This is a genomic window from Gammaproteobacteria bacterium (assembly GCA_013151035.1).
Lineage (GTDB): Bacteria > Pseudomonadota > Gammaproteobacteria > JAADJB01 > JAADJB01 > JAADJB01.
On the sequence record JAADJB010000023.1, the window covers coordinates 57,672 to 114,155 of the forward strand.

59 protein-coding genes, 2 tRNA genes, 2 rRNA genes and 1 pseudogene (1 of these 64 cut by a window edge) are annotated in these 56,484 nt (G+C 47.9%); 13 read left to right on the forward strand and 51 right to left on the reverse strand.

Going from position 1 to position 56,484, the window contains the following annotated elements; all coding sequences use genetic code 11:
* The 15 genes from GXP22_05695 to GXP22_05765 all read right to left on the reverse strand — a co-directional run.
* Window positions 1–418 carry the 5' portion of a cell division protein FtsQ/DivIB gene (locus GXP22_05695; protein NOX08970.1) on the reverse strand. Its footprint begins 377 nt before the window's first position, so 418 of the gene's 795 nt are visible here — the first part of the coding sequence; it begins with the start codon at window positions 416–418; the stop codon falls past the left edge of the window.
* Window positions 419–420: 2 nt separating this feature from the next.
* Entirely contained in the window at window positions 421–1,371 is a 951-nt protein-coding gene (locus tag GXP22_05700; protein ID NOX08971.1) for a D-alanine--D-alanine ligase, read from the reverse strand.
* Window positions 1,371–2,270, reverse strand: coding sequence for a UDP-N-acetylmuramate dehydrogenase (murB, locus tag GXP22_05705; protein NOX08972.1), 900 nt, complete (start codon window positions 2,268–2,270; stop codon window positions 1,371–1,373). The genes GXP22_05700 and murB overlap by 1 nt, the downstream gene beginning before the upstream one ends.
* A gap of 1 nt (window position 2,271) precedes the next feature.
* The gene (murC, locus tag GXP22_05710) at window positions 2,272–3,729 is read right to left on the reverse strand and encodes a UDP-N-acetylmuramate--L-alanine ligase (GenBank protein ID NOX08973.1); all 1,458 of its coding nucleotides are present in this window, start codon (window positions 3,727–3,729) and stop codon (window positions 2,272–2,274) included.
* Window positions 3,722–4,819, reverse strand: coding sequence for an undecaprenyldiphospho-muramoylpentapeptide beta-N-acetylglucosaminyltransferase (gene murG, locus GXP22_05715; protein ID NOX08974.1), 1,098 nt, complete (start codon window positions 4,817–4,819; stop codon window positions 3,722–3,724). Before murG ends, murC begins: the two co-directional genes overlap by 8 nt.
* Window positions 4,816–6,030 (reverse strand): putative lipid II flippase FtsW, encoded by a 1,215-nt coding sequence (gene ftsW, locus GXP22_05720; GenBank protein ID NOX08975.1) that lies wholly within the window; start codon window positions 6,028–6,030, stop codon window positions 4,816–4,818. The genes murG and ftsW overlap by 4 nt, the downstream gene beginning before the upstream one ends.
* Complete coding sequence (locus GXP22_05725; protein NOX08976.1) at window positions 6,027–7,355, reverse strand: UDP-N-acetylmuramoyl-L-alanine--D-glutamate ligase; 1,329 nt, start codon at window positions 7,353–7,355, stop codon at window positions 6,027–6,029. The genes ftsW and GXP22_05725 overlap by 4 nt, the downstream gene beginning before the upstream one ends.
* A 24-nt stretch (window positions 7,356–7,379) precedes the next feature.
* Window positions 7,380–8,462, reverse strand: a complete 1,083-nt coding sequence (locus GXP22_05730; protein ID NOX08977.1) for a phospho-N-acetylmuramoyl-pentapeptide-transferase — start codon at window positions 8,460–8,462, stop codon at window positions 7,380–7,382.
* Window positions 8,456–9,805, reverse strand: a complete 1,350-nt coding sequence (locus GXP22_05735) for a UDP-N-acetylmuramoyl-tripeptide--D-alanyl-D-alanine ligase (protein ID NOX08978.1) — start codon at window positions 9,803–9,805, stop codon at window positions 8,456–8,458. Before GXP22_05735 ends, GXP22_05730 begins: the two co-directional genes overlap by 7 nt.
* Window positions 9,806–9,810: 5 nt before the next feature.
* Window positions 9,811–11,346 (reverse strand): UDP-N-acetylmuramoyl-L-alanyl-D-glutamate--2,6-diaminopimelate ligase, encoded by a 1,536-nt coding sequence (locus GXP22_05740; protein ID NOX08979.1) that lies wholly within the window; start codon window positions 11,344–11,346, stop codon window positions 9,811–9,813.
* On the reverse strand, window positions 11,343–13,061 hold the full coding sequence (locus GXP22_05745; protein NOX08980.1) for a penicillin-binding protein 2: 1,719 nt from the start codon (window positions 13,059–13,061) through the stop codon (window positions 11,343–11,345). Before GXP22_05745 ends, GXP22_05740 begins: the two co-directional genes overlap by 4 nt.
* On the reverse strand, window positions 13,058–13,324 hold the full coding sequence (ftsL, locus tag GXP22_05750; GenBank protein ID NOX08981.1) for a cell division protein FtsL: 267 nt from the start codon (window positions 13,322–13,324) through the stop codon (window positions 13,058–13,060). The genes GXP22_05745 and ftsL overlap by 4 nt, the downstream gene beginning before the upstream one ends.
* Window positions 13,321–14,256 carry a 16S rRNA (cytosine(1402)-N(4))-methyltransferase RsmH gene (rsmH, locus tag GXP22_05755; GenBank protein NOX08982.1) on the reverse strand — a complete coding sequence of 312 codons (936 nt, stop codon included), beginning with the start codon at window positions 14,254–14,256 and terminating at the stop codon, window positions 13,321–13,323. Before rsmH ends, ftsL begins: the two co-directional genes overlap by 4 nt.
* 4 nt (window positions 14,257–14,260) lie before the next feature.
* On the reverse strand, window positions 14,261–14,713 hold the full coding sequence (gene mraZ / locus GXP22_05760; protein ID NOX08983.1) for a division/cell wall cluster transcriptional repressor MraZ: 453 nt from the start codon (window positions 14,711–14,713) through the stop codon (window positions 14,261–14,263).
* Between the two features lie 344 nt (window positions 14,714–15,057).
* Window positions 15,058–18,903 carry a DUF3683 domain-containing protein gene (locus GXP22_05765; protein NOX08984.1) on the reverse strand — a complete coding sequence of 1,282 codons (3,846 nt, stop codon included), beginning with the start codon at window positions 18,901–18,903 and terminating at the stop codon, window positions 15,058–15,060.
* A gap of 205 nt (window positions 18,904–19,108) precedes the next feature.
* Between GXP22_05765 and GXP22_05770 the strand changes: the two genes are divergently transcribed.
* Both GXP22_05770 and GXP22_05775 read left to right on the forward strand, forming a co-directional pair.
* Entirely contained in the window at window positions 19,109–19,348 is a 240-nt protein-coding gene (locus GXP22_05770; GenBank protein ID NOX08985.1) for a DUF4160 domain-containing protein, read from the forward strand.
* Window positions 19,308–19,571, forward strand: coding sequence for a DUF2442 domain-containing protein (locus GXP22_05775; GenBank protein NOX08986.1), 264 nt, complete (start codon window positions 19,308–19,310; stop codon window positions 19,569–19,571). Before GXP22_05770 ends, GXP22_05775 begins: the two co-directional genes overlap by 41 nt.
* 120 nt (window positions 19,572–19,691) lie before the next feature.
* On the opposite strand, the gene GXP22_05780 is transcribed toward GXP22_05775, so the two are convergent.
* The 9 genes from GXP22_05780 to GXP22_05820 all read right to left on the reverse strand — a co-directional run bounded on the left by GXP22_05780 (window position 19,692) and on the right by GXP22_05820 (window position 24,911).
* Window positions 19,692–20,237, reverse strand: coding sequence for a transposase (locus GXP22_05780; protein NOX08987.1), 546 nt, complete (start codon window positions 20,235–20,237; stop codon window positions 19,692–19,694).
* 148 nt (window positions 20,238–20,385) lie between these two features.
* The gene (locus tag GXP22_05785) at window positions 20,386–20,787 is read right to left on the reverse strand and encodes a type II toxin-antitoxin system HicB family antitoxin (GenBank protein NOX08988.1); all 402 of its coding nucleotides are present in this window, start codon (window positions 20,785–20,787) and stop codon (window positions 20,386–20,388) included.
* Window positions 20,788–21,085: 298 nt separating this feature from the next.
* Complete coding sequence (locus GXP22_05790; GenBank protein ID NOX08989.1) at window positions 21,086–22,192, reverse strand: porin; 1,107 nt, start codon at window positions 22,190–22,192, stop codon at window positions 21,086–21,088.
* A 138-nt stretch (window positions 22,193–22,330) separates the two neighbouring features.
* Window positions 22,331–22,540 carry a BrnA antitoxin family protein gene (locus GXP22_05795; GenBank protein ID NOX08990.1) on the reverse strand — a complete coding sequence of 70 codons (210 nt, stop codon included), beginning with the start codon at window positions 22,538–22,540 and terminating at the stop codon, window positions 22,331–22,333.
* Window positions 22,533–22,829, reverse strand: a complete 297-nt coding sequence (locus tag GXP22_05800; GenBank protein ID NOX08991.1) for a BrnT family toxin — start codon at window positions 22,827–22,829, stop codon at window positions 22,533–22,535. The genes GXP22_05795 and GXP22_05800 overlap by 8 nt, the downstream gene beginning before the upstream one ends.
* Window positions 22,830–23,223: 394 nt before the next feature.
* Window positions 23,224–23,297: transfer RNA gene (locus GXP22_05805), tRNA-Gln, on the reverse strand.
* 77 nt (window positions 23,298–23,374) lie between these two features.
* On the reverse strand, window positions 23,375–23,767 hold the full coding sequence (rpsI, locus tag GXP22_05810; protein ID NOX08992.1) for a 30S ribosomal protein S9: 393 nt from the start codon (window positions 23,765–23,767) through the stop codon (window positions 23,375–23,377).
* A gap of 24 nt (window positions 23,768–23,791) precedes the next feature.
* Window positions 23,792–24,220 carry a 50S ribosomal protein L13 gene (gene rplM / locus GXP22_05815; protein NOX08993.1) on the reverse strand — a complete coding sequence of 143 codons (429 nt, stop codon included), beginning with the start codon at window positions 24,218–24,220 and terminating at the stop codon, window positions 23,792–23,794.
* A gap of 382 nt (window positions 24,221–24,602) precedes the next feature.
* The gene (locus GXP22_05820; protein ID NOX08994.1) at window positions 24,603–24,911 is read right to left on the reverse strand and encodes a (2Fe-2S) ferredoxin domain-containing protein; all 309 of its coding nucleotides are present in this window, start codon (window positions 24,909–24,911) and stop codon (window positions 24,603–24,605) included.
* Between the two features lie 86 nt (window positions 24,912–24,997).
* Here GXP22_05820 and GXP22_05825 point away from each other — a divergent pair, with 86 nt between their 5' ends.
* On the forward strand, window positions 24,998–26,251 hold the full coding sequence (locus tag GXP22_05825) for a (Fe-S)-binding protein (protein ID NOX08995.1): 1,254 nt from the start codon (window positions 24,998–25,000) through the stop codon (window positions 26,249–26,251).
* 49 nt (window positions 26,252–26,300) lie between these two features.
* Window positions 26,301–26,945, forward strand: coding sequence for a 2-polyprenyl-3-methyl-6-methoxy-1,4-benzoquinone monooxygenase (coq7, locus tag GXP22_05830; GenBank protein NOX08996.1), 645 nt, complete (start codon window positions 26,301–26,303; stop codon window positions 26,943–26,945).
* Window positions 26,946–27,054: 109 nt separating this feature from the next.
* Here coq7 and GXP22_05835 read toward each other — a convergent pair whose 3' ends face one another.
* A complete protein-coding gene (locus GXP22_05835; GenBank protein NOX08997.1) occupies window positions 27,055–27,468 on the reverse strand; it encodes an OsmC family protein in 414 nt (137 codons plus the stop codon).
* A 267-nt stretch (window positions 27,469–27,735) separates the two neighbouring features.
* Here GXP22_05835 and crp point away from each other — a divergent pair, with 267 nt between their 5' ends.
* The gene (gene crp, locus GXP22_05840; GenBank protein NOX08998.1) at window positions 27,736–28,365 is read left to right on the forward strand and encodes a cAMP-activated global transcriptional regulator CRP; all 630 of its coding nucleotides are present in this window, start codon (window positions 27,736–27,738) and stop codon (window positions 28,363–28,365) included.
* Window positions 28,366–28,386: 21 nt separating this feature from the next.
* Here crp and trpC read toward each other — a convergent pair whose 3' ends face one another.
* The 6 genes from trpC to rpe are packed head-to-tail and all read right to left on the reverse strand — an operon-like array spanning window position 28,387 to window position 33,711.
* The gene (gene trpC / locus GXP22_05845; GenBank protein ID NOX08999.1) at window positions 28,387–29,190 is read right to left on the reverse strand and encodes an indole-3-glycerol phosphate synthase TrpC; all 804 of its coding nucleotides are present in this window, start codon (window positions 29,188–29,190) and stop codon (window positions 28,387–28,389) included.
* Between the two features lie 42 nt (window positions 29,191–29,232).
* Window positions 29,233–30,249, reverse strand: a complete 1,017-nt coding sequence (gene trpD, locus GXP22_05850; GenBank protein NOX09000.1) for an anthranilate phosphoribosyltransferase — start codon at window positions 30,247–30,249, stop codon at window positions 29,233–29,235.
* 3 nt (window positions 30,250–30,252) lie between these two features.
* Window positions 30,253–30,843 carry an aminodeoxychorismate/anthranilate synthase component II gene (locus GXP22_05855; GenBank protein NOX09001.1) on the reverse strand — a complete coding sequence of 197 codons (591 nt, stop codon included), beginning with the start codon at window positions 30,841–30,843 and terminating at the stop codon, window positions 30,253–30,255.
* Window positions 30,837–32,327, reverse strand: a complete 1,491-nt coding sequence (locus GXP22_05860; protein NOX09002.1) for an anthranilate synthase component I — start codon at window positions 32,325–32,327, stop codon at window positions 30,837–30,839. The genes GXP22_05855 and GXP22_05860 overlap by 7 nt, the downstream gene beginning before the upstream one ends.
* A gap of 5 nt (window positions 32,328–32,332) precedes the next feature.
* Window positions 32,333–33,004 carry a phosphoglycolate phosphatase gene (locus GXP22_05865; protein ID NOX09003.1) on the reverse strand — a complete coding sequence of 224 codons (672 nt, stop codon included), beginning with the start codon at window positions 33,002–33,004 and terminating at the stop codon, window positions 32,333–32,335.
* Window positions 33,005–33,018: 14 nt separating this feature from the next.
* The gene (gene rpe / locus GXP22_05870; GenBank protein NOX09004.1) at window positions 33,019–33,711 is read right to left on the reverse strand and encodes a ribulose-phosphate 3-epimerase; all 693 of its coding nucleotides are present in this window, start codon (window positions 33,709–33,711) and stop codon (window positions 33,019–33,021) included.
* Window positions 33,712–33,848: 137 nt separating this feature from the next.
* On the opposite strand from rpe, the gene GXP22_05875 reads away from it, so the two are divergent.
* From GXP22_05875 to GXP22_05890, 4 genes are all read left to right on the forward strand, one after another.
* Window positions 33,849–34,637: an alpha/beta fold hydrolase gene (locus GXP22_05875; protein NOX09005.1), complete on the forward strand. Its 789-nt coding sequence runs from the start codon at window positions 33,849–33,851 to the stop codon at window positions 34,635–34,637.
* Window positions 34,638–34,795: 158 nt separating this feature from the next.
* A complete protein-coding gene (locus tag GXP22_05880; protein ID NOX09006.1) occupies window positions 34,796–35,089 on the forward strand; it encodes a hypothetical protein in 294 nt (97 codons plus the stop codon).
* Window positions 35,090–35,536: 447 nt separating this feature from the next.
* Window positions 35,537–36,343, forward strand: a complete 807-nt coding sequence (locus GXP22_05885; GenBank protein NOX09007.1) for a response regulator — start codon at window positions 35,537–35,539, stop codon at window positions 36,341–36,343.
* Window positions 36,344–36,471: 128 nt separating this feature from the next.
* Window positions 36,472–36,831 carry a DNA-binding protein gene (locus tag GXP22_05890; GenBank protein NOX09008.1) on the forward strand — a complete coding sequence of 120 codons (360 nt, stop codon included), beginning with the start codon at window positions 36,472–36,474 and terminating at the stop codon, window positions 36,829–36,831.
* Window positions 36,832–36,911: 80 nt separating this feature from the next.
* Here GXP22_05890 and GXP22_05895 read toward each other — a convergent pair whose 3' ends face one another.
* From GXP22_05895 to GXP22_05940, 10 genes and pseudogenes are all read right to left on the reverse strand, one after another.
* On the reverse strand, window positions 36,912–37,367 hold the full coding sequence (locus GXP22_05895) for a TerB family tellurite resistance protein (protein ID NOX09009.1): 456 nt from the start codon (window positions 37,365–37,367) through the stop codon (window positions 36,912–36,914).
* Between the two features lie 44 nt (window positions 37,368–37,411).
* Window positions 37,412–37,987 (reverse strand): general secretion pathway protein GspB, encoded by a 576-nt coding sequence (locus tag GXP22_05900; GenBank protein ID NOX09010.1) that lies wholly within the window; start codon window positions 37,985–37,987, stop codon window positions 37,412–37,414.
* A 22-nt stretch (window positions 37,988–38,009) separates the two neighbouring features.
* Entirely contained in the window at window positions 38,010–39,653 is a 1,644-nt protein-coding gene (locus GXP22_05905; protein ID NOX09011.1) for an AAA family ATPase, read from the reverse strand.
* The gene (locus tag GXP22_05910) at window positions 39,646–39,822 is read right to left on the reverse strand and encodes a hypothetical protein (protein ID NOX09012.1); all 177 of its coding nucleotides are present in this window, start codon (window positions 39,820–39,822) and stop codon (window positions 39,646–39,648) included. Before GXP22_05910 ends, GXP22_05905 begins: the two co-directional genes overlap by 8 nt.
* A 2-nt stretch (window positions 39,823–39,824) precedes the next feature.
* Entirely contained in the window at window positions 39,825–40,448 is a 624-nt protein-coding gene (locus tag GXP22_05915) for an alpha/beta hydrolase (GenBank protein ID NOX09013.1), read from the reverse strand.
* Window positions 40,449–40,916: 468 nt separating this feature from the next.
* Window positions 40,917–41,630, reverse strand: coding sequence for an NrdJb (locus GXP22_05920; protein NOX09014.1), 714 nt, complete (start codon window positions 41,628–41,630; stop codon window positions 40,917–40,919).
* A gap of 13 nt (window positions 41,631–41,643) precedes the next feature.
* On the reverse strand, window positions 41,644–43,797 hold the full coding sequence (locus GXP22_05925; GenBank protein NOX09015.1) for an adenosylcobalamin-dependent ribonucleoside-diphosphate reductase: 2,154 nt from the start codon (window positions 43,795–43,797) through the stop codon (window positions 41,644–41,646).
* A 217-nt stretch (window positions 43,798–44,014) separates the two neighbouring features.
* A complete protein-coding gene (locus GXP22_05930; protein ID NOX09016.1) occupies window positions 44,015–44,797 on the reverse strand; it encodes a sulfite exporter TauE/SafE family protein in 783 nt (260 codons plus the stop codon).
* A gap of 77 nt (window positions 44,798–44,874) precedes the next feature.
* Complete coding sequence (locus GXP22_05935; GenBank protein ID NOX09017.1) at window positions 44,875–45,738, reverse strand: hypothetical protein; 864 nt, start codon at window positions 45,736–45,738, stop codon at window positions 44,875–44,877.
* A 92-nt stretch (window positions 45,739–45,830) separates the two neighbouring features.
* Window positions 45,831–45,911: pseudogene (locus tag GXP22_05940) on the reverse strand (VPLPA-CTERM sorting domain-containing protein).
* Window positions 45,912–47,042: 1,131 nt separating this feature from the next.
* Between GXP22_05940 and GXP22_05945 the strand changes: the two are divergent.
* The 3 genes from GXP22_05945 to GXP22_05955 all read left to right on the forward strand — a co-directional run bounded on the left by GXP22_05945 (window position 47,043) and on the right by GXP22_05955 (window position 49,269).
* Window positions 47,043–47,975 (forward strand): hypothetical protein, encoded by a 933-nt coding sequence (locus GXP22_05945; GenBank protein ID NOX09018.1) that lies wholly within the window; start codon window positions 47,043–47,045, stop codon window positions 47,973–47,975.
* Window positions 47,976–48,191: 216 nt separating this feature from the next.
* Window positions 48,192–48,965, forward strand: coding sequence for a co-chaperone DjlA (gene djlA / locus GXP22_05950; protein NOX09019.1), 774 nt, complete (start codon window positions 48,192–48,194; stop codon window positions 48,963–48,965).
* Between the two features lie 16 nt (window positions 48,966–48,981).
* The gene (locus GXP22_05955) at window positions 48,982–49,269 is read left to right on the forward strand and encodes a cytochrome c (protein NOX09020.1); all 288 of its coding nucleotides are present in this window, start codon (window positions 48,982–48,984) and stop codon (window positions 49,267–49,269) included.
* Window positions 49,270–49,297: 28 nt separating this feature from the next.
* On the opposite strand, the gene GXP22_05960 is transcribed toward GXP22_05955, so the two are convergent.
* The 8 genes from GXP22_05960 to birA all read right to left on the reverse strand — a co-directional run bounded on the left by GXP22_05960 (window position 49,298) and on the right by birA (window position 55,355).
* Window positions 49,298–50,020: a peptidylprolyl isomerase gene (locus tag GXP22_05960; GenBank protein ID NOX09021.1), complete on the reverse strand. Its 723-nt coding sequence runs from the start codon at window positions 50,018–50,020 to the stop codon at window positions 49,298–49,300.
* Window positions 50,021–50,319: 299 nt separating this feature from the next.
* A complete protein-coding gene (locus tag GXP22_05965) occupies window positions 50,320–51,597 on the reverse strand; it encodes a DEAD/DEAH box helicase (protein NOX09022.1) in 1,278 nt (425 codons plus the stop codon).
* Complete coding sequence (locus tag GXP22_05970) at window positions 51,597–51,860, reverse strand: RNA-binding protein (protein ID NOX09023.1); 264 nt, start codon at window positions 51,858–51,860, stop codon at window positions 51,597–51,599. Before GXP22_05970 ends, GXP22_05965 begins: the two co-directional genes overlap by 1 nt.
* 424 nt (window positions 51,861–52,284) lie before the next feature.
* Window positions 52,285–52,956, reverse strand: a complete 672-nt coding sequence (locus GXP22_05975; GenBank protein NOX09024.1) for a hypothetical protein — start codon at window positions 52,954–52,956, stop codon at window positions 52,285–52,287.
* Between the two features lie 3 nt (window positions 52,957–52,959).
* Window positions 52,960–53,187, reverse strand: a complete 228-nt coding sequence (locus GXP22_05980) for a hypothetical protein (protein ID NOX09025.1) — start codon at window positions 53,185–53,187, stop codon at window positions 52,960–52,962.
* A gap of 301 nt (window positions 53,188–53,488) precedes the next feature.
* Window positions 53,489–53,564 (reverse strand) — tRNA-Thr (locus GXP22_05985).
* 55 nt (window positions 53,565–53,619) lie between these two features.
* Window positions 53,620–54,381 (reverse strand): type III pantothenate kinase, encoded by a 762-nt coding sequence (locus GXP22_05990; GenBank protein NOX09026.1) that lies wholly within the window; start codon window positions 54,379–54,381, stop codon window positions 53,620–53,622.
* On the reverse strand, window positions 54,378–55,355 hold the full coding sequence (birA, locus tag GXP22_05995) for a bifunctional biotin--[acetyl-CoA-carboxylase] ligase/biotin operon repressor BirA (protein ID NOX09027.1): 978 nt from the start codon (window positions 55,353–55,355) through the stop codon (window positions 54,378–54,380). Before birA ends, GXP22_05990 begins: the two co-directional genes overlap by 4 nt.
* Window positions 55,356–55,469: 114 nt before the next feature.
* Between birA and GXP22_06000 the strand changes: the two genes are divergently transcribed.
* Window positions 55,470–55,835, forward strand: coding sequence for a hypothetical protein (locus tag GXP22_06000; protein NOX09028.1), 366 nt, complete (start codon window positions 55,470–55,472; stop codon window positions 55,833–55,835).
* Between the two features lie 61 nt (window positions 55,836–55,896).
* On the opposite strand, the gene rrf is transcribed toward GXP22_06000, so the two are convergent.
* A 5S ribosomal RNA gene (rrf, locus tag GXP22_06005) occupies window positions 55,897–56,012 on the reverse strand.
* A gap of 98 nt (window positions 56,013–56,110) precedes the next feature.
* A 23S ribosomal RNA gene (locus GXP22_06010) occupies window positions 56,111–56,484 on the reverse strand; the annotation flags it as partial.

The window sequence follows — 56,484 nt, forward strand, 5'->3', positions numbered from 1 at the left end:
CACCTTGATCACTGACCAGACCATCGGCACCCCAGCGCGCCAGGGCATGATGTTCCTGCACCTGAATCAACAGGCTATCAGGCCAGATACGTCGCACCGATACACGAGCAACCCAGGGCAACGCCTCAATCCGTTCTTTCAAGGAATCAACATCCACCGAAAAGAAGCTATCACCCAGATGAGGACGCACAACCGCATCAATATCCGTTGTATCCAGCCATAAAAAATCACCTGCCACTTGCACATCCTGCAACGGCAACAATTCAGGATCATGCAAGGCAATCCAGCCCCAGACAAAAACCCCGCCAACCATCGACACTAGTAATGACCAGGATAAATAGCGCAATGACAGCGGCATAACAAAACCGCTCTTCCCACTGTTTCTTTTTGCCTGACCCTGCTTCTTTTTTTTAGCCATGATCAGTTCACCCTCTCTATCGCGTTATCCATAGCGCTCAATAAAATTTTCCACACCAGCTCATCAAACCCCATACCGGTCTGACATGCCGCCATCGGTACCAGACTATGATCGGTCAAGCCAGGCACGGTATTAACCTCGATCAACCAGGGCTGCGCCTGTTTATCCAGCATAAAATCAACCCGCCCCCAACCCTCTGCACCAAGCACCTGAAAGGCCTGTCGGGCGATAACAACTAACAACTGCTCCTGTTGCGGCGGCAAACCACAAGGACATTGATACTCAGTAGAGTCCGACAGATACTTGGCATCAAAATCATAAAACTCATGGGGTGTTAGCAAACGAATCAATGGCAGATTCTCACCCGCTAGAATCGCCAGAGTATATTCATCGCCTTCAACCCAGCACTCCAACAGGATTTCATGGTCATAACGAAACGCCAATAAACAAGCTGTCTCCAGTTCATCTTTATCATTGACCTTGGTCATACCAATACTGGAACCTTCATGTGCCGGCTTGACGATGAGGGGTAGCCCCAGATTATCCACCAGGGCCGATGAATCAATCTCATCACCTTGCTGTAAACGAACAAACTCCGGAGTTGGCAGGCCTTCCGCCATCCATACCTGTTTGCTACGGACTTTATCCATTGCCAGCGCTGAGGCCAGCACATGGCTACCGGTATAAGGGAGACCTAATGTCTCCAGCAAACCCTGTATAACGCCATCCTCACCACCACGCCCATGCAGGGCAATAAAGACCCGTGTAAACGCTTCACCCACCAGGGTCTGCACAAAACCCTGATCAGCACTATCAATAGCATGCGCATCCACCTTTAAACGCAACAACGCATCGAGCACCGCCTGCCCACTCTTTAATGAGATGTCACGCTCCGCTGAACGCCCACCCATCAACACGGCAACCTTACCAGCGCGATCAATATCCTGTGCCATCAACTGCATGAATCACCCACCACATGCACCTCGGGCATCAGGCATATACCATGCACCTGCTCAACCCTTTGCTGAATTTTGTGCATTAATAGCTCAATATCCAGCGCACTTGCATTACCACAATTAATAATAAAATTAGCATGCTTCTCTGACACACAAGCACCACCAATACAAACTCCTTTCATCCCGGCACTATCAATCAATTGTGCCGCATGGTGATGTTCCGGATTACGAAAGACCGAACCACAACTCGGTTGATTAGTCGGCTGACTACTGGAACGCTGCTCTAGCAATTTTTTGATTCGCATTGATGCCTGCTCGGCATCACCAGGAGTCAACAGTAGATCTACCGATACAAACCATTCCTGTGCTGGTCCTCGCACTGAACGGTAGGCCACCGCATATTCATCCGGTAAACGGGTATGCAGATTTCCGGCACGATCAATAGTCTCTACCGACTTCACTCTGTCCCAGGTTTCTCCACCAAAGGCACCCGCATTCATTGCCAGCGCACCACCCATCGTGCCCGGTATACCCGCCAGAAATTCAAGCCCGGTCAACCCCTGCCGTGCGCCTTGTCTCGCCACTACCGCACAACTCGCACCGGCACCTGCGCGCAAGGTATTGTCAGCAACAAAACTCACCTCATTCATAACACCATAAACAGCAATCACGACACCCTGAAAACCACCATCACGAACCAATACATTACTACCCAGCCCCAACCACATGACTGATTCATCTGACGGCAAGCCTTGTAAAAAAACAGCCAGATCCATCTGATCCTGTGGACGATAAAAACACCGTGCCGGCCCACCTACACGCCAACTGGTATGTGCTGACATGGGTTCATTCAGTAACAACTCACCCTGCAAATTTTTACTCTCCGCTACTATCATTTCATTGCACCCCAGGCTGTTCACAGCTTTCAACAAACCCGGCGGCCATGACACCGATATTCCCCGCGCCCATAACCAACAACAGATCCTGATCCTGCAACAGATCCTGCAACACCGCTGGCACATCATCAACCGCTTCAACAAATACCGGATCAACAGCACCGCGCATCCGTATTGCACGACACAATGAACGTCCGTCAGCACCCGCAATCGGCACCTCACCGGCAGCGTATACCTCGGTCAATATCAATACATCTATAACCGATAAAACCTGTGCAAAATCTTCAAATAATTCACGCGTACGGGTATAACGATGGGGTTGAAATACCGTCACAATACGTCGTTCAGGCCAACCCTCACGCACCGCCTGCAAGGTGGCAGACAACTCACGGGGATGATGCGCATAGTCATCAATCATCAAGACCTTGCGCTGTCCCGAAAGAGTCAATTCACCATTCATTTGAAAACGTCGGCTGATACCGGAAAAACGACTTAATCCACGCTGAATAGCCGCATCTGACACACCCAGTTCAAGCGCAATACTGACTGCCGCCAGGGCATTCAGCACATTATGATTACCGGGCAGGTTCAACTTAACCGGAATACGATGATCATCATGGCTACGCAATACCGTAAAGTACATACAGGCACCTTGCTGACGGATATCTATCGCACGCAGATCGGCATCCTCATGTTCAATACCATAGGTATGAACAGGCCGCGTCACCTGAGGCAACACCTCTTGCACTCCGACATCATCCAGACACATCACTGCCAGACCATAAAAGGGAAGATGATGTAAAAACTCAACAAAGGTCTGACGCAGACGACCATAATCACCCTCATAGGTCTCCAGATGATCGGCATCAATATTGGTGATTACCGCTAATACGGGCTGCAAATAAAGGAAGGAGGCATCACTCTCATCCGCTTCTGCAACCAGATATTTGCCGGTGCCCAGACGCGCATGACTGGCAATACTGTTCAAGCGACCACCAATAACAAAGGTCGGATCCAGGTCACCTTCTGCCAACAAACTGGCAACCAGACTGGTTGTTGTCGTCTTGCCATGTGTACCGGCGACCGCAATGCCGTAACGGAAACGCATCAACTCCGCCAACATCTCCGCCCGAGGCACAACCGGTATACGCCGTTCATGTGCCGCTTGTAGCTCCGGGTTATCCTCATTAATAGCGCTGGATACCACCACCACATCACTATTACAGACATTCTCACCAGCATGTCCCATAAACACCTGGGCACCGAGCTGTTGTAGATGCTGAATAACCGAATTACTGCGCAGATCCGAACCCGTCACCCGGTAGCCAAGATTGAGTAACACCTCGGCAATGCCGCTCATACCCGCACCACCAATGCCGACAAAATGAACACAACGCGTACGTCCCATGGCATCGGCAATCACCGGACTTAGCGAGTCATTCAAGGTTTCATTACCCATTCAGCACCTCCCCGCCCAGCGAGCTGTTCTGCAAACAGACCGCAGCAATATTCTGTGTTGCCTGTAACTGTGCCAGCGACCTTGCCACACAAGCCATATTCACCAAAGCGGTTCGATCGGCAATAAAATCCGTCAACAGCTCGACAACCGTATCCACCTGAAAATCAGTCTGTGATAACAGAATGGCAGCACCTTCGTCACTTAAATAATGGGCATTCGCGCTTTGATGATCATCCACGGCATAGGGATAAGGCACCAGAATTGATGCCACACCCACCGCCGCCAACTCAGCAATAGTCAAGGCACCTGCTCGACATACCACCACATCCGCCCACGCATAGGCGGCCGCCATATCATCAATAAAGGCATCAAGCTGCACCTCCAGCCCCTGTTTATGGTAGGCCTGTTGTGCCTCAACCAAACCACGACGACCAGCCTGATGTCGCACCTCACAGGCACATTGCTTAAACACCTTTGGCATAAGCTCATTCAAGACCTGTGCGCCCAGACTGCCGCCCAGAACCAAAACCCGCAACAGACCACTACGCTGTACCAATCGTTGCTGCGGTGGAGCAATCGCACTAATATCCGCACGCACAGGATTACCTAGACACAAGGTCTTTCTTGATGCCCGCAAACTTCCGGGGAAGGCCTCCAGCGCACGCGTTGCCAAGGGTCTCAACCAACGATTAGTCAGACCAGCAATACGGTTTTGCTCATGGATAACCAGCGGGTAACGCATCAACCATGCCATCAAGCCACCGGGGCCAGAGACAAACCCACCCATACCCAGCACCACGCGCGGACGTGTTTTATGTAGAATTCTTGCCGCCTCGATCAACGCCTTGAACAAAATAAAAGGCGCTATCAACATCTTGAAGATACCTTTACCACGCAGACCAGATACATTAATCCAGTGCATCGGTATATTGGCCTGGGTAACAATGCCTGCCTCCATACCCTGGTGCGTCCCCATCCAGATCACCGGCACACCCAAACCCATCAACTCATGGGCAACTGCCAGCGCAGGAAACACATGTCCACCCGTACCACCTGCCATAATCAAAACCGGAGCATCACAATGTTTCATGTTCTTCTCCTGCGTCGCCGTACTGAGGGTTTTTTACTACCGGAACCCATGTTATCAAGACAACAACGCGTCTCATAATCAATACGCAGCAAGATAGCAATAGCCGCGCTCATCACAATCAGACTGCTACCACCGTAACTCATTAATGGCAGTGTTAAACCCTTGGTTGGCAAAATCCCCATGTTGACACCCATGTTGATCACACTCTGCACCCCGATCCATACACCAATCCCGTAAGCCAGATAGCATGAGAAAACATCGCCCGCTTTTCTTGCAACCAGCGCGATTGAAAAGGCGCGCCAGACAATAAAGGCATACAAGGCAATAAGCACCAGCACACCCAACAATCCCATCTCTTCAGCATACACAGCAAAGACAAAATCGGTATGCGCCTCAGGCAAATAAAACAGCTTCTGAATACTGCCACCCAGACCAACACCAAACCACTCACCCCGGCCAATCGCGATCAGTGACTGGGTTAATTGAAAGCCGGTATCGAAAGGATCAGCCCAGGGATCAAGAAAACCCATAAAACGTCGCATACGATAAGGCGAAAATATCACCAGTAATGTCAGAACAGCCCCGACCAACATCAACAAGGCACCCATAAACGGCAGCCGCACACCGGCAAGAAATATCATACTGATCACAGCAGCCAGCAATACCACCGTGGCACCAAAATCAGGCTCCATAATCAATAAAGCACAAGCCATTATTAATACCGCCATTGGCTTAATAAAACCCTGTAGGCTAGCTCGTACTTCATCTTCCTTGCGTACCAGATAACCTGCCAGATAGACCAGCAAAAATAAACGTGCCGGCTCGGACACCTGTAGACTAAACAAGCCCATATTCATCCAGCGTTGACTACCATTAACCTCACGCCCGATACCCGGCACCAGCACCAATAGCAACAGACCCAGGGCAATAAATAAAAACGCCCGGTCATGTTTAAACCAGAAGGACATCCGCAGACGTAATACCGCAGCTCCAACCATCAGACCCAGCACAGCAAACACCGCCTGCCTGGAAAAATAAAACCAGGGTTGTCCGACATGACGTTCCGAGATAGCCAATGAAGCCGATGCCACCATAACCACACCCAGGGTCAACAATGTAATCGCCACCAACAGCAAACGACAATCCAGCTGTGGACAACGCGCACCACTCGCAGTATCAAAAACAAACCGGCGTAGCAGGCGATCAATCATGCCAATACACCTCGTACTGTTGTCACAAAGTCCTGGCCCCGTTCTTCATAACCGCTATACATATCAAAACTAGCGCAGGCAGGAGATAACAGCACGCCATCCCCAGGCTGAGCCAGATCATTGGCACAACGAACCGCCTCTTGCATATCATTGACCCGAATAACCTTGACCACACTACCTAGTGCCGTTTCAATCAAGCCAGCATCCTCACCCATCAACAACAGCACGCGTACTTTATTCTTAACCACCTCACGCAAGGGTGAAAAATCAGCACCCTTGGCCTGACCACCGGCAATCAATAACAGCGGGCAATCCAGACCCTGTAGCGCAGCACGCGTCGCACCCACATTAGTGCCTTTGGAATCATCAAACCAACGCACACCATTACACTCGGCAACCCATTGAGTACGGTGTGGCAAACCACGAAAGTCACGCAACACCTGCACCATTGCCTCTCGTTGCAAACCCACCACAACACCCAGTGCCAGCGCTGCCAAGGCATTACTTATATTATGGCGACCAGGCATGCGTAACTCAGACACGGCTAACCAGAGTTCCTGACCCTGACATAAATATTCAACACCCTCCCTGTCACACAGACCAAAGTCATTCCCTTGTGGCTCACTCAAGCCATAGCTAATAACCGATTGTCGCACTGCCAGCCTGGCTTCATCACGATTAACCACACAGGCCTGTGCATGCTGATACACCTTATCCTTGACCGCACAATATTGTGCATAGGATTCATAACGATCCAGATGGTCAGGGCTAACATTCAACACCACAGCAACCCTTGGTGATAACGATGTCAGCGTTTCCAGTTGAAAACTCGATAGCTCCAGCACAAATAATTCAGCATCTGCATCCGCCAACAGATCCAGCACTGGCACACCCAGGTTACCGCCCACCTGTACCTGACAACCAGAGACACGCGCCATCTCACCCAGCAAGGTCGTTACCGTGCTCTTGCCGTTAGACCCGGTAATTGCCACAACAGGTGCCTGCACCTCACGTGCAAACAATTCCACATCACCGATAACCTCAATACCCTGCGCCTGTGCCGCCACAATCATTGGATGATTCATTGCCACACCCGGACTAACAATAATACGTTCTGCACAATGGAAGGCATCAGCATCAAAACCACCAGGAAACACAGCGACATCCGGGAAATCACACTCCAGTGTCTTTAGAGCGGGTGGCTGTGTACGGGTATCCGTTACTGCCAACAGATCACCTTGTGCCGACAAATAACGCACACACGACAAACCCGTCACACCCAGACCAACGATCAAGGTGTGACGTTCATGTTGTGACACGTTCATTTGTTTACACTGTTTCATGTTCCCTTACCGAAGCTTTAATGTTGCCAAACCAGCTAACACTAGAATGACTGTTATTATCCAGAAACGAACAATGACCCGAGGTTCCGGCCAGCCCTTTAATTCAAAATGATGATGCAATGGCGCCATACGAAAGATCCTGCGCCCGGTCAGACGAAATGAAATCACCTGCAAAATAACAGAGACCGTCTCCATCACAAAAATTCCACCCATCAGGAAAAAAACCAATTCCTGACGCACCAGCACAGCCACCGTACCCAGTGCCGCACCTAATGCCAGCGCACCTACATCGCCCATAAAAACCTGAGCAGGGTAGGTGTTAAACCATAAGAAACCCAGACCAGCACCGATGATGGCACCACAAAATACAGCCACCTCACCCGCCTCACTGACATACGGTATGGCAAGATAATTAGCAATCGTAAAATGCCCCGTCACATAGGCAAAGATCGCCAAACCACCCGCCACCATGACGGTGGGCAGAATAGCCAGACCATCCAGACCATCCGTTAAATTAACGGCATTACTGGAACCCACGATGACAAAATAACTGAGCGGTATATACCACCAGCCAAGATCGATCACGATGTCCTTGAAGAAGGGAACAATTAACTGCGTCTCTGCTGGAGAATGTGCCGTGGCATAAAGAAACCACACTGTCCCCAGCGCACACAGTGATTGCCAAAAATATTTATAACGAGCAGACAGTCCACGCGAATCCTTTAATACGATCTTGCGATAATCATCAACCCAGCCAATAACACCAAAGGCAAGAGTAACCACCAATACAACCCAGATATAACGATTACTGAGATCCGCCCAAAGCAATGTCGACAAGGCAATCGCAACAATAATCAATGCCCCGCCCATCGTCGGCGTACCCGCCTTTTTAAGATGTGTTTGTGGGCCATCCTCACGTATCTGCTGACCTATCTGCTTCATACTCAAATGACGAATCACGCCCGGCCCCACCCACAACGAAATCAACAAGGCAGTCAACACACCCAGGATAATGCGCAAGGTTAGATACTGGAACACGTTAAAACCACTGTGATATTGAGTCAGATATTCTGCCAACAGAACTAACATGCCACACCACCCTGTGACTGCATCAACCCATCCACAATCCGCTCCATATTCATGCAACGTGAACCCTTGACCAATACTGTCGTATTCGCCGCGTCAAGCACCTGTAAGGCATCAAGCAAGGTATCCTGTGAATCAAAACCTCGACCACCATCACCAAAACCAGCTGCGGCATATTGCGCCATCTCACCCAGCGCATAAAGATAATCAACCCCCATGCTGCGTGCCTGCACACCTGCCAATCGATGCAGTTCAGCAGTATTCTTACCTAGTTCACCCATATCACCCAGAATCAGGTAATGTTGGCCCGGACGTTGCGCAAGAACATCAAGACCGGCTTGTAAAGAGGCTGGGTTCGCATTATAAGTATCGTCAATAACAATCAAACCATCGTCACGTACCTTTAACTCCTGACGATGGGGAACACCAGCAAAACCTTGTAAACCTTGGCGTACATTTTCCAGTGACACACCGGCCGCAATACTTACCGCAGTCGCTGCCAGCGCATTCATAACATTATGCTTACCGGATAATGACAACACTATTTCAGTACAGCCCAATGGCGTCTGTAAATTTAATACGCAACCATTACCACTTGAAGTCCACTGTGCAGATACATCCGCATCCCGATCCAGGGCAAAATCAATCTGCTGATAATCTGTAGCCAGATCCCGCCATTGCTGTGCATAGACATCATCCGCATTAATAACAGCGATACCTTGTTCAGATAAACCAGAGAATATTTCTCCCTTGGCTAACGCGACCCCGTCAAGACTACCGAAACCTTCCAGATGCGCAGCGGCCACATTGTTAATCAAGGCGATAGTCGGCTCAGCAACCTTTGTTAACGCCGCAATCTCACCCGCATGATTGGCACCCATCTCCACCACCGCTGCACGATGCTCCGTTGCCAGACGCAATAATGTTAGCGGGACACCAATCTCATTATTCAGATTCCCCTGCGTTGCCAACACCGGCCCCTGTTGAGCCAGGATAGCCGCAATCATTTCCTTTACCGTAGTTTTGCCATTACTCCCGGTTACCGCGATAACAGGAATTGAAAACTCCCGGCGCCAGTGCTTTGCTAATTGCGTCAACGCAAGCTGGGTATCTACAACCTTTAACAAAGGTAGATCTGTTGCCACTTCACGTTGCACCACCGCCGCAACGGCACCTTCATGCTGTGCTGCGGCAATATAATCATGACCATCAAAATTGGGGCCATGCAGAGCAACAAACAAATTATCCTGCTGTAGAGAACGACTATTGATGCTCACACCATTAAACATAGCATCCTGCCCAACAAGCCGAGCATCCAGCACCTGCGCAGTCGTTGTCAGCGCCATTGAAATCATTGCGCATCGCCTTGTAGATAATATAATACCTGCTCTCTGTCACTAAACCTCAACTGCTTACCGGCAATGACCTGCTCAGTCTCATGTCCCTTGCCGGCTACCAATATCACATCACCCTTGCTGGCACAGGAGATAGCATACTCAATAGCATGAGCGCGCCCCCTTTCCACATAAACATCATCGGCATGCTCCATCTGCGACAGGATATCCACCACGATCTGAGTGGCATCCTCGTTACGCGGGTTGTCATCAGTGACGACGACATAATCGGCATACTTTTCAGCAACCTGCCCCATTAAAGGACGTTTACCCGTATCACGATCACCACCGGCACCAAACACACACCACAACTTACCACGACAATGTTCACGTAATGCCTTTAAGGCAGCCTCCAGTGCACCCGGGGTATGCGCATAATCAACCACTACCAGTGCCTGTTCACCGCCACCAAATTGCTCCATACGCCCAGCAACTGTTGTCACATTGGCAAGACACGCCAACGCTTGCTCAAAACCCACACCCCTAATCAACAATACAGATAAAGTTGCCAATAGATTGCTGACATTAAAGCGTCCCAGCAAACAGGTATGAAGGTCACCTTGTCCCCAACTGCTATCAATATAGATCGTCATACCACTCGTACCCATCGTCACTATATCCGCCCATACCCATTGCAATACGGGACGAGAGATAACCTTCAGGCGATCAGGATTCATGCCATAAACAATGACCGCCGTCGACGATGAAACATCCTCGACCAGGGCCTGTCCCAGTTCATCATCCAGGTTCAGCACCACATGAGACAGCCCTGGCGTTTGAAACAAAGATCGTTTGGCATCCGCATAGGCCTTCATGTCACCATGAAAATCAAGATGATCCCGACCCAGATTAGTCAATACCGCGATATCAAAACTCACTCCGTTAACCCGACCCTGAGACAAGGCGTGTGAAGACACCTCCATCACCACCATCTGACTCTTCTGCGCCCTGATCTCAGCTAGTTCCCACTGCAGACGCAAGGCATCTGGAGTGGTATGTTGACCACGGAATAAACGCCCATACAAACCGTAACCCAGGGTTCCAACCAAACCACAAACACCTTCAAGAAGATGGATGGATTGCGCAATAAAATGACTACAAGAGGTCTTGCCATCGGTACCAGTAATGCCCACGGTCATCATGTCAGCCGAGGGCTGGCGATAAAAACGAGCAGCGATTAGACCCATACGCTTATTCAGCTCATACACCGGGATACAAGGCACACCAATATCCTGCATTGTTACCTGCTCTTCCGCTGGACTCATCACCTCCAATAGAACGGCGACCGCACCGGCCTGTATCGCATCAGCAACAAACACACTACCATGCACCTGATAACCGGCACAGGCCAGAAACAGATCACCCTTTTGCACGGTTCGACTATCCAGACTGAGACCGGTAATAACCCGATCAACGTCAACAGTTGCACTGACCAGATCCGGTAATAATTCAGACAAACTCATGGATACCATTGATGCGCTGGCAGTCATCATACGGCACCCCCATTACCAACAGCATGCTGGCTCTGCATAATAGATAAATCATCCGGGTTAATATTCAATAAACGCAAGGCACCCGACAGGGTATTGGCAAAAACAGGTGCCGCCACTTTGCCGCCATAATATCCACCGACACTAGGCTCATTAATCATCACCGCCATAACCAGCCTGGGATCTGAAGCGGGTACCATCCCGGCAAATACCGAAAGATAACGATGATCTGCATAACCACCCGCTATTGATTTCTTCATGGTACCGGTCTTGCCAGCCACACGATAACCGGCAATACGCGCCCGTTTGGCTGTACCACCAGGACCCACTACCGTCTCCAGCATGCGTACGATTTTCTGCGCAATCTGTGTCGTCAATACTTGTTGTGCGGCAACCGGTTCATCAACCCGCAACAGAGAAATCGGACGCAAAGCACCCTTACTCGCCAATACGCTATAGGCATGCGCCAGTTGCAATGGAGTAACCGATAAACCATAACCATAGGAAAGGGTCGCCTTACCCAGATCACCCCAACGTTGCGGGTCAGGCAGAATGCCTGCCACCTCACCAGGGAAAGAACTGGCGGTAACATTACCAAAGCCAATACGCTGTAACACCGACCAGATATCATCAGCTTCCAGTGATAAGGCAATCTTGCTAATACCCACATTACTCGACTTGGTTAATATGCTGGTGACATTCAACAGGCCAAAATTACGTACATCACGTATTGTTTTGACCCCTAACTGATAGATACCCGGGGTCGTATCAATCGGTGTATTGGCATCATAATTACCCGATTCCAGAGCACTTGCCACGATAAAGGGTTTAACCGTTGAACCCGGTTCAAACACATCGGTAACAGATCGATTACGCATCGCCTGAGGTCGAAAATTACGCCGATTATTGGGATTAAAACTGGGTTGGTTGACCATCGCCAATACCTCACCCGTGTTTGCATCCAGCACCACAGCAGAACCTGAAAGCGCCTTATGTTTATCAACTGCTGCTTTTAATTCACGGTAAGCCAGGTATTGAATGCGGCGATCAATGCTTAATATCAGATCCTTGCCAGGATGTGCCACACGAATACCATCAACATCTCTCACCACATGCCGACGACCATCCTGAACCACTCGCTTCAAACCCGGTTCACCCGTCAACCATTCATCAAATGCCAGCTCCAGTCCTTCCTGCCCATGATCATCAATATCGGTAAAACCCAACACATGAGCAAACACCTCACCACCCGGATAATAACGGTGATACTCTCGCTGCAAAGAGATGCCCGGAATATGCAATTGTCGCACCCGATCTGCCATCTCCGGCTTCATCTGACGCTTCAAATAAACAAATTCACGCCCCTTACGCGATAGTAAAAAATGCTGTAGCTCATCACCATCCAGGCCCAAAACAGCAGCCAACGGTTCGATACTCTCACGATCCAATGACATCTCGCGGGGATTTGCCCAGACCGAATCAACCGGTGTGCTCACTGCCAGCGGGTCACCATTACGATCCAGAATCATACCGCGATGGGCAGGAATCGCAACCACGCGCAAATGGCGTGCATCACCCTGATCCTGCAAGAAGTCCTGCCGTAATACCTGTAGATCAATAGCACGCCATACCAGCGATGAAAAAGCCGCAGCCGTCAAAAGAAACAGCACATAAGTCCGCCACCGGTATTCATTAACCTGGCCCTGAACACGGCTCATGGCTGCACCATACGAATACTATTCAAGGCAGGAACACGCATATCCAGTTGACGTCTGGCAAAGCGTTCAATACGCCCATGCGTGGCATAGGTGCTTTGTTCGATCTGTAACTGCCCCCATTCAACATTCATTTCATCGCGTGTGATCTCAAGGCGTTGCATCTCGGAAAATAAATTGCGGCTTTCATGGCGCACATAAATAACCGCTAAGGCGGAGACCAACACCAATACAAACAGAATACCCAGCGTGCTATTACGACTCATACCACACACTCCGCAACCCGCAAAATAGCACTGCGGGATCGAGGGTTCTCAGCCAGCTCCTGTGCCGAGGCACGAATAGCTTTACCACAGAGGCGCAAACGAATACCCTCAGGACCACCCATTACCGGCAAACCATGAGGAATCGGTTTACCCTTGCTTTCCTTACGCATAAAACGTTTTACGATACGATCTTCCAGAGAATGAAAGCTGATAACAACAACACGCCCACCGCTAGCCAACACATCCATCAAACCTTCCAGTGCCTGTGAAATATCATCCAGCTCCTGATTGATGAAGATACGTATCGCCTGAAAGGTGCGGGTAGCCGGATGTTTGTGTCGATCATGCACCGGCATCGCCTCACTAATTAGCTTGGAGAACTGCAAGGTACGCAGGATGGGGGTCTCCTCCCGGGTCTCATCAACCGCATGTGCAATGCGCTTACCGAAACGTTCCTCACCATAGGTCTTGAATACATGGGTCATCTCGGTAACGCTGGCCACAGCCAACCAGTCAGCCGCACTCATACCCGAATCCGGGTCCATACGCATATCAAGCGGGCCATCCTGCATAAAACTAAAACCACGCTCAGGGTCATCCAACTGCGGTGAGGAGACACCAAGATCGAGGAGCACCCCGTTGATCTTGCCTGCCAGCCCCAAATCCTTAATCAGTTGTCCCAACATGACAAACGTACCCTGCTCAATATGGAAACGAGGATCATCACCAAAACGATCCTGAGCGACCCGTACCGCCTGTGGATCTTTATCCACCGCGATCAAACGACCATTGGGCCCCAGGCGATTCAGAATCTCTGCAGCATGACCACCACGACCAAAGGTACCATCCAGATAGATACCATCCGCCTGTATATTCAAGCCTTCCAGCACTTCATCAAGCAGCACCGGATAATGAGAAAGTGTTGTCTCCATCGGCCTAGAGACTCAGGTTATCTAACGCGTCGGGGAGATCTTTATCATCCTGATGGTCATTCTTCCAATCCTCACATTCCTGATCCAGCATTGCCTCATTAAAGATTTCGAACTTATTACCTTGACCCAGTAACTCAACCCGCTTGTCCAGCTTGGCAAACAGGCGCAGGCGCGGAGCTATAAGAATGCGCCCCTGCCCATCCATCTCAACCTCGGTGGCATAACCCAGCATCATGCGTTGCAATTGACGAACCCGACGATCCTGATTAGGTAGCATTGTGATCTTACGCTCAATTTCCTGCCATTCGGGATAGGGATATAACAACAGACAGCCGTCTTTTTGCACACTCAACACCATACGACCCTGACAATGCTCAACCAGCATTGCACGGTAGCGTGTTGGTAACGCCAAACGACCTTTCGCATCAAGATTGATGCTACTTCCCCCTAAAAACAAAACAGCCCCCTCTAACGCTTATTATTCCCACTAATTACCACTAATCTCCACATTTCATCCACTATAGTCAGCAATTCCCCTTTTTGCAAGGGAAAGACAGGGTAAAAACAGGAATTCTTTCTTTTAGTACAGGGGCTTAGCGCATATTCCTATAAAAACACAAGGAATTAAAAATAGGAAATAAAAAGGGAATCATAGACTTGCGGAAACAAGCTGTTGTAGCAGATTAACTGAGGATAAATATGGATTCCCACGCAGGAGCATGGGAACCAGGGGGCAACATTGTCTCTCGTTCCCATGCTCTGCGTGGGAATGCATACCACCAAACCAGGAACCCCTGCCATCTACAACAAGATACGCTCGATACCACCGGCCTTAACACGTTCAACAAAGGCCTTGTCCCAACCAGAGCCGAGGATCTGTTCAGCCATCTCGACCACGACATAATCCACCTCTAGCGCATTATCATCCTGATAACGTGACAAGCCCTGCTGACAGGCGGGACAAGAGGTTAACATCTTGATATTGCTTGAATTATCTCTTGAACGAAGCGTAGCCATCCCGGCTTCAATCTCCTGCTGTTTACGGAAACGCACCTGCGAGGCGATATCAGGGCGCGAGACTGCAAAGGTGCCCGCCTCACCACAACAGCGATCCGACAATAGCACCTCCTGCCCCATCAAATCACTAACCAGTTGCACCGGGTCGCGGGTCTTGATGGGCGAATGGCAAGGATCATGGTAAAGATATTGCTGTCCCTCAAGTGCCTCCAGTTTCACCCCCTTATCGAGCAGGTATTCATGGATATCCAGCACCCGACAACCGGGGAATATCTTTTCAAATTCATAGCGTTGCAGTTGGTCAATACAGGTACCACAAGACACCACTACAGTCTTGATATCCATATAATTCAGCGTGTTAGCAACACGATGAAATAACACCCGATTATCCATCGTAATCTTATTCCCACGCGCCTCATCACCCCCGGCACGCTGCGGATAACCACAACAGAGATAACCGGGGGGTAACACCGTCTGCACACCCAGATCATACAACATCGCCATAGTCGCCAAACCCACCTTACTAAACAGACGCTCAGAACCACAACCAGGGAAATAAAACACGGCTTCGCTGCTCTCGGTAACCTTCGCCGGATCACGCAACACCGGGATCATGCTGGCATCCTCCACGCCCAGCAAGGCACGCGTGGTCTGCATCGGCAAAGCCGAGGGCAAGGGACGATCAAAGAAATGAATCACCTGTGCCGTTACCCCACGAGGTCGCGCACGCAGGGCGGCATCACCCTTGCGACGTTGCGGCAACAGACGTTTCAAGATTTGGTAGCCCAGACGCTGCCCGGCAAAACCCCACTCGGCTACCGGCTTGCGTAACCAGCGAATGGTGCGTGAATCGGTGGCGTTAAGAAACGCCATCGCCACCCGCGTCAGGATCGAGCTACGCTTTTTGCCTCGTGTCTTCAGTATCTTGCGCATACGCATGGAGACATCGCCAAAATCAATATTGACCGGACACGGCGTGACACAGCGATGACAAACGGTACAGTGATCGGCGACATCATTCATCTCATCAAAGTGGCGAATCGAGATCCCGCGCCGGGTTTGCTCTTCATAAAGAAAAGCCTCGATCATCAAACCAGTGGCAAGAATCTTGTTACGCGGTGAATAAAGCAGATTGACACGCGGGCTATGCGTGGTACAAACCGGCTTGCATTTACCGCAACGCAGACAATGGCGAATATCATCATTCAACAGCCCCAGTTCACTCTCTTCCAGTAATAGCGCTTCCTGCTGCACCAGACGCAAAGACGGGGTATAGGCATTCTCCAGCCCCGAACCCGCCATCAACTTACCGCGATTAAAATGCCCGCCAGGATCAACCTTATGTTTATAACTGGCAAACGCCTCCACCACATCAGCATCCAGATAGCGCATCTTGGTCAGCCCAATACCATGCTCACCCGAGATCACACCATCCAGTTCACACGCCAGCGCCATCACTCGGTCAACAATCTCCTCCGCCTGTTGCAGCATGACATAATCATTCGAGTTAACCGGGATATTAGTATGCACATTACCATCCCCGGCATGCATGTGGGTCGCCACAAACAAACGCGAGGAACGCCATTTATGATGAATTTTATCCATGCGCGCGCGCACTACCTCCAGATCACTACCGGAGAAGATTTCCTTCAATGGACGTTCGACCTCAGCACGATAAGAGATACGCAGGTCATGGCGTAATAACAAAGAGATCAGTTGATCACCGACCTGTGCCCGTGCCTGCACCTCGTCGGGCAGCCATTGCGCATGATCCTCAGCGGCATCATCGAGATGATCGAGTATGCCCTGCCAGCAGATTTTTACCTGCTGCAAATGAGACAGGGCGGCATCCTGCTTGGCCTGTAATATACTGCGGCCTTCCTCACTATCATCCAGCAGACTGAGTTGCTGTAGCTCACAACCATCCTGTTGCAGACACACCAGCACCTCGTCCACCATAGATAACTTGTTACGCATGGAATATTCGATATTAATCCGTTCGATACCCGCGCTATAATCCGCCAGGCGCGGTAGTGGAATCACCACATCTTCATTGATCTTGAAGGCATTAGTGTGTGCAGCAATGGCAGCGGTACGACTACGATCCGCCCAGAACTGGCGTCGAGCTTCCGGGCTGGTAGCAATAAAACCCTCGGCATCACGCTGGTTTGCCAGCCGCACAATCGCAGAACAGGCCTCCGCCACCCTATCTTCATTATCCCCGGCGACATCCATTACCAACACCATCTTTGGTAACTCTCGACGCGCTGCCTTGGTGTTATAGTCCACCGCACGCACATAGCGTTCATCGAGGTGTTCCAACCCCGCCAACAGACAATCACCACGCTTATTCAGATAATCAATGGTCTCAACGATTGCTGGCACCGAGCGTTGTAGGTCATTACCAAAGAACTCCAGACACAAGGTACGGATATGTGCGGGCATACGATGCACAATAAACACTGCCGAGCTAATCAGCCCATCACAGCCTTCCTTTTGTACCCCCGGCAGACCACCAAGGAATTTATCAGTAACATCCTTACCCAGACCGACCTTGCGCAAAGAGGCGCCCGGCATCTGCAACAACTCAGGCTCACCCATCGGGGTTTCACCATCCAGATGATAACGGGTGACACGAAACACCACCTCTTCCTGCTCATGAATCTTACCCATATTATGGTTCAGGCGTTCCACCTCCAACCACAGACCATCGGCATCCACCATACGCCAGGACACCAGGTTATCCAGCGTGGTTCCCCATAATACCGCCTTCTTACCACCGGCATTCATTGCCACGTTACCACCAATGGTGCAGGCATCCTGTGAGGTTGGATCAACGGCGAATATATAACCCGCTGCCTCCGCCCGCTCTGCCACACGCCGTGTCACCACACCCGCCTCGGCACGTACCGTTGCCACCTCGCCATCAACCCCGGGCAAGGTGCGCATCTCAACCTCGGTCACTGCCTCCAGCTTTTCAACATTGATAACCACACTGTCATCATGCAGTGGGATCACACCCCCGGTATAACCCGTGCCACCACCACGCGGAATAATGGTCAGACCCAATTCCACACAGCTACGCACCACCAGAGCCAGCTCCGCCTCGCTGTCCGGTGTCACCACCACAAACGGCAGTTCAACACGCCAATCCGTTGCATCGGTGGCATGTGAGACCCGCGCCATGCCACTAAAATCAATATTATCCTTACGCGTCACCCGGCGCAGATAATGTCGCAGCCGTTTACGCAGATCATTGGTGCGCGGAAACCACGCCTCAAACTCAGCCACCGCCTTACGCGCTCGCTCCACTAGCTGTAGTGCCAGCACATTACCATCGGCACGCGCCACAATCTGATCCAGCCGATGATTAAGCGCCTGCACCAGGGCATCAAAACGCTTACGATTATCCAGCAGATCATCTTGTAAATAAGCATTACGATGCACCACCCACAGATCACCCAACACCTCCAGCAACATTCGTGCCGAACGCCCGGTGCGACGCTCACCCCGCAATTGATTAAGGATCGCCCACATCTCCGGCCCGAGGATGCGCAAAACGATCTCACGGTCTGAAAACGAGGTGTAGTTATAAGGGATTTCGCGAATACGCGTAGTAGTTTCAGTCATGCGGATATTATACAACGTAGGGTGCGCACTGCGCACCATCGTTTATTTCAGGGTGTTGGTGCGTGGTACGCACCCTACCTTGATACACCCACCGGTAGGGTGCGCATTGCGCACCATCGTTTATTACTGAAATTATCAGCCTTTTATGCTAGCCTTAATTTGAATACAAAACGTATGGATACAACGCTCAACTTAAGAATAAGACATGAGCCCAACGGTTTTCAGAGAGGGTGGCTACAGGTTCTTTTTCTTCTCTATGGAAGAAGACCGCATGCATGTTCATGTGATCTCAGGCAATGGAGAAGCTAAATTCTGGCTTGAACCTGACATTCAACTCGCTAAAAACCACCATTACTCAACCAAGCAATTAAGAGAAATCGAATCACTAATAAAGGGACATTACAATGAGCTCATTAGCGCATGGCGACAACTCTTTAACCGTTGAGGTTACAAATGTTTCAGCACATGGAATATGGCTCCTGGCACACAATAAAGAGCTATTCATGCCTTATGATGATTTCCCCTGGTTTAAAGATCAAACAATCAAATCCATCATGCACGTTAAAGAAGTATCCCCCGGCCACTTCTATTGGCCCGATATTGATGTAGACTTAACCGAGGAAAACATTAAACACCCACAACATCTCCCACTTAAATCAATACGATAATTAATACCCCACCAGTAGAGCCATTGGTGCGTGGTACGCACCCTACCCGGAGCAGTACCCATCGGCGGGGATGCATGATGCATGATACCCACCGGTAGGGTGCGCATTGCGCACCATTGCTTATTCTCCAAACCCCTCGCTCTCTATATCCACATTGGCACCCCAATCCATTGAATAAACGCCTGCTTTCACCCATCGATGAAAAGACGAATAAGGCCATTCATTTACCGAACAAACCAGACCATGCTTCACCGGATTATAATGCAAATAATCCATACAATGACGATAGTCCCGCTCGTCACGTATACGGTGCTCCCAAAATCGCCGTTGCCACACGGCATGCTCGTTACGACTTTTTCTCGAAAAATTCACCGCAGGCATATCAAGCCCACAGGCAATAAATGCTCGGCTACAAGCGGCTTTTATTAAACCAATCCTCCTGGAATAATTTACATCCCCATCCGGCATCGTCCAGATAAAATGAATATGATCAGGCAGGATCACACAGGCATCAATAGCAAATGGATAACGCTGCTTCACATCCCTTACCACAGAACGCCCAATCATAATATGATTGGGCTGCGCAAGGAATCTGCGCCTTTTATGGGTAACAACAGTAAAGAAATAACTCGCTCCGCCCGTATAAACACGACGATATTCAGACATCATACACTCCCTTGTATTAATAATATTCCCTTATATAACGTCCAAATCATAAACCGTAAGCATGATGCATACAACCAGTAGGGTGCGCATTGCGCACCGTGGTTTATTTCAAATGGTGTTGGTGCGTGGTACGCACCCTACCTTATTTTTAATGATGTACAGCCATGTATTCTGTAACAGCCTGTGCAAGCAGCCCCGAACGAGACTCACCATGCTTTTTTGCATATTGATCCATGATACTCAACAAGTTTTCAGGCACGGTTATATTAACCCGCCTTGACTTAACAGAAAGTTTACTTATATCCACATCCACCATTGCCCACACACCATTCTTGAATGCCAGATTTTTTTGATGTTGTTCAATAGCCGAACTCAATGGAACAGGATCACTATCAAGAAGAAGCCCTTCAATATGACATTTAATGGCCTCCTGGATCATCTCAATCGCCTCTTCCATTGATGAAGCTGCGGTATAACAACCTGGGATATCAGGAACCGTAACACCATAATCCGAGCCCTGATCTTTATGAATTACAACAGGATATTTCATCAATTTATCTCCATACCCAACCCGCCTGTCGATAGATACTCTTTGGTGTGGTGAAACACCCACCCCTCTTTTTTAAGTCGTTTGATTAGCTCTCGACTACTCATGGTGTGTATAATACACACCATGAGTAAAAATTCAAGGGGACAACAAACCTGAACGATTGTTTGGTGCGTGGTACGCACCCTACACGGATAAATACCCGCCGGTAGGGTGTGCATTGCGCACCATTATTTATTCCAGGCAATAAAAAACGGAGCCCGAAGGCTCCGTCTTATACTTCAATACTGAACGAGTCAGCTTAGAAGTTGTGACGCATACCAAAAGTCACTACATCAGTTTCACCTGTTGCATCAAAGTCCTGCTGTACAAAACCACCATAAACCATGGTGCGTTTGCTCAGCTTATGAGCAGCCGCCAGAGTCCATGACTTGTAACCAACATTCTGGTTATGGTCGTTGTCATCGCCCTGACCCAAGTTGAATACAACCGTGGTGTTACCCAGCGCCATAGAAGCACCTAAGTACCAAACGTCAGCACCGGATACATCGTTAGCTGATGCCTTGGTGATTGCGCCCTGTGCCGCTACGGCAGGACCAACACCATCCGCAATATAAGGAGTCGCTGCAGCAACAGCAGAAGAAGTACAAGCACCGCTCTGTACATTCACACAAGCTTCCTTACTATTGGAGATCAGACCACCATCACTTTCGTACTGTCCGTAAAAGGTCAGGCCTTCCATTGCATTAAACTTACCACCGATCTTCCATACGGAATCATCACCACCATCGTTAGATGACAGGTAATCAGTAAAGACCATAACAGGACCGTTCTTGTAAGAAGCACCAACACCAAAGGTGTCATTACCCTGAGTACCATCGGAATCAGAAGCATCGAAGCTGTAATCAGCTGTAACCTTTACACCGTTGTAGTTGTTGCTATCAAAACGGATGTGCTTGTTCATACGACCACCGACTTCACCCGCGCCAGAATGCAGTTTGGACTGCAGACCCCAGCTACGACCCTGAGCAGAGGTACGATACAGTGGATCAATCGCTGCACCATGAGATTTGTAGGAGCTAGAAATAGTACCCATACGAACCTGACCGAAGTTACCCTTCAAACCAACCCACTGATCACGATCGATCTGGTTCTTGTCACGCTCGGATGCATCAATCTGAATCTCAATCTTGTAGATTGCCTTCAGGCCATCACCTAAATCTTCAGAACCCTTCATACCAATCATTGAGGTATTGGAGTTCATGTTGATATCATCAGTGCCATTTGCAGCACTATCAATCGCATCAATACTCAGATCGATACGACCATATACGGTAGGGGCTGCCTGTACGCCAATCGCACCTGTCAGCAGCGCAGCAGTTGCTACAGCTAAAATCTTCTTATTCATTTATATCTCCTAATTCCGACACCCGGAATAAATTAAATTATCTAACGCGGAGAACTTTAGCCCATAAAAAACAACAAAGCAACACCTTTTTGCAAAAAAAACAACAGGTGTTGTTTTGTGTTGCGTTAATGCAACAGATTAGATCCAGTTCATGTTTAGCTTACGATGTTTACCCGCACAATCTCTGAGATAAAGATTTATTAAATTCTGATAGGGAATATCTACATCTTCTGACATGCCTTTAAAGTAAGCGATAGTCTCTTCATCCAGACGAATCGTTATTTGCTTTTTTATCTTTTTAGCATAGGGGTTCTTTACCGAATTTGAAAAATCATAATTTTTACGCATGACGAAAATCTCTATACTGTTTGGCTTCAAACTTATCGGCTTGACGAGCTGTAATAACCCTTATCTCATTATTACTGCCCCTATAACAATGACACACCACTAAAAGCCTCACTAACCGACTAACGCCTATAAGAATATATCTGTCCTCATCGTATGAATGATCTGGATCTGATATCAAGCGCGCATAATCATCTGCAAACACCGTTTTAGCCTCTTCGAAGCTAACGCCATATTTCTTCCGGTTTAATTGATTCTTTGTCTCATTCCATGAGAACATCATATCATCCATAACTACAGTATAACTATATTATAATTATAATCAAACACCCCTTTCAGCCAGAGACAGACATAGGGTCAAAACAAGAGTTGGTGCGTGGTACGCACCCTACCGAAGCAATACCCAACGGTGGCGGGGTACATGATGCATATCAATACCCACCGGTAGGGTGCGCACTGCGCACCAGCAACTATTCACCAGCCAATAAAAAACCCGGACAAGCCGGGTGTGTTTGGCTGGCGAACAAGGATTATTCGCCACTTCCCTGTGGCTCTCCCCTACGGGGCCAGCGTCGCTTCGCTCCACTGTTCAAAATCGCTCCCGGCGATTTTGTCGAACCCCTATTGAACAAGGTTCTCACCCTTATTCACCAGCCAATAAAAAACCCGGACAAGCCGGGTGTGTTTGGCTGGCGAACAAGGATTCGAACCTTGATTAGCGGAGTCAGAGTCCGCTGTCCTACCGTTAGACGATTCACCAAAATCACAGGGGCAGATCTAAAAAAGGGGGACAGACCTAAGGTCTGTCCCCGACTGACTTCCACCCCAACAAGCAGATTAACGCTTGGAGAACTGTGTTGCGCGACGAGCCTTACGCAGGCCAACTTTCTTACGCTCAACCTCACGGGCGTCACGAGTAACAAAACCAGCGCGGCGTAAAGTCGGACGTAATTCACCATCATATTCCATCAGTGCGCGAGTAATACCATGACGAATTGCACCCGCCTGACCACTACCACCACCACCACGGACAGTCACCATAATATCAAAGGTATCAGCCATATCCACCTTCTCTAATGGCTGGCGAACAACCATGCGAGCGGTCTCACGAGCAAAATATTCATCCAGTGGACGACGGTTTACTGTAATGCTACCTGTACCCTTACGCAGAAAAACACGCGCGGCTGAGCTCTTGCGCCGACCGGTACCGTAATATGTTTCTTGTGCCATATCAATCAAGCCTATTCTATATAATTAAATGTCTAACGGCTGAGGCTGCTGAGCGGTATGTTGATGTTCCGCACCTGCATAGACCTTAAGCTTACGGAACATTGCACGACCCAGCGGGTTCTTTGGCAACATACCCTTAACTGCCTTCTCAATAATCAACTCTGGTGATTTGGCCTGTAAGGTCGCAAAATTCACCGATTTTAGATTACCAATATATCCTGTGTGGTGATGATACATTTTTTTCTCAGCCTTACGACCCGTTACCGTAATCTTTTCAGCATTAACAATAACAATGTAATCACCTGTATCGACATGAGGCGTATATTCCGCCTTATGTTTGCCACGCAAGCGGTGCGCAACCTCGGTTGCCAGGCGACCCAAGGTCTTGCCTGTTGCATCAACCAAATACCAATCGCGCTTTACCGTTTCCGATCTGGCACTAAACGTTTTCATGGAACTTACTCCGAAACCCATCAACAAAGAAGCGGAATCTTACCAGATGAAGGGACTCTTGTACAAGCCGGAATTGATAATAATTTAGATATTCAGACAAAAAAAAGCCCCACAAAGGATAGTGGGGCTAAAAAATTCCACCTACTATGGAGGATGGAGGAGTCTGATCAACCAGTACTTGGGGGCTGGTTAATCAGTATGTAAGTATTTTCTAATATTCTAACTCTCTTGTCAACTATTATCTGCAATATTGTTGTGACTGCAGCAGGCAATAATAATTCCCCCAAAACAAAAAAACATGGTGCGCGGTGCACACCCTACCGTTAACCCTGGTACGCGGTGCATACCCAACCGTGGTAGGGTGCGCATTGCGCACCAACTCTTATACACGCAAACGCTCGACCACGCGCCCGCCGATAAGATGCTCCTGTATGATCTCGTCAATATCTTCTTTATCGACGTAGCGATACCAGATTGCTTCGGGATAAACCACCATCACCGGGCCTTCAGCACAGCGGTTCATACAGCCTGCGGTATTAATACGTACCCCGGCTTGATTACCCAAGCCCTGGGTTTTACAAGCTTGCTTCATGTAATCCCTTATAGCCTGAGCACCAAAACGCTGGCAACACTCACTACCATCGGCACGCTGATTGGTACAAAAAAACACATGGTAACGATAATAGGACATCGAATTTCCTCTTTGAGTGATAAATACAGGATTCCTTCATCAGGACTATATTATAATAGCTCCGGCTAGACACACCAAACCTGATCATGGGAACTGCGAAAATCTCTCTTCTTAAACACTCGACACATACAGACTCGATTAAACAGCTCCTCGCAGCCAGCAATCAGTGCGTCATGTGTGCCCTGTGCTTGCCTCATTGCCCTACCTACCGCATTACTCTCAATGAAGCAAACAGTCCAAGGGGGCGTATTGCCTTAATGCGAGCCCTACTGAAACGAGAGATTCCGCTAACCAATAAGGCACTGCAACACCTCGAGCAATGTATGCACTGTCTTAATTGTGAGGCAATGTGCCCATCTAAAGTCCCGTTTTCTCAACTCATTAGCAACACCCGGCAGCAGCTACCCCATCAAACCCGGTCATATTGGCATCGTCTGATAGCCTGGTTATTAACTAAACCCTGGTTATTAGACAGCAGCCTGACACTGTTAAGCTACACGCCCACCTGGATACGCCGCATAACCAATAAAAGTAAACTCGCTATCGGCTTAGATTGGAACCCCAAAAACCTGCCCCGATTAAAGAGGTTTTATCCTGCTTTGCACCAACAAAGTGGGCAGGTGCAGTTATTTACCGGATGCATGAAGGGCATAGACAAGGCTAATATCCATGCCGCTATCAAACTCCTAAACCACATCGGCTACGATGTCAGCATCCCCGCAGGTCAGACCTGTTGTGGCAGTTTTCATCAACACCATGGATTTCAGCAACAGGCGCAGGCACTGATACGACAAAATAATACCCGCCTGGCTAATAATAAGGGTCTCATTACCTTATCGCTCAATAGCGCCTGTAGCACCCAGCTACAACACAACAATGATGGCAACCATAGCCCGCTCGATATTATTTACTTTATTCAACGCCACCAATCACAAGACATCGCCTTCTCCGCCTGTCATAAGCGTATTGCCATCCACCTACCTTGCTCGGCAAGAAACAGCCTGGGACAAGATCGTGAGATTATTCAGATACTCCAACAAATCCCCTCCATTGAACTATTTGAACTGCCCCGGGAAGGTGCGTGCTGTGGAGCCGGCGGAGCCTACTTCATTACCCAGACCGATATGGCAACACAGGTACGACAACCATTAATCGAACAACTGTGTTCGCTGCAGGTCGATATCGTCGTTAGCTCTAATATTACTTGCGCTCTGCATATAAGGAATGGCATTCTTGAAGCTGGGCTGGATATTGAAGTCATGCATCCGGTTCGTTTGTTGGCGCAACATCTGTTGATGCGTGCTACTCCGACGAATGGATTCCCGCCTGCGCGGAAATGACAGACCCTCGGGAATGACAAAACTGTAGAAACGATAACAAGGTACACTTATGTCACAACGTAAACTCAACCCCTTCGATCACATTGTTCTCGGTGTCGATCAGGCTCTACGGACGATCTGGGGAAAACCGCAATCAACCGGTCGAGAGAACCCCGCTAATCGTCACAGCGAAGGCGAGATGAACGAGAGCGAACGGGTACAGACTGCCAGCCTGATGCGCATCAACCATGCCGGTGAGGTCTGTGCCCAGGCACTGTATCAGGGACAAGCACTAACAGCAAAACTGGATCATGTGCGTGAGCGCATGGAAGAAGCCGCTAATGAAGAGAATGATCACCTACTGTGGTGCGAACAACGCATCAAGGAACTGAACAGCCATACCAGCTACCTGAACCCAGTGTGGTACGCCGGCTCTTTTGCCATTGGTGCCACCGCCGGCCTGATCGGAGATCGCTGGAGCCTCGGTTTTGTTGCCGAGACTGAGCATCAGGTAGTCAAACACCTGGATGGGCACCTGCAACATCTACCCGAGACCGACCACAAGAGTCGCGCCATTCTGCAACAAATGAGTGAAGATGAAGAACGTCATGGTGCCAGCGCCGCTCAGGCCGGGGGTATCGAGTTACCCGCACCGATCAAATTAGGCATGAAGATAAGCTCGAAGATCATGACTGCGTTGGCGGGGAAGATATAGATGGTACGCAGTGCGCACCCTACCGTAACCGTCATTCCCGCGTAGGCGGGAATCCATTAAGATCCCCGCCTGCGCGAGGATGACAGCGTAACCCGACAAGACGCAAACATCATGCCTCAATCACATAATCGTGGGTGATCTCGGCGGCCTTTGCCAACATGATTGAGGCCGAACAATACTTTTCTGCCGATAGCTCAACCGCCCGCTTAACATGCTTTTCAGACAGCCCATCACCCTTGATAATAAAATGCACATGAATATGGGTAAACACCTTAGGCACCTCATCGGTACGTTTTGCCTCAATCTCAACCACACAATCGGCGACCGGTTGACGCGCGCGCTTGAGGATATGCACCACATCAAAAGCAGTACATCCACCCATACCCAGCAATAACATCTCCATCGGGCGCACACCCAGGTCACGCCCACCATTTTCGGGTGGCCCATCCATCACCACAGCATGCCCACTGCCCGACTCACCAATAAAAGTGGCTTCTTCTACCCACTTGACCCGTGCCTTCATAACAAACTCCTTGCCTAGTATTTGGTGCGCGGTGCGCACCCTACCGTTATAGGGATTATATACATTGAGACCTTTGCACGAAACAGACACGAAAGAAAAATAAGCTGAAATTTTACTGATTGAGGCAGGGAACGCAGTTAATAGCGAGCTATTGACAAGTTTTCTAACGAAAAGCAGTGAGATTTCAGTCATTTTTACTCGTGATTGTTTCGTGCAAAGGTCTCAATGTTAGACATTAGGCGAAGCCTTGCTTACACTGTCAGCATGATGAAAGTAAATGACTTGCAAGAAGCATCTCTTAATCTCTTTCTGGAACACTGCCACCGCAGACGTTACCCGGCCAAGACTGTTCTGATCTATGCTGGTGATAAACCCGATGTCCTCTATTATATTATCAAGGGCTCCGTCACCGTATTGTTTGAAGATGAAGAAGGCCATGAGATCGTTTTGGCTTACCTTAACCCAGGCGATTTCTTTGGTGAAATGGGTATGTTTGGGCAAGATGCAACCCGTAGTGCCTGGGTGCGCACCCGGTTGGAATGTGAGATTGCCGAGATTAGCTATAGTCAATTTCGTCTGCTCGCCAAGCAAGACTCCGAGATATTATTTAACCTCGCCTCACAGATGGCAACACGGCTACGCAACACCAGCCGCAAGGTCAGTGATCTTGCCTTCCTGGATGTCACTGGTCGCATCGCCCGCGCCCTGCTCGATCTGTGCCAACAGCCCGATGCCATGACGCATCCTGAAGGGATGCAGATCTCGATTACACGTCAGGATTTAGGCAAGCTAGTCGGTTGTTCCAGAGAGATGGCAGGCAGGGTCATCAAGGCCTTGACCGAACAGGGACTGGTGAGCAGCACCGGAAAAAAGATTGTTGTATTCAATCCCCGGTAAGGTGCGCATTGCGCACCCTCATTATGGTACGAAAAACAACTCCTGCAAACGGGCACCCGGATCATCCGCTCGCATAAACGCTTCACCAACCAGGAAGGTATGCACGTCATGTGTGCGCATACGTTGCACATCCTCAGCACTATGAATCCCACTCTCGGTAACAACTAAGCGATCATCAGGAATATCCGCTAATAAATCTATCGTTGTTTGCAGGTCGGTCTCAAAGCTACGCAGGTTACGATTATTAATACCGATCATAGGCACAGGAAGCAGCAGCGCACGCGCCAGCTCATCAGCATCATGCACCTCAACCAACACATCCATACCCAACTCAATCGCTAACTGTGCCAACGCCAGCATCCGAACATCATCCAGCACAGCAACAATCAACAGAATGCAATCTGCACCCATCGCGCGCGCCTCATAGACCTGATATGGGTCGATCATAAAATCCTTACGCAATACCGGCAGCTCACAGGCCGCCTTTGCCTGTAACAGGTATTCATCGGCACCCTGAAAAAAATCAATATCCGTCAACACTGATAGACAAGCCGCACCACCACGCGCATAACTCTGTGCAATCTCAGCAGGATGGAAATTCTCACGCAACAGTCCCTTACTCGGTGATGCCTTCTTGATCTCAGCGATCACTGCTGCCTGTCCATTTTCTATTTTTTGACGCAAAGCCTGAACAAAGCCCCTCGGGGCTGAGGCACCAGCGACCTGAGCACGCAGCTCATCCAGACTCACCCGCGCCTGTCGCTCGGCAATCTCTTCGCCCTTGCGTTGTAATATACGTTGCAGAATATCCGGAGTATTTGACATCATTTTTACCTTTAGTAAATGGTGCGCAGTGCGCACCCTACCTCACATAGATTGTGTCAATCGCACCAGTGCTGCCAGGCGTTCACCGGCAGCACCACTATCCACCAACTCAGCCGCACGCACCACACCGGCCTGCAAGCTATCCACTAGATTCGCAGCATAAATTGCCGCACCGGCATTAAGCAGAACAATATCCCGCGCAGCTCCCTTATCTCCAGCAAACACCGACTTAATCATTGCCAGACTCTTATCTGCATTCGCCACCACCAGTGCCTGTGCATCTCCACGCTGTAGACCAAATTGCTCCGGCGTAACGCTATAACAACGGATCTCACCATCACGCAACTCTGCCACCTGGGTTGCCGCACTGATACTGATCTCATCCAGGCCATCATCCGCATGCACCACCAGCACATGATGACTACCCAAACGCTGTAACACCTGCGCCAAAGGCTTCAACCACTGCTCACTAAACACACCCAATACCTGATTCGGTGCCGTAGCAGGATTGGTTAATGGCCCCAGCAGATTAAACAGAGTGCGTACACCCATCTCCTTGCGTGGACCAATCGCATGCTTCATCGCACTATGATGATGCGGTGCAAACAGAAAACCCACACCCAGTTCATTCACACACTGCGCCACCTGCGCTGGCTCCAGATCCAGATTAACCCCGGCTGTCTCCAGCACATCAGCACTACCACAACTACTGGAGACCGAACGATTACCATGCTTGGCAACCTGCCCACCTGCCGCTGCTACCACAAAGGCACTAGCAGTAGAGATATTAAAAGTAGACAGACCATCACCACCGGTACCACAGGTATCGACCAGGTGATCCCCGCTCAACGCCACGGGTGTTGCCAGATCACGCATTACCTGCGCGGCAGCCGCCAGCTCATCCACCGTCTCACCCTTCATGCGCATGCCAATCAGAAAACCGCCAATCTGTGCCTCGGTTGCCTGCCCGGTCATAATCAGACGCATCACCGATGTCATTTCTTCCGAGTTCAAATCCCGACTGTCTGTCACCGCACTAATCGCTGCCTTCATATCCATCAATCAATCCCCTGCTTTCATCTGCAAAAAGTTTTTCAATAGATCATGCCCATATTGGGTCAAAATAGACTCGGGATGAAACTGCACCCCCGCCACCGCCAGGTCTTTATGTTGCACACCCATGATCTCATCGAGATTACCAGCCTCATCTTCAGTCCAGGCCGTTACTTCCAGACAATCCGGCACACTCTCCTTATCAATCACCAGGGAATGATAACGGGTTGCCTCGAAGGGCATGGCAAGCCCCTCAAAGACGCTTTTATTACTGTGATAAACCGCAGAGGTCTTACCATGCATAATCTGCCCAGCACGCACAATCTTACCGCCAAAGGCCTGAGCAATACTTTGATGCCCAAGACAAACCCCCAATAAGGGTACCTTGCCAGCAAAATAGCGAACTGCCTCCACCGAGATACCCGCTTGATCCGGCGTACAAGGCCCGGGAGAGACAACGATATGTTCCGGTTCCAGTTGTGCAATCGCCGACAGCGTAATCTGATCATTACGATAGACCTGCACATCGACACCCAGCTCACCCAGATATTGCACCAGGTTGTAGGTAAAGGAGTCATAGTTATCAATCATTACTAACATGACTTACCCCCTGCGCTCGCCAACGCCACCGCACGAAAGATGGCTCGACCCTTGTTCATAGTCTCTTCCCATTCATTAGCCGGTATTGAGTCGGCGACAATTCCGGCACCCGCCTGAATCGACAACTCACCATTACGGATCACCGCGGTGCGAATAGCTATCGCAGTATCCATATTGCCCGACCAGGATAAATAACCCACGGCTCCGGCATAAATCCCTCGCTTGATCGGCTCCAGCTCTTCGATAATCTCCATCGCCCGGATCTTCGGCGCACCACTCACCGTGCCTGCCGGGAAGGTTGCTCGCAGTACATCCATTGCCGATAGCCCAGGGCGAATCTGGCCGGTCACATTAGAGACAATATGCATCACATGGGAATAACGTTCGATCAGCATCTTTTCCGTTAATTGCACAGTGCCAATTTGACTCACCCGACCCGCATCATTACGCCCCAAGTCAATTAACATCAGATGTTCTGCCAGTTCCTTGGGATCGGCCAACAGGTCTTGTTCATATTGACGATCCTGCGCCTCATCCATACCGCGCGGACGTGTCCCTGCGATAGGACGCACAGTGACCTCTTCATCTTCTAATCGCACCAGAATCTCGGGGGATGAACCCACGATATGAAAATCACCCAGATCCAGATAATACATATAAGGGGAGGGGTTCATTCCACGCAAGGTACGATAGAGTTTAAGGGGTGAATCAGTATATGGAATGGTCAGGCGTTGAGACAACACCACCTGCATAGCATCACCCGCAACTATATATTCTTTAATCCGATCAACCGCTGCCTCAAATTCAGCACGTGAAAAACCAGAGATAAAATCACTCTCCTGGATTTCCGTAGTGGCGGTAGCCGAATGATTATCATAGGGTGCGGTAAAGGGTTGGTGTAGACAAGCAACCAGTTCATCCAATCGCGCCTGAGCCTGAGCCCAGGCATCGGGCTGTGCAGGATCGGCATGCACCACCAGCATCATCTTACCGGCTAGATTGTCGAACACCACAATCTCATCCGAGACCATCAACAGAATATCCGGGGTTGCCAACGGATCCTGTTTTTGACTACCCGCTAGACGCGGCTCCACATAGGCCACCGTATCGTAGCCAAAATAACCGACCAGACCGCCACTAAAACGCGGTAGACCGGCGACCTCAGCCACCTGATATCGTGCCTGGAAAGACTCAATCCAGGCCAGTGGATCTGCCACCTGATGGGACTCGATTACCTTACCGGACTCCACCAACTCAACCTGTTGCCCGGAGATACGCAACAAGGTCTTGCAGGGCAAACCAATAATGGAGTAACGCCCCCACTTCTCACCGCCCTGCACCGATTCAAACAGATAGGAATAAGGCCCAGCCGCCAACTTCAGATAGATACTGAGCGGGGTATCCAGATCAGCCGACACCTCTCGCATCACCGGGATGCGATTATAATCCTGCTTTGCCAGTTGTTTAAAAGATTCCGGGGTCATTGATATTACCCTTCCAATACTTCACCTAATTGGGCGAGTGAATCAATCACCAGGTCTGGATTCTCATCCCGAATGTCATTGCCATGATTATAACCGTAAGGCATACATACAATCTGAAAACCTGCCGCCCGTGCCGCCTTCACATCACTAACGGAATCACCCACCATCAAACAATCGGTGGGTTCCACTCTGAAATAACGTGCCGCATGAATCAAGGGTGCCGGATCCGGTTTTTTCTTGTCTAGCGTATCGCCACAAACCACCAGCGCAAAGTAATCATAGATGTTCTTTTCCTTTAATAATGGAATGGTAAACTGCTCGGCCTTATTGGTAATACAGCCTAAGTGGTAATCATTATCCTTGAGGAAATTCAGACCCTCGATAACACCCGGATACAAGGTACTGCGTTGACTGGTGTTTTCTGCATAGAGCTCCAGAAAGATCGGATAGGCCTGATCAAGCAGCGCCTTATCCGAATCACCATCCAGCGTCCCGGTCAGGGCACGTTGAACCAATCGTTCGACACCATTACCCACCCAGTTACGCACCTCATCTTCACCACAAACGGGTCTATCCAGACGCTTCATCATCTCATCAATGCAATAGGTGAGATCAGGTACGCTATCAATCAGCGTACCATCCAGGTCGATTAATACTAAATCAGGTTTTTTTATCATCGTTCAGTCAAGCCCTATACCGCTGCCTTTGCCAACTCACTGCGCATCGCACCGACCACAGTATCATAGACATTCTTATCATCACTATTAGCCGCACCAAAGATGGCAGAACCAGCAACAAACATATCCGCACCCGCTTCAGCGATCTCACGGATGTTATCCACCTTCACACCACCATCAACCTCAAGGCGAATATCACGACCACTGGCAGCAATAATCTTGCGTGCCTCACGCAGCTTATCCAACGTTGCCGGAATAAAGCTCTGACCACCAAAGCCTGGATTCACTGACATCAACAACACCAGATCCACCTTATCAATCACATAACGCAAATGATCCAGTGAGGTAGCGGGGTTAAATACCAGACCGGACTTACAACCCTCATTTTGAATCAGTTGCAGGCTACGATCGACATGTTCAGAGGCCTCAGGGTGAAAGGTGATATAACTAGCACCGGCAGCAGCAAAATCCGGGATGATTCGATCCACCGGTTTCACCATTAAATGAACATCAATTTCGGCAGTAACACCGTGTTTACGCAGGGCATCACAGACCAAAGGACCAATGGTCAGATTAGGCACATAATGATTATCCATTACATCAAAATGGACAATATCCGCACCTGCGGCCAGGACATTATCCACCTCTTCGCCCAAACGCGCGAAGTCCGCCGAAAGAATTGATGGCGCAATCTTGAAATCTGGCATAATCTAAAATCTCCAATTGATAAAATACAAGGCCGTTTGGCAAAGAGGGCAACTTTACCGCATTTTGCCTGTATTTTCAGCATTCACCTAATAATTTAATCAATACCCTGTTCATTACCGGCTAATAGAGAGACATAATGAAAGCTCATCACCTTCTGGCATTTATTGCATTATTATCAATCGTCCCAGCCAGTTACGCATCAGATCTCGAAAAAGAAAAACGCTGGTCAGAACAAATCACTAATGCCATCCTGGTTGGTGAAGCTCAATGGCTTGAGGATCAACAGGGTAAATTTCTGACCATTTATAGTGAATCCAATCGCAGCCACGTCAAAGGAGCTGTCATTATCCTGCACGGTATGGGTGCCCACCCTGACTGGCAAGATGTCATCTACCCGTTACGCACCCGACTACCGGATGCAGGCTGGGCCACACTGTCCATACAAATGCCGATCCTGCCAAATAGTGCCAATCAAACAGAATACTTACCCTTATTTGATGAAGTTCAACCACGCATACAAGCCGCCATCAACTTTCTGGAACAACAAAAACAGGGCCCGATTATCCTGCTGGGTCATAGTCTGGGGGCAACAATGGGGGCGCATTATCTTGCCAACACCCCAAAAAACAAGATTCAGGCCTTTATCGCTATCGGTATGAGTAGTAGCGATACAGATCCTAAATTCAATAATGCAGAGCACCTGGCAAAGATCAACATCGCCATACTGGATCTCTACGGCAGCCAGGATCTTGATGGCGTATTAGACTCCGCTAAAAAACGCAAAAGTGCCGCCAAAAAAGGGGCTAACAGAGCATACAGACAAATAAAGGTTGAAGGAGCCGATCATATGTTCAATGGTCTGGATGATGAATTATTACAGATTACAGGTAGTTGGCTACACAAGGTCATACGCAACCAGCGATAACCCGCACAAACACTACGTTAACCCTTCTTGCCATATGATAAATCTACCTCTATAACTATGGGACATCTCTATTAATTGCTTATGTCCTCTGTCCTAAAGAGATCCCGTTTACGTCCGCTACAGTACACAGCAGACAGGTGATAAATAAGGAAAACGTTATGGCGCAAAGCCCCAACCCGAACATTGGTGACTGGTACACGACTCTGGATAAAGAAGCCTTCGAGATTGTGGCTGTTGATAATGATGATGACACCATTGAGATACAATATTTCGATGGCACCGTTGCCGAATGGGATCTGGAGACATGGATGGAAATGGAAATATCAACCTCCGCACCACCAGAGGACTGGTCAGGTTCACTGGACATCGCACGAGAAGACTACGGCGTTGATCTTGAACGACACTGTGCTGATTCACAGGATGTACTAAGTATTATTGACAGGGAACTCTAACCCCCCCCAATGAATCCCTTATTGACTCACGGGTAAAAACCATTAAACATTGCTTATTATTGGACGCTACTCTTAACAAGAGACCGCATAAATAAGGAGCAATGAATATGAACATTATTTTTGACATGTGTAGTTATCAAACTGTGGTCCCGGCAGATGAATCACAAATGCCAAGATCCCCTTATGAAAAACTGGAAGCAGATATTCGTCTACAGTGCGTTGAAGCAGAGACGAATGACAACACCTTAGTAACGACAAACATTTATGCAGAAGGCATTGATCATTTTCTACAGCGCATGTAATCTCCAACAAACCATTAAGACAAAGGCAATGTGAACCAATTATTCACATTGCCTTTCATTTGCACGTTTACAAAATACCCCTCAACCGTTACTGTATTGACTCGGCGCAAATACCAATGACCTGAAAACAAAGAAATAATCAGTTATGAACCAACTTGGCATACAAGATTTATCCATTACTGTAATAGAACCCTCTTCCGTACAGGGAGGCATTATTACCCAGCACCTTGAAAACCTGGGTATTCGTAGCATTACTCTTGTTAATGATGGACGATCCGCTCTGGCACAGATACAACAGTTCCTGCCCGACCTGATTATCAGCACTATGTATCTACCGGATATGAGTGCTACCGAGGTATTAGAAACCTTACGCAACCAGCCTGAAACCGAATCCATCGCCTTCATGCTGATATCCAGTGAAACATCATTTGCCATGCTCGATCCCCTGCGACAAGCCGGAATCATCGCCATTCTGCCCAAACCATTTACCCCGAAAGACCTATCAAACGCACTCAACTCAGCCATTGAATTTATTGACCCGGATAACCATATACTGGATGAAATCCAGCTTGAGGATCTGTCGCTATTAGTCGTTGATGACAGCGCCCTTGCTCGCAAACATATATCACGCGTACTCAATGGCCTCGGTATTGAAACGATTCAACAGGCCTGTGATGGAAAAGAAGCCATCAAACTCATTGAAAAAAACTTTTACGACTTAATTGTTACCGACTACAATATGCCGGAAATGGATGGTGAAGAATTAACACGATACATCCGCGACAATAGTTCCCAACGCACCATCCCCGTCCTCATGGTCACCAGTGAAGAAAACGAAAGTCGTCTTGCTGCCGTGCAACAGGCTGGGGTGTCCGGCATCTGTGATAAACCCTTTGATACGAGCACTGTCAGAGATTTAATTTATCGCATATTAAAAGATGCCGAGACATAAAACCGGGGTCAGACCCCGTTTATTGTAAAAAAATAGGCAATATTCATCAACAAACGCTTTACCCATAGCCTTATTGTGCTATCTTAGCTCTGTTATAAAATTTCATCACAATACAGAGGAGTTGTGGCATGGCTGTAAAGAAAAAGGTTGTTAAAAAGAAAGCTGTTGCAAAGGCACCGAAAAAAGCGACCACAAAATCAGAAACTATTACCTACTTGTCAGAGAAAACCGGTTTAACCAAAAAAGATATTAATGCGGTATTTGATAATCTGGGCGTTTTAATTAAACGAGATATCAAGAAGAGTGGCCCAGGCGTATTCACTATTCCCGGTCTGCTAAAAATAAAGACGGTACGGAAACCTGCAAAACGTGCGCAAAAGAATGTACCTAATCCATTCAAGCCTGGTGAGTTTACCGACCGCCCGGCAAAACCGGCTCATACTGTCGTGAAAATTGCAGCACTTAAGGCATTAAAAGATATGGTCTAAAATTTCAAGGGGTCAGAGCTCTTGAAAAGAATAAAGGGGGCAGACTTCAAGTCTGCCCCCTTTTTTTGGCTAACTCTTTTTCAAGAGCTCTGACCCCTTGAAATTCGGTGCTTTGCCTGCAGGTAATCGCGGTGACTCACATATAACAGATCTGCCAGTTTACGCATCAGATATTCTTCGTAGCGATCTAATCGGCCATCAGCATAGGCGACTCGCCATAACATCTCGATTAATTGTATCTTTCTGCCCTGATCAAAGTGCTGATTAATCAGACGAGTAAACTGATGCAGGGAGGATGATTCATCGACCGCTGTTTTAGCCAACTCGGATAAATCACGCGATTCTTCTTCCGAAAAATTAAACACCTCAGATAATGCAACCCGTACTGCCTCATATTCTTGCTCAAAGGCATCGGCATCAGCCCTTACCATCTCAATCAACAAAGCGGCGGCGGCCATCTTTAATGCGGCATCCGAATCTTCAACAACATCACTGACGATGTATTGTGTAATAAAAGCCTTAAGACTAACAATCATAAAAGCCCACCTTGTTCTATAGCATTATTCTCTTGTCACCGACCTCATGGTCGCCGAATTTTGTATTGCTCACCTGAGTAGGATAACACCACACCATCCGATACAATAGCTTCAATGACAGGACCTATAGCCAGCTGATCAGATTCATGATATTTATTCAAATCGACCAGAATAAACCGCCGCGTGGCATCACTGGAGTAAACATGTACATCCAGCTTGGGATAAGGCAATTCTGCACGTAACGATGATGGCAACTCATCCCACCATAAAACTTTACCATAAGGATCAGAAGGTGTATGGACGGCTATTATTTCAACGACTGGCTCAACAACGCTTACCTCCGAAGAAGGGGCTGATAAAACAGTAGAGGGCTGCGTTAGCGGCTGTAATACCACCGCCTCTTTTACCACAACAGGGGATACATGTGGCACCACAACATCTTTCGTCAACAACCAATATAGCAGGCCAATTATTACCAATAACAGGATAACAATTATCGGCATCGCCCATACCGGGGCACGGCTATCAGCCACAGATCCCTGTATCGTATTAACACCCGGCACCTCAGTCTGCCTTCTTGACTGATCAGACTTCTTTAATGCTTCCAGGATATATGACATAAACTCTCTCTCAACAAACTATTCAGCCAGGGAGGCCCGGCACCCGATCAACACGATACAGGTGTGGCACATCATCCTGCCAATGCTGATTTTGCAAATGAATCAGGGTTTTTTCTCCAACCACTCCATCCACTTCAAGCCCCTGCTGTTGCTGGAACCTCATCACCTGTTGTTTGATAGATTCATCACTTATTTTTTGCTGGTTATTAGCACCCTGAGCCAGGGTCAAATGCTCCTTTAACCAACTCCGGCTATATTCATCTCGCAAACCTTGTTTAATCGCCTGATTATCCAACGATGGTCGCCATAACAGAACATAATCTCCATACCAGATATCCGCCAATTCGCTTGTTGCAATCCAATAGGTCTCACCACCCAGCGACAACTCAACCTGCTCCCCCTGTAACGATAACAGAGACAACCACACCCTATGTCCTTGACGGGTAACAACACTGATCAGGGCAGGCCGATTAAACGTCTTCAGGTGCGCCAGGGTTCCCTTCCCCTGTAAACAACGCAGGCCATATTGATGCATCTGCTCGCAAGGCGCGCCATAAACAGCACCATCCTCCAGCGACACCTGCCAACGACCCAGCAATACCCGCCATGCGTCCATACGACCACTGCCATCAAAACCATCAATGACATCACTCAGACTTGATTTTGGAGTTTGTTCAGCTACAGACTCCACCAACACATCAACAGGAACAGGAACAACATTTAATGTTCCCGCATCCAGATTGACAGCAGATAAGGATTCATCCGGCGCTGACTGCCAAACAATAATGCCGAACAAGATCACTAACAGCAACAGTAACACCTTGCTTGATGCCCCATCAGCAAGCGATGATGAAACGGTTTCAGGCAATGCCTCAGCAGCAGCACGCCGCACGATAGAACGCGACACCTGGCGCTCATCCTCAACGTAAGCCCCCAGTAAGGAACGATCACATAAGGTGTTAATCAAGCGCGGAATCCCTTCTGTATACTTGTAAATCGCCGTAACCGCCTGGCGATCAAAAAGCACCGAATGCACGCCACAGACCTCTAAGCGATGCTGAATATAGGCGCGAGTTTCAGCCAGGGTTAGTGGTTCCAGGTGATAACGAGCAGTAATACGCTGCGCCAGCTGTCGCATATCATCCCGCGCCAGCAGACCTCTAAGCTCAGGCTGACCAATTAACAGAATCTGTAATAACTTCTGCTCAGTGGTCTCGAGATTGGTCAATAAACGCAACTGTTCCAACACCTCTGCGCTTAAATTCTGCGCCTCATCAATAATCAACACCGTACGCCGACCCTTGGCATAGGTGTGCAACAAGTGCCGGTTCAGCGCATCCACCAGATTCTTCAGGGTCGCTGATGCCTTATCATAATCAACATGCAATTCATCGCAGATCGTCGCCAATAATTCCAGCGCATTCAGTTTTGGATTGAGTATCCAGGCCACATCAACATGATCCGGTATCTGTTCCAGTAAACAACGACTGATCGTAGTCTTGCCAGTACCTACTTCGCCGGTCAACTGAACAAAACCGCCACCCTCACCAACACCATAGACAAGATGACCCAGTGCCTCACGATGACGCGGACTCATAAACAAAAAACGGGGGTCAGGCGCAATGGAAAAAGGCTTTTCTTCCAGGCCAAAATATTTTTTATACATTACCACTCTTGCCAATTAACTCAAGAGGCAGGGCTTGCTCCTCTCTATCAGAGACCGTTGCCCGCAGGGATGCGGGCATCGAGCGGATGTATTCACGGCGTGTCTCTGATAGAGAGGAGCAAGCCCTGCCTCGAATCCAAAACAGAACAACAAAGATACCACACTTCACCACTACTGCTCAGACAAATTCTCCAACAATATCGTGCGCAAAAGATTCAAGCACCCATGAAAAAAATGTGACGCTTCAGGCAAAACAACAATATTTGGCAGCGGATGACAACCCTGCGCCCATATCAGCACATCCTGGCAACTGACAATTTCATCCACCTCACCCTGAATCAACAAACACGGGCAATTCGGCAAAGATAATTGGGTAAAATCAAAAAGATGAACCGGCGGAGCCACTAGAATCAGTTGTTCAACGGCTGCTTTAGTCGAGGCCCTCAAGGCAACATAGGCTCCAAAGGAAAAACCAGCTAACACAACCTTCGCATCAGGATAACGCGCACGCATGAAGCCAAGCGTAGCAAGCAGGTCATCCGTTTCACCCTGCCCCTCAGCATAATCACCTTCACTGTCACCCACACCGCGAAAATTAAAACGCAGACTCGCCATGCCCATCTCATTCAGAGTTTTGGCAATATAATGCACTACCTTGTTTTGCATAGTGCCACTATGTAGTGGATGAGGATGACAAATCACTGCGATACTTTGTACTACAGAATTATCGGCAGGACACGCCAATATCCCTTCCAGCGACCCCACCGGCCCCTGGATCATTATTTTTTCCTGGATCATTATTATCAACCATCAATAATCGAAACTCATTACTGCCCCATTAACTCAAGAGACAGGGATTGCGTTTCTCTATCAGAGACCCTTGCCCGCATGGACGCGGGCGTGGAGCCTACATAGATGTATTCACTGCGTGTCTCTGGTAGAGAAGCATAATTCATGTCTCGAGCTTACCCCCAGCCCGCACATCCTCGGCAATTGCTCCTGCATTGCTCTACCTCCTGCATCCCTGCAGTCGTGTGCGGTCGTTCGCTGAACTGCGAATGCCCCTGTGACCGCCAGGGATGGCGGAAATGCTGAAAATGCAGGAGCAATTTCCAGTGGGCATTCGGTTTCAGAACGTGCACCTGCCATAGAAAAATGCCGCCATCCCTGGCGATACCTCAGATAAATAACTTACCCCCAGCCCGCACATCCTGTGCGGTCGTTCGCTGAACTGCGAATGCCCACAGGGCATTCGGTTTCAGCTCACCCACATTTTGAATCACCGCAGCTTAGACAGGTCAGGCAACCATCCATCTGAATCATTGCCTTGGTATGACATTTACCACACAGGCTGGCACCATCAGGAAAATCCTGCGGTTCCTTATCCTCGGCATTCTTCACACTATTTTCATATTCACTTCGTTTTTCTGCCACCAGTTTTTTCTGATGCTCATCCAGGCCATCATCGGACATCATACCAATCATACGCAGGTGACATTCAATCGCATCACCAATCTCGGCAACCAGTGAGGGCATATACTTGCCACCTTTCTTAAAATAGCCCCCGCGAGGATCAAATACCGAACGCAGCTCTTCAACCAAAAAGGTAACATCACCACCCTTACGAAATACCGCCGAGATAATACGCGTTAACGCAACAATCCATTGAAAGTGATCCATGTTCTTGGAATTAATAAATACCTCAAATGGACGACGTAACTCATGTTCTGTTTTTGCATTCAGGATAATATCGTTAATGGTGACATACAACGCATGTTCCGATAACGGCGTCTTAATTTTATAAGTGGAACCCACCAACATCTCCGGGCGTTCCAGTTTTTCATGCAACTGCACAACATTATCGTGACTGGAATCCTCTTCTGCTACAGCGGCTGTCTTTTTGACAGAGGCATCCGGTTCTTCTTCATCTTTTACTACATTATAACCAACAATTTTGTGATCTATTTTAATAGCCATTTTCTCTACTCGCCTAAAATTTACCGTAATACCCTTCTTTTAATGCATCATACAGATTTGCCGCAGTATGCATCTCACCATCATATTCAATCTCTTCATTACCCTTTAATTCAACGTAGGTTCCATCCTCAAGATCAAAACGATAAAGTGTTTTTTCCAGGTCATCTTCTTTCACCAACACCCCCTGAAACACCTCGGGATTAAAACGGAAAGTGGTACATCCCTTAAGCCCCTGATCATAGGCGTACTGATAGATACCCTTGAAATCTTCATAGGGGTAATCGGTCGGTACATTAGCTGTTTTTGAGATACTGGAGTCAATCCACAACTGAGCCGCTGCCTGAATATCAACATGCGCCTTTGGCGTAATATCCTCAGCAGTAATAAAATAATCCGGTAATTGCTCGGCTTTATTGTCGCTATAAGGCATCGCCGCACTATTAATCAGTTCACGATAGGCGAGCAATTCAAAGGAAAACACGTCGACCTTCTCCTTGCTCTTCTTACCTTCACGGATCACATTACGCGCATAATGGTGCGCAAAAGAAGGCTCAATACCATTACTGGCATTATTCGCCAGGGATAATGAGATGGTACCCGTGGGCGCGATAGATGAATGATGAGTAAAACGACAACCGACCTCCGCCAAACGATCCACTAGTGCCTCATCCAGCCCGGCAATCTTGTTCATATAATGACTATAACGCGCATGCAAAACCTTACCCTTGACCTCATCACCCGGCTTCCAGCCATCGGCAATCATCGCCGGACGCTGACTCAACATAGCCGCCGTCACGGTAAAGTTTTCATCCATAATCGGTGCAGCACCCTTCTCTTCCGCCAAAGTGAGACCGCTCTTCCAGCCCTGTAGAGACATCTCACGAGTAACTTCTTCAGTAAAGGCAATGGACTCATCTGAACCATACTTCATACACAACATTGTTACTGAGGAACCGAGACCCAGATAGCCCATACCATGACGACGCTTACGCAGAATCTCATCACGTTGCCCGCCCAGTGGCAGACCATTAATCTCGACCACATTATCCAACATGCGAGTAAAGACCGACACCACCTCACGGAACTCATCCCAATCAAAACGAGCCTGTGGGGTAAAGGGATCACGCACAAAATGAGTCAGATTGATTGAACCCAGCAGACAGGAACCATACGGTGGCAAGGGCTGTTCACCACAGGGATTCGTGGCACGAACATTCTCGCAAAACCAGTTGTTATTCATCTCATTAACTTTATCGATCAAAATAAAACCCGGTTCAGCATAATCATAGGTGGAAGACATAATGACATCCCACAAACGACGAGCACGAATGGTACGATAAACCTTACAGGCAACCTTACCGTTATTATCGGTAATATACTTATCATGCACCGGCCACTCACGCCAGATCACCTGTTCCGGATTCTTGAGATCAAGCCCATCCAGCTCACACTCTGTCTCGGTAACCGGAAAGGCGAGTTGCCAATCAATATCCTGCTTAACCGCAGCCATAAAGTCGCTGGTAATCAGCAATGAAAGATTGAATTGACGCAAACGCCCGTCTTCTCTTTTCGCTCGAATAAAGTCCAGCACATCGGGATGGCCAATATCAAAGGTTGCCATCTGTGCACCGCGCCGACCACCGGCTGAAGAAACGGTGAAACACATCTTGTCATAGATATCCATGAAAGACAGCGGCCCGGAGGTATAGGCACCCGCACCCGCAACGTAAGCCCCTTTAGGCCGCAAGGTAGAAAACTCATAACCAATACCACAACCCGCTTTCAAGGTCAGCCCGGCCTCTCGCACCTTGTCCAGAATTGCCGTCATCGAATCACTAATGGTGCCGGAAACCGTACAGTTTATGGTTGATGTCGCTGGTTTATGCTCCAGTGCGCCCGCATTGGACATTATACGTCCTGCTGGAATCGCACCATGCCGCAAGGCCCACAGGAAGCGGTCCTGCCAATGGTCACGCAACGCGTCATCAAGCTCGACCTCGGCTAAGGCCTCAGCAACACGCTGATAGGTTCCATCCATATCCTGATCAACAAAATCGCCATTCTTTGCCTTTAAGCGATATTTTTTATCCCATATATCCAGTGATGCAGACTGAAAAGGGACATTAGTCACCCCGGCAGCCTCAGCTTGCAAAGATACATTTTTCATTTTTTCTCCCCAGTATTCGATAACACAACATATTGTGTTCAAGCGATAAGGTTACCCCCCACTCAAAGGACTGTCAATACCTTAGCGTGATTATTTTTAATCCTTTATAATCAATTGGTTATAAAAAATAAAGGGTTAACACTCATCCGTATAGAAGCCTATGATTACAAAGGTAAAACACTATATATTGTGTTTCTAATATACTATATATAGCGCCTTAAAACAGCATCCTCAAGCCCAGCAGTAGCAATAAACCGGCAAAGAATTTTTTTAGATAGCGGGGTGAAATAACATGCGCCCAACAGGCACCTACCCGTGCAAATAAGAAACTACTGAGAATAATAATCCAGACAGCGGGCCAGTAGATATAACCATCAACAGGCGCAAGGGGATCAACAATAGAGAGCACCATAAACCCTGCCATACCCACCAAAGCAATCGGCAAACCACAGGCCGCCGATGTTGCCACCGCTTGATGGATCGATATTCCATGCCAATTCAACAGGGGAACCGTCAGGGTGCCACCACCAATACCAAGAATGGTCGAAAATACTCCAACCACAGCACCCGATAAACCAAGAAAACGCTCTTTACCTGATCGCGATCGAGTAGAACCAGCATCCAGGCTACTCAGCATATACACCGCCACCATGATCTCGAATAGCGCAAACACCCATCCCAGCCACTCGGTACTCATCTTACCCACCAGCCAAACACCCGCAACTCCACCAACAATCAATCCTGGCAATAAACGAGCAAACAGATCCCAACGCACTGCCGAGCGCTGATGATGGGTGTAAATAGAAGATATCGAGGTCACTATAATCGTCACCAACGAACTCGCCACAGCGACATGCACCTCAAACCCTGACACCATGTTGTTTTCACGAAAAACCAACACTAATACGGGGACAATCACCAGGCCACCACCCACTCCCAACAGGCCCGCCAATAGCCCCGCGAATGCACCCAACAACAAATAAATCAACCACAAATCCATCGCTATCCTCCAAAAAACAGGCAAAAAAAAAGCGACCCGGAGGTCGCTATATTCAATGGGTCAATAACAAACAAAACCTATTTTTTACGTCTCGATGTGGCAAACAAACCGACCAGACCCGAGGCAAACAACCAAGCGGCGGCGGGCAGTGGTACCACAACATTAGGCCCCACCACATCAAAGGCATTGACCTTGTTTTCCATCTTGATATTCAGGCGATAGCTACCCCCAGCCAACGCATTAGTGCTGGCTCTAAAGAAATCAGCACTCTGATCATAAAGACTATTAAAAGTAATCCCTGTATTCAAACTAAAGGGATCATATAGTTCCGTACCCCCCATGGGGCCTGTCACCGAACTACCATCAGGCAACCACTCAAACACGGTCGCACCCGAGCTATTTCGTAGGCTAATATTAAAAAAGCTATTCGCAGAAGCAAAGCCATCCGTTCCAGCCACCGTATTCATAAACAGCTCTGCATTAAAACTAAAATCAATTTCCGTACCTGGAGCAACACCAAACATATACCCGGTAAAGACATTGGCACCTGATGCATACGCAATACCCGCACCCGTGATGACCTCACCAATCGAAGAGGCAGCACCAGTACCCACCGATAGACCAGCACTTATCACCTGAGCATCACCATAAGCGGTATCAGCCGTCTGCGTATGTTGATAAAATTCATTTTCAAATGAAGCACAAGCACCAATACAGGCCGCAGGTGCATCATATCGATCCGCATTACCCTCACCACTAATACCATCTGAGGCGGCATCATTAGAAAAACTAAAGCCCGAGAAAAAAGCATCGGTTGGCGAAAAGCTCACTGCAAGCTCATCAATAAGTGTATACGAAGTTGCAAGGGACAAGGCGTTAGCCGGTGTCGTTAACACCCCCATCAGGGCTCCCATTGCCAGAATTAATCCTTTATTTTTCATTGTTTTTCTCCTACCTTCATTTTTTTCTATGCGCTTCACTTACATCACACACAATATATTTTTATCGTACCAAACCGAATCAAACGACCCGATCATGCCCTTCTGGCAACACCAACAAGCCCTAACAGACCACTGGCAAATAGCCATACCGCAGCCGGAACAGGCACCGCAGCCACATTCACCTGATTAACCATCTCAATCTCCAGGCTATACATACTTTCAGACAAGGTATCTGTCGAGGCAAAAAAACTACCAAAACCAGCCACATAGGAACCATTGCCAACAATGCCTGTATTCAGGCTGAAGGGGTCGTCAATTTCAATACCACCATTGGGTAGCGCACCCGACGATACAACACCATCCGGAGACCAAGAAAAAGCGACCGCATTAGTCAAAGAATCGGTCAGGGTAATATTAAAAAAGGTATTAGCCGCCGCATCAATGCCATCAGGCCCAAGCTCTGTGTGCATGAATAGATCAGCCACAAAAGCAAAATCAAACGCCGTTGGTGTTGTCACCTGAATGATCGCATTCATCACGTTAGAACCCGATGCGTGTGCGACACCGCCTGTTGAATATACATCACCTATCGCCAATGCCTGGCCGGTACCCGCCACTACATCCGCATCAATAATCTGGGCATCGCCATAGGCAAAACCAAGCGTGCCAACAGTATGATCAAAAAAATCATTGTTCCAACCGACACAAGCACCCACACAGGAGGCCGGCGCATCCATGGGATCAACATTAGCGGTACCAGTAACGCCATTAGCAGCCGTATTATTAGAAAAGGTAAAACTATTAATCGATGCTGAACCCGTATTAAAATTGATTGAAAAATTCGATATATCATTATACGAGGTGGCAGCGGCACCAGGCGCAGATACCCCGGCAATCGCCGAACCCGAAAAGACACTGACAGCTGCCGCTAATATCGTCATGTGAGACAGTTTTTTAATTGCATTCATTTCTATATACCCCAAAATAATTTTTTATATTCATCCCTAACTGCTAACCTTGTAGCAATTACCGTTCCACATTCGTCAAGCATTTGTTTTTTAACAAAAAAACAAATGGTGTCAGTGAGAACAAAAATAGAGAGCGTAAAAAAAACCGACTAACAATCATTGAATAACACGCAAAAAATAATTAAACACATTAAAAATCAATGGGGTATACGAAACAGGGGTGATTACACCCCCCTAAAGAGATGTAAAATAAACCGACAGCAATATAAATAAACAGGTCAGAAACAAAAAAAAACAGTACACTCCTGTTAAAACCATCAGTATCGCGCGAGAATCATGACCAATTTTAAAGATATCATCCAAAATAAAAAAACAGCACTTAAGGAACAATCCACCCCAATCATGGCCGATCTAGCCATTCAGGCAGCGAAGGTCTGGACACAGGAACAGGCTCTGGATCAGGTGTTACAAGGAGGCATTAAGGATCTAGCCTTTTGCCACATGATCTATGCGGTCAATACCGATGGCATCCTGCTCTCATCCAATGTTGAACGCGACCAGATGGATAGCCAATGGAAGGGGCGCGACCTCACTGGCCGCCCTTATTTGCGTGATGCACACCCTTACCAGGGTTACAGCATGACCTCGGTGTATACCAGTCGTCACACCCTCCACCCCTGCATTACCGTTATTCAGTCTGTTCATCATAATGAAAAAATACTCGGTTTCATTGCCGCCGACTATAACCTCGATAGCCTGCCGGGTGAAAAGGCTCAGACCAGCCCCGATAATCACTGGGTACAATATAAGGGTGACCCTGCCATTCGTGGCACGGTATTCATGCAACAGCGTGAAATTAGCGCGATGGATGAGGTACTTGGTGATACCATTGAGATTCTGACCGACATGATGCAACACCACGGCATCTTTCACTGCAAGATTCACTTTTCCAGCTCCCGTTTATCTATGTGGTCGGTGGACGATCCTTTTGGTTACAATATCCATACTCTGGAAGACATCACTAACCCTGAGCGCTGTCTCGCCTACCCTATCCGCCCTCAACATGAACGCACCTGTGTGAGTGAGGAGGATATTGGTCTGGTTCTGGATCTGCTAAAAAAACTACGCCATGCGGATGAAATCATTTACCTGAGATCAGCCTCCTTTAATATCATCAATGGTATGGTCGGGCTAACCTTCTCTTGCGATGGGTCTCATTATATTCCTTATGATGAATTCCTTAATATGGGTAGTGAGTTCTGGTTTTAGGTTCCCAGGGGCATAACCAATAACCTTTAAGCGAAAATAATATATACTTTAACCGAAACTTGAACGACCTATCTTTAACAGAGACACACCGTGAATACATCCATGTGCTCGACAGCCGCGTCCATGCGGCTGTCGGTCTCTGTTAAAGATAGGTCGTCCAAGTCTCTTGCAGCAGAGTAATCTCAGTATGGTTACTATAAAAACAGAGGTAGAAATATGAGTTGGTGGGGAACAATAATCGGTGGTGCATTAGGTTTTATGCTCGGTGGCCCATTAGGTGCGTTACTTGGTGCATCCATGGCCAGCAACTTCAGCGTTAATACCAACACAGGCCAGCAGCAGGGTAACTTTTCTGCCGGGGACACCGAGCGCGTACAAGCGGCCTTCTTTAGTGCTACCTTCGCGGTGATGGGGCATATTGCTAAGGCGGATGGTGTCGTTAGCCAGGATGAGATCAATAACGCCAAAAACATTATGGCGCAAATGAACCTGGGCCCACAGCAACGCAAAACCGCTATGCACCTGTTTAATGAAGGGAAAAAGGATAACTTCCCCCTGCATGAGGTGGTCACACAATTTCGCAAGGAATGTCATCGACGGCGCAATCTGATACAGATGTTTCTGGAAATACAGATTATGATGGTGCTGGCTGATGGCAAAATTGATCCCGCTGAGAAAAACATCATGTTCTCTATTGGCGAACAATTAGGCTTTCATCAGGCACAGATTGAACAATTGTTACATAGCGCATCAGGGGTACAGCAAAACGCAAGCCCGAAGGTTCAGCTCAAAGAGGCCTATGAAATGTTGGGTATACCCGAGAGCAGCAGCGACCAGGAGGTTAAAAAGGCCTATCGGCGACTCATGAGCCAACATCATCCGGACAAACTGGTGTCGAAGGGACTCCCCGAAGAAATGATCAAGATCGCCACCGAAAAGACCCAGAAAATACGAAAGGCCTATGATTTTGTTAGAGAAAGTCGAAAGTAAACCCAGGAGGCAAGCCATGAAGAAGCTCTTTTTATTCCTTACCCTGTCAATCAGCCTCAATAACCTGAGCCATGCAGCCGCGTCCCATCCGGGCAAGGTATTACATGATGCAAAATGCCTAAGTTGTCATGGTAGCGAGGTCTATACCCGCAAAGATCGCATGGCGCACTCTCTTTATGCCCTTGATAAACAGATCCGCAATTGCATGAAGGGCCCGGCGAATGCTGACTGGAATGACAAAGAAACCGCACAGGTTATTGATTATCTGAACCAGCAATTTTATCACTACAAGGCAAGTAACTGAGACGAGAAAATGGTGCGCAATGCACACCCTACCGCCCCGGTAACTGAGAGCCTTCGGTATCTACCCTGCGTCTGGCAACCGATACCAGGCCAAGCATTCCTGATAGAAAGAGCCATACCGCAGCAGGAACCGGCACGGCACTCACAGCGGTTATACGCACCAGTTGTGTCGCTGGATCATAAACCCCGTTATAGCCATTAAGCGGTACAGTCGTAAACGCCGAATGAATAACGCTAATGTCATATCGTGGCAAGGCAGCAATGGCATCAATCACATCCATCCCATTACCCACAATCTGACCAAACACGGTAAAACCACCATTTTGTGCATCCAGGTTGGCCGAGTTATCTGCCAGATTCACAAACCATTCACTGGTTGCTGTATCAGGGCCACTACCAAGCTTTGCCATTGCTAGCGTACCCCTGACATTAGACAGGTTATATTCATTAACAATAGGGGCATCCTTTGGCACCAAGGAATAAGCATTATTAGCAAAACGGTAACCGCCACCCTGAAGAATAAAGCCCGGTACACTACGATGGAAAAAACTATCAATATAGTCGCCATCGTTGACATAATTTTTGAAATTCGCCACTGTTATCGGAGCCACGCTATCAAATAACTCAATATCAATGACACCCATGGTCGTCTCCATACGGACCAGACTGGCATTCACAGCATTGGGCAAATAGCCGACAAAGACAATAAAGGCTAACGCATAAAATTTGGACAAGCATTGAAATTGAATCATCTTACTCACACCCCATTAAATAGTAATAAAGAGCATCATCCTTGACCCTACAGAGGTATAGCAATAACCATGCCTAATGCAAATAATCAATAAAAATCAATGGGTTAATATGTAAAGAAAAGACAACACGAATAGACAGTGTAATAATAACCGACACTACCTCGATAGACTTTATTAACGAATAACACTAACCTGTTGTTTTTTATTATAAAAAACAAAGAATAGCAAATAACACGTACTTATTTACATGTAAAGAAAAACAACACAACAACGAATAAAGCCCTTGAAACGCTGTAATATCAAGGTTTACCCCGTGTTGAGCGACGCTGCCTTGATTGATTATTAGCCGCCTTATTTTTTGCCCTGGGAACTTTGTGCTTCTTCGGTTTTTTTGGTTTTTTGGGTTTATTAGCACCGGGTTTAAGTATTGTCAGCGGGACATTATGGGTCGGCACAAAACCTGTCTCCAATTCACGCACCAGAGTCTGACCTATTCGATTCTCAATCGCCGCCAGCAAATCAACCTCATCTGCACTTACCAGGGACAATGCCAAACCCTCACAACCGGCACGACCGCTGCGACCAATACGATGCACATAGTCCTCTGCCACCTTGGGGAGATCGAGGTTAATAACACAGGCTAATTCAATAATATCAATACCACGCGCGACAATATCCGTCGCCACCAGTACCCGTATCACTCCCGACTTAAATTCGGATAAGGCTCGCGTCCGCGCCCCCTGACTCTTGTCACCATGAATGGCTACCGAACTCACGCCATCCTTGACCAGTTTCTGCACCAGGCGGTCGGCCCCGCGTTTGGTGCGCGTAAAAACCAACACCTGATTCCAATCATTATCACGCACAAGATGACTCAATAACGCCGGTTTTTTTGCTTTATCTACTTCATAGACAGCTTGCCTCACCATCTTCGCTGCCACCTTGCGAGGCGTGACATCGACCTGCAAGGCGTCATTAAGCCAGTCTTGAGAAAGGGTTCGAATACTCTCAGAAAGAGTGGCAGAAAATAACAGGTTTTGTCGCTTTTTCGGCAATAGAGCCAGTATTTTCTGAACCTCACGCATAAAACCCAGATCCAGCATACGATCAGCCTCATCCAGCACCAGCGACTCTAATTGATCAAAATGGATAGCATTCTGATGATAAAGATCGAGTAAGCGCCCCGGTGTTGCCACCAGCACATCAACACCCTTACGCAGGCGCATCATCTGTGGATTAATCTTCACACCACCGAAAACCACGGCTGATCTGAGTGGCAGATAACAACCATAGCGAACCACACTATCGGCAACCTGCTGTGCCAGTTCACGGGTAGGAACAAGGATCAATGCGCGCGCTTGATTTGAGCCGGCTTTGCCTCCTTTAGACAGACACTGCAGCAGAGGCAAGACAAAGCTCGCCGTCTTACCTGTACCCGTCTGTGCGGCAACCAGCACGTCACGACCTTGTAAAATGGCAGGGATAGCCTGCACCTGAACCGGTGAAGGCGTGTTATAAGCATTATCTTCAATAGCGCGTAATAGTGGCTCAACAAGGCCTAATGATGAAAACCTCATTATGAAACCGGATCTTCTTCCTGCCTTGATTCCGCTTTTTTAACACGAATTTTGTTACCTGCCACATCCTTGCCATTAAGCGTCTTCACCGCAGCCTTGGCCTCACCTTGCCGTGGCATCTCAATAAAACCAAAGCCTTTGGAAACACCCGTCTTGCTATCCATCACCAGAGCACAGGATTGTACGGCACCATGAACTTCAAATAGCGCCCTGAGTTCTGCTTCTGTCGTAGAACGGGCAAGATTACGTATCAGTAACTTCATCAAATCACCTTGCATTCATTGTGGAATAAATAAAATATGGAGCTGGTGGTAGGAGTCGAACCTGTGATCAGCTGATTAAAAATTAATTCTAGCTAATTTTCACCAATAGTCATAAACATTCTTTTTTCTTTATAAAACATACACTAATACCACAACATTATTCAGAAGAATTGCAGATCATTGCAGTCTGTTTTAACTGTGTTGCATAAATGGAATTTAACTATCCCAATAAAATAAACATCAATACTGTTATCACTCATGCCTTGTAGCTTCAAGGTACGAAGGTGTTTTTGATACAGGTCGTCAAATTATTTTGTTCCGCAGGTTTCATTCTAGATTATTCAATGATAGCGAAGAAGGCCTTATCACCTATCTATCCTTAACTGATACTTAACACATAAAAAAGGGGGTTCCTCTACAAGACTTACTTCCCACTAGCCCCACGATCATAGTCATCATAGGCACTATTAAAGAGCGCATCAGGAGCAGGAAGAAAACGGTATTCAACAGTCTGTTCTGGTACCTTAAAAGACACAGCAACATCTTTATAACTACTTCCATACTCAAGCATATGTCGAGCCTCAGCTACGAGCTGCCTAGGAAAAAGAAGCTCAATAGCAGCAAAATATGCAGTATCTTCCACTACTAAAGCAGGGCCCTTTTCCTGCATACGACCCGCATCATTTAATAGATTAGTAACTAAATTAATCGCATCACCTGAAGAAGAAGTCGCATTTTTGGGGGTTGAAAGAAAAACATGAGCTGCCTCCTTACAAATCAGCAATCGAGACCAACATAAATTTAATTCTGCAGAGTATGCAATAGTTACCCTATCAAGCCCACCATCTTTCTCATACTTTATGAAATAAGCATGAACTGGATCGGTCAATCCACGAGTACGGAATACATTAATATGACACTGCATTTCATCCGCAATAAACTTTATAATACCTGATGATTCTGCAATGACAGATACATGCATTGGCATAGGAGAAAGAACCATCATGGGGTGGGGTAGACAACCACCATTTGTATTAGCGTAACCCTTAGCAAATCCCTGAGCTTTTTTTATCGCGTCAATCCTTTCCTGCGACAATGATTAACCCTCCAAATGCGGTTCAACAATACCAGCCGAAATCATACGCTCCGAAGAAAGAACATTATGAAGAACGACTCTAGTTACTGCATTATCTGACATAGAATTAGTGATCGCAAACTTTATGTCTACAAGACCATTAGCCCTTTCTTTCTCAAACCATTCAACAAATTCATCATGGGTTGCTTGCCCGGGAACCACTTCATTTGACGTATTTGTATTAGCAATCATTATATTTACCCATTAAAAAACAGATCGAAATTAAAGACCTGAACACCTTTTAGAACAAGGTCGCCATTTATAACACAAGAAAACTCACTAATCAACAACAAAACCACAAATCATAATCTGTGATAACCCTAATAAAATTCTGGGGTGTTTTGCCTGATCAGCAGAAATAATATCGTTAAACATAGTGCTGTCCTCGTTGTTAATAACGATTCTAGCGTAGAACCAGTGTAGCACCGGAACAATTCACCAAGTTTAACGGTTTTCAAAAACTTTATAACTGACTGTTATAAAAGAAAAAATATGGAGCTGGTGGCAGGAGTCGAACCTGTGACCTGCTGATTACAAATCAGCTGCTCTACCAACTGAGCTACACCAGCAAAACGAAGGGGGATTTTAGGCAAAAACCAGCAAAATAACAATGCCTATAATCAACTATTTTTGGTTTTTTTCTTCCGCGAGGATACAAGCGAGCCCTTTGAGCACCAGATCAGGTTCAAAAGTTGAACGATCATCCAGCAACGGCATCAATTTTTTAGCCTCGCCACCGGTAATAAAAATCCTGAATCCACCTCTGAGTTCCAGACGCAAATCACTAATCACACGATCAATCAAGGCAACAACCGCATAGAGGCTTCCCACATGTACCGCTGCATAGGTATCCCGCGCCAATAAAGAGACCTCACCACTACTCTCTTTCATAGCAGCAATCGCCTCGGTTTTATCTACCAGACAACGCGTCATAGTGGTCAAACCTGGAGCAATCAAGCCCCCTAAGTGTTCACCACAGGCACTTAGCACATCAATGGTAATGGCACTGCCACAATCAATAATACAGGCGGCACCACCCGTAATACTACGTGCTGCTAATAATGTAGACCAGCGATCCACACCCAACAGGGCGGGTTCAAGATAGGCGTTTTGCACACCGGAAAATTCAGCCTGTGACTTAACCATATCGGCCTTAACCTTCCAATGCCGAGACATCCAAGCCACGATACCCTTATTTAATTTAGCCGCTGCCACACTGGCAATCATGACGCGCTCGGGTATGCCCTCAAGTTTCTCCCAAGCCTTATTTGCCAATTTTGCGGGAGTCAGATCTTCGCAATCCACCGCTTGGCTATCCTGCACCACACCGTCGACCAGCCAGGCCCATTTCATTCGGCTGTTACCGATATCTACCAATAAAATCATACACAAATCCGCGGACTAATTTCACCGGAGACAAAGCGACGAAGCTCATCACCAACCATCATCAATAGAGCACCTTGCTCATCAATCCCCACTACCTTTCCCATCAAAACCTCATTATGCACTACAAATTCTACCTTCTTGTTTATCAGGACATCATGCTCACGCCATTCCTGAATAAAGCCACTCATCCCAGACACCTTGAATTCCTGCAAAGCCTGGATTAATTGATTAATTAATGTTGCTGTCAAATAATTACGCGAGACCTTATGTTCAACCAGACCTTCCATATCAATCCAGGGCTGATCAATATCGCCTCCTGCAATAGCAGGCATTCTAACATTAATTCCAACGCCAATGACGATATAACAAGGGCCATTTGACTCTCCGGCGCTCTCCAGCAGTATTCCGGCAAGCTTGCGACCATCAGCCAATATATCATTTGGCCACTTCAGACCCGCTATCTTGATTCCCGCACAATGTAGCGTCCTTAATACCGCAACCCCAATTACCAGACTAATACCCGCCAGTGCGGACAGACCTTCATCAAGACGCCACAATAAAGAACTATAGATATTCTGTGCAAAGGGTGACACCCATTGTCGTCCGCGTCGTCCCTTACCCTGATGCTGAAACTCTGCCAGGCACACCATACCTGAGTCAGCACCTTCAACAGCCTTGATACGCAACAATGCATTAGTAGAATCAATCTCGTGATGAATATCAATATGAGCCAGATAATCTAATGTCTGTGGTGTAAGATGTGATCGTATAATAACTTCATCCAACAACTCAAGCGGGCTTGCCAGACGATAACCTTTCCCTGAAACCGCATGTATTTCAACACCTAACTGACGAATCAATTGCAACTGCTTCCAGATGGCAGCACGACTAACACCTAATTTTTGACCCAATGCTTCACCGGATAAAAACCGGCCATCGGCTAACAAATCAAGAATTTCAAAACGTACAGACATGAATAAATTTTAACATAATGTGCCTATGAAATAGACAACAGACCATAAATACGGCTATATTAATAAACAATACGGACGATATAAGAATACAAACCACACAGAACTGGCGATATAATGATGAAATCATCAATACAACAGTCACAAGAACTTCGCTTAAGTAGCGAAACCCTGGCAGCAGAGCCCCTGCATCGACGCGTACCCATGGTTGATGAAAATGGCAAGCCATTAAGTGATTTCATGATGTTTATCCCCAAACTAAGAAGTAAGCCCGCTCATATCATCCAGCAATCCATAGCGCGTATCGAACGCGTATTAAAATCCTACCCGGATGTCGTAGTATTTGCTGATCTTAACCTCAAGATCAACGTATTATGGGTATCTATACGTCCTATTCCCGGCATGTTTATTGAACTTCCCAGCCAAATCAAAAAAATGGTTCCCGAGGCAATTCTGGTATCCCATCCCGATTTTAGTCAATAGCTTTATTCCCGACAAAGAAAAAACCCCCGCAACTTACGTTACGGGGGTTTTTAGAATAAAAGCCTGGCAGTGACCTACTTTCACATGGGGAGACCCCACACTATCATCGGCGCTAAGCGGTTTCACTTCCGAGTTCGAGATGGGATCGGGTGGTTCACACTCGCTATGGCCGCCAGGCAAACTGTGCTACAAATCAGAAAACAACACTCTGACCTGCAAAAAAAGGAAATGATGAAAATTATTGTGTAGTTGTTGTTACGCTCGACCAACACACAAACTTCTTGAGTGTTATATGGTCAAGCCTCACGGGCAATTAGTACTGGTTAGCTTCACGCATTACTGCGCTTCCACACCCAGCCTATCAACGTCGTAGTCTTCGACGACCCTTAAGGAATCACAAGGATTCAGGGAGAACTAATCTTGGGAGGGGCTTCCCGCTTAGATGCTTTCAGCGGTTATCCCTTCCGTACGTAGCTACCCGGCAATGCCACTGGCGTGACAACCGGAACACCAGGGGTACGTCCACTTCGGTCCTCTCGTACTAGAAGCAGCTTCCCACAATTCTCCAACGCCCACGGCAGATAGGGACCGAACTGTCTCACGACGTTCTAAACCCAGCTCGCGTACCACTTTAAATGGCGAACAGCCA

What these genes read in the sequence shown, in the direction of transcription:
- rplM (NOX08993.1), bottom strand. Translation starts at nt 24,220, where the DNA reads ATGAAAACGTTTAGTGCCAGATCGGAAACGGTAAAGCGCGATTGGTAT.
- GXP22_05925 (NOX09015.1), bottom strand. Translation starts at nt 43,797, where the DNA reads ATGAAAAATGTATCTTTGCAAGCTGAGGCTGCCGGGGTGACTAATGTC.
- GXP22_05770 (NOX08985.1), top strand. Translation starts at nt 19,109, where the DNA reads ATGAGCCCAACGGTTTTCAGAGAGGGTGGCTACAGGTTCTTTTTCTTC.
- trpC (NOX08999.1), bottom strand. Translation starts at nt 29,190, where the DNA reads ATGTCAAATACTCCGGATATTCTGCAACGTATATTACAACGCAAGGGC.
- birA (NOX09027.1), bottom strand. Translation starts at nt 55,355, where the DNA reads ATGTCTGTACGTTTTGAAATTCTTGATTTGTTAGCCGATGGCCGGTTT.
- GXP22_05935 (NOX09017.1), bottom strand. Translation starts at nt 45,738, where the DNA reads ATGAAAAATAAAGGATTAATTCTGGCAATGGGAGCCCTGATGGGGGTG.
- GXP22_05700 (NOX08971.1), bottom strand. Translation starts at nt 1,371, where the DNA reads ATGGCACAGGATATTGATCGCGCTGGTAAGGTTGCCGTGTTGATGGGT.
- GXP22_05920 (NOX09014.1), bottom strand. Translation starts at nt 41,630, where the DNA reads ATGGCTATTAAAATAGATCACAAAATTGTTGGTTATAATGTAGTAAAA.
- GXP22_05970 (NOX09023.1), bottom strand. Translation starts at nt 51,860, where the DNA reads ATGAAGTTACTGATACGTAATCTTGCCCGTTCTACGACAGAAGCAGAA.
- murC (NOX08973.1), bottom strand. Translation starts at nt 3,729, where the DNA reads ATGGGTAATGAAACCTTGAATGACTCGCTAAGTCCGGTGATTGCCGAT.
- GXP22_05930 (NOX09016.1), bottom strand. Translation starts at nt 44,797, where the DNA reads ATGGATTTGTGGTTGATTTATTTGTTGTTGGGTGCATTCGCGGGGCTA.
- GXP22_05865 (NOX09003.1), bottom strand. Translation starts at nt 33,004, where the DNA reads ATGATAAAAAAACCTGATTTAGTATTAATCGACCTGGATGGTACGCTG.
- GXP22_05900 (NOX09010.1), bottom strand. Translation starts at nt 37,987, where the DNA reads ATGTCATATATCCTGGAAGCATTAAAGAAGTCTGATCAGTCAAGAAGG.
- GXP22_05955 (NOX09020.1), top strand. Translation starts at nt 48,982, where the DNA reads ATGAAGAAGCTCTTTTTATTCCTTACCCTGTCAATCAGCCTCAATAAC.
- murG (NOX08974.1), bottom strand. Translation starts at nt 4,819, where the DNA reads ATGAAACATTGTGATGCTCCGGTTTTGATTATGGCAGGTGGTACGGGT.
- trpD (NOX09000.1), bottom strand. Translation starts at nt 30,249, where the DNA reads ATGGATATGAAGGCAGCGATTAGTGCGGTGACAGACAGTCGGGATTTG.
- crp (NOX08998.1), top strand. Translation starts at nt 27,736, where the DNA reads ATGAAAGTAAATGACTTGCAAGAAGCATCTCTTAATCTCTTTCTGGAA.
- GXP22_05795 (NOX08990.1), bottom strand. Translation starts at nt 22,540, where the DNA reads ATGCGTAAAAATTATGATTTTTCAAATTCGGTAAAGAACCCCTATGCT.
- GXP22_05825 (NOX08995.1), top strand. Translation starts at nt 24,998, where the DNA reads ATGGGAACTGCGAAAATCTCTCTTCTTAAACACTCGACACATACAGAC.
- GXP22_05860 (NOX09002.1), bottom strand. Translation starts at nt 32,327, where the DNA reads ATGACCCCGGAATCTTTTAAACAACTGGCAAAGCAGGATTATAATCGC.
- GXP22_06000 (NOX09028.1), top strand. Translation starts at nt 55,470, where the DNA reads ATGATGAAATCATCAATACAACAGTCACAAGAACTTCGCTTAAGTAGC.
- GXP22_05780 (NOX08987.1), bottom strand. Translation starts at nt 20,237, where the DNA reads ATGTCTGAATATCGTCGTGTTTATACGGGCGGAGCGAGTTATTTCTTT.
- djlA (NOX09019.1), top strand. Translation starts at nt 48,192, where the DNA reads ATGAGTTGGTGGGGAACAATAATCGGTGGTGCATTAGGTTTTATGCTC.
- rpe (NOX09004.1), bottom strand. Translation starts at nt 33,711, where the DNA reads ATGCCAGATTTCAAGATTGCGCCATCAATTCTTTCGGCGGACTTCGCG.
- GXP22_05725 (NOX08976.1), bottom strand. Translation starts at nt 7,355, where the DNA reads ATGAACGTGTCACAACATGAACGTCACACCTTGATCGTTGGTCTGGGT.
- GXP22_05790 (NOX08989.1), bottom strand. Translation starts at nt 22,192, where the DNA reads ATGAATAAGAAGATTTTAGCTGTAGCAACTGCTGCGCTGCTGACAGGT.
- rsmH (NOX08982.1), bottom strand. Translation starts at nt 14,256, where the DNA reads ATGGAGACAACACTTTCTCATTATCCGGTGCTGCTTGATGAAGTGCTG.
- GXP22_05980 (NOX09025.1), bottom strand. Translation starts at nt 53,187, where the DNA reads ATGATTGCTAATACAAATACGTCAAATGAAGTGGTTCCCGGGCAAGCA.
- GXP22_05965 (NOX09022.1), bottom strand. Translation starts at nt 51,597, where the DNA reads ATGAGGTTTTCATCATTAGGCCTTGTTGAGCCACTATTACGCGCTATT.
- ftsL (NOX08981.1), bottom strand. Translation starts at nt 13,324, where the DNA reads ATGAGTCGTAATAGCACGCTGGGTATTCTGTTTGTATTGGTGTTGGTC.
- GXP22_05855 (NOX09001.1), bottom strand. Translation starts at nt 30,843, where the DNA reads ATGTTAGTAATGATTGATAACTATGACTCCTTTACCTACAACCTGGTG.
- rpsI (NOX08992.1), bottom strand. Translation starts at nt 23,767, where the DNA reads ATGGCACAAGAAACATATTACGGTACCGGTCGGCGCAAGAGCTCAGCC.
- GXP22_05785 (NOX08988.1), bottom strand. Translation starts at nt 20,787, where the DNA reads ATGAAATATCCTGTTGTAATTCATAAAGATCAGGGCTCGGATTATGGT.
- GXP22_05895 (NOX09009.1), bottom strand. Translation starts at nt 37,367, where the DNA reads ATGATTGTTAGTCTTAAGGCTTTTATTACACAATACATCGTCAGTGAT.
- GXP22_05765 (NOX08984.1), bottom strand. Translation starts at nt 18,903, where the DNA reads ATGACTGAAACTACTACGCGTATTCGCGAAATCCCTTATAACTACACC.
- GXP22_05880 (NOX09006.1), top strand. Translation starts at nt 34,796, where the DNA reads ATGGCGCAAAGCCCCAACCCGAACATTGGTGACTGGTACACGACTCTG.
- GXP22_05745 (NOX08980.1), bottom strand. Translation starts at nt 13,061, where the DNA reads ATGAGCCGTGTTCAGGGCCAGGTTAATGAATACCGGTGGCGGACTTAT.
- GXP22_05800 (NOX08991.1), bottom strand. Translation starts at nt 22,829, where the DNA reads ATGGATGATATGATGTTCTCATGGAATGAGACAAAGAATCAATTAAAC.
- ftsW (NOX08975.1), bottom strand. Translation starts at nt 6,030, where the DNA reads ATGATTGATCGCCTGCTACGCCGGTTTGTTTTTGATACTGCGAGTGGT.
- GXP22_05775 (NOX08986.1), top strand. Translation starts at nt 19,308, where the DNA reads ATGAGCTCATTAGCGCATGGCGACAACTCTTTAACCGTTGAGGTTACA.
- GXP22_05740 (NOX08979.1), bottom strand. Translation starts at nt 11,346, where the DNA reads ATGATGACTGCCAGCGCATCAATGGTATCCATGAGTTTGTCTGAATTA.
- GXP22_05905 (NOX09011.1), bottom strand. Translation starts at nt 39,653, where the DNA reads ATGTATAAAAAATATTTTGGCCTGGAAGAAAAGCCTTTTTCCATTGCG.
- murB (NOX08972.1), bottom strand. Translation starts at nt 2,270, where the DNA reads ATGATAGTAGCGGAGAGTAAAAATTTGCAGGGTGAGTTGTTACTGAAT.
- GXP22_05835 (NOX08997.1), bottom strand. Translation starts at nt 27,468, where the DNA reads ATGAAGGCACGGGTCAAGTGGGTAGAAGAAGCCACTTTTATTGGTGAG.
- GXP22_05820 (NOX08994.1), bottom strand. Translation starts at nt 24,911, where the DNA reads ATGTCCTATTATCGTTACCATGTGTTTTTTTGTACCAATCAGCGTGCC.
- GXP22_05960 (NOX09021.1), bottom strand. Translation starts at nt 50,020, where the DNA reads ATGATTCAATTTCAATGCTTGTCCAAATTTTATGCGTTAGCCTTTATT.
- GXP22_05990 (NOX09026.1), bottom strand. Translation starts at nt 54,381, where the DNA reads ATGATTTTATTGGTAGATATCGGTAACAGCCGAATGAAATGGGCCTGG.
- GXP22_05885 (NOX09007.1), top strand. Translation starts at nt 35,537, where the DNA reads ATGAACCAACTTGGCATACAAGATTTATCCATTACTGTAATAGAACCC.
- GXP22_05875 (NOX09005.1), top strand. Translation starts at nt 33,849, where the DNA reads ATGAAAGCTCATCACCTTCTGGCATTTATTGCATTATTATCAATCGTC.
- coq7 (NOX08996.1), top strand. Translation starts at nt 26,301, where the DNA reads ATGTCACAACGTAAACTCAACCCCTTCGATCACATTGTTCTCGGTGTC.
- GXP22_05890 (NOX09008.1), top strand. Translation starts at nt 36,472, where the DNA reads ATGGCTGTAAAGAAAAAGGTTGTTAAAAAGAAAGCTGTTGCAAAGGCA.
- GXP22_05735 (NOX08978.1), bottom strand. Translation starts at nt 9,805, where the DNA reads ATGGCGCTGACAACGACTGCGCAGGTGCTGGATGCTCGGCTTGTTGGG.
- GXP22_05945 (NOX09018.1), top strand. Translation starts at nt 47,043, where the DNA reads ATGACCAATTTTAAAGATATCATCCAAAATAAAAAAACAGCACTTAAG.
- GXP22_05730 (NOX08977.1), bottom strand. Translation starts at nt 8,462, where the DNA reads ATGTTAGTTCTGTTGGCAGAATATCTGACTCAATATCACAGTGGTTTT.